Source organism: Janthinobacterium sp. P210006 (assembly GCF_036231885.1).
Lineage (GTDB): Bacteria > Pseudomonadota > Gammaproteobacteria > Burkholderiales > Burkholderiaceae_D > Janthinobacterium > Janthinobacterium violaceinigrum.
In genome coordinates this window covers 397,706-453,818 of sequence record NZ_JAZARD010000005.1, presented here as the reverse complement: position 1 = coordinate 453,818, position 56,113 = coordinate 397,706, and the positions used below count along the sequence as shown (strand labels likewise).

The window sequence follows — 56,113 nt, the reverse complement described above, 5'->3', positions numbered from 1 at the left end:
CTGTCGTTATCGAGCTCTTCCGCATCCTGACCCGGCACGCCCTGCATGTCGCTGCCGCTGTCGGAACTGTCGCTGGGACCGAGCGCCCCCTTGCCATGGCCGCTGCCGAGCACGCGGTCGGAGGTGACGGGCAAATTATCCGGATCGAGTGAACTGCTGCTCATGGTTGACTCCCGTTAATAAAAAAACCAGTTTACTCCCATGGCCTGGCCGGCGGCGCACGCCTGCACGGCATTTTCCCCGGGGAAAATGCGGCATCGCACAAATATTTTCAAATATTACTTCACAAATGTACTATTCATTGCTATAGTTAATTCAAGTAAGCATCTTCTCATCCAGAAACTGCTTCATCGACGCCCTGGCGCCCACCAGCGCCAGGCCGCCGAACCGACCGGTACGTGGCGAGCCGGCCCATCCACCCAGCCATCATGCACATATTGGAGTCTTATCATGCAAGCCAAATCACTCATCGCAGCATTGTTTGCCATCACCACCGCCACGTCGGCTTTCGCCCAAAGCGCCGCGCCTGCCACCACGGGCCAGCAATTGACGCGCGAGCAAGTCACGGCCGAATACATCCGTGCCCGCAACGCCGGCGAAATCGCCACCAGCGAAGCCGACTACCCGAAAACGCCGGCCACCGCCGCCAGCAACGTGACGCGCGAACAAGTCATGGCCGAGTTCTACGCCGCCCGCAAGGCTGGCCAGATCCCGCAAACGGAAGCGGACTTTGATGTCGCGCAAACGACCAAGCATGTCGTGCAATAAGAAACCAGTCAGCCGGTTTCAGTAAGGCAGTAACACCTCAGTTGCGGCGCAGCACTCGGGCCACTCCCGAAGCTCACCGCGGCGAGCTGTGATGTTCCAGCAGCACCCCCAACACCTCTTTCCCCGGAGTCCCTGCATGTCCCTGCACCGCCGTTTGCTTGCTGCCAGCCTGATCCTTGCCTTGAGCGCTTGCGCCGACATGGGCCATATCGCGCCGCAATCGGCCATGCTCGACGCCAATGCGCTGCAAGCGAGCAAGGCCATGGATGCCGCCGCCAGCGCCGCCATCCAATGGCCGCGCACGCAATGGTGGCAAGACTTGCACGACCCCCAATTGAACCGCTTGATGGAGCAGGCGCTGGCCGACAGCCCCACCCTGCGCGGCGCCCAGGCGCGCGTGCGCCAGGCCGAGGCGCTGGCCGGCGCGGCCGAGGACAAGACCCGCCCGCAAGCCGACGCATCCGTCTCCATCAACCGCGAACTGTATTCGCAGCACGGCAGCACGCCGGCGCCGCTGGCCGGCAATTACGCGTGGCGCAACCAGGCCACCGTCACGGCCTCGTACGACCTGGACCTGTGGGGCCGCAACCGCGCCGCCCTGTCCGCGGCCCTGGGCGACGTGCAGATGGCCTCGGCCGAATCGCAGATGGCCCGCCTGGCGCTGGAAACGGCGCTGGTGCGCACCTACATCCAGCTGTCGTATGAATTCCAGCTGCAGGACGTGATCGAGGGCAGCCTGGCGCAGCGTGCCCGCATCCTCGACATCACGCGCCAGCGCAAGGCGGCCGGCATCGGCACCGATATCGACGTGGCGCAGATCGAAACCACCCTGCCCGCGGGCAGGCGCCAGCTGGAACAGTCGGCCGAGTCGCTGGCCCTGCTGCGCAACCAGCTGGCGGCCCTGTCGGGCAAGGGTCCGGCAGCGGGCGCGGCGCTCACGCGCCCCGTGCTGCGCCTGGACCAGCCGCTGGCCATTCCCGCCGCCCTGCCGGCCGACCTGATCGGCCGCCGTCCCGACATCGCCGCCCAGCGCTGGCGCGTGGAAGCGGCGGCGCAGCGCATCGATGCGGCCAAGGCCGAGTTCTACCCGAACGTCAACCTGGTGGCCTTTGCGGGCTTCCAGGCCTTCGGCTTCAGCCATTTCCTGGATGCCAACTCGGAAATCCGCGGCGCCTCGCCCGCGCTGAGCCTGCCCATCTTTGCCGGCGCCCGCCTGCGCGCCCAGCTGGGCAGCCAGACGGCCCTCTACGACGGCGCCGTGGAGCAGTACAACGCCACCGTCATCAACGCCATGTCCGAGGTGGCCAACGCCGTCACCAAGGCCCAGTCGCTGGAAAAGCAGCGCCAGCTGACCGTGCAGGCGCTGGCCACGGCGCAGCGCGCGCGCGACCTGGCGGAAAAAGCCTACAAGGCGGGCATGAGCGACGCCATCAACATGCTCAACACGCAAGTGGCGCTGCTGGCGGAACAGCAACAGCAGGCGCAGAATGGGGCACGCGAACTGGATCTGTACGTTTCCTTGATGAATGCATTGGGAGGCGGCATCTAGACTCGCGTTGCCTTAGCTCAACAAGATACAATCGGAACTTTATTGACACATGAAGGAATATGACATGACCGCTTTTGACGCCACCTCCAAGCGGCTGCAAAACATCCGCACGCGCATGCCAGGCTTCCCCATGGAACTGATGCGCCTGTTGCGCATGACGTACCACATTCAAAAAGGCATGAAGGACCTGACCAATGCCGCGCTGAAAAAGCACGACCTGGTCGATGCCAGCTACATGGTGCTGGCCGTGCTGTACGGCACGGACGACGAAACCTCGAACGCCTGCACCCTGGGCATGGCCTGCCACGAAAAGCCCGCCAACCTGACGCGCGTGTGCAACGACCTGGAAACGCGGGGCCTGATCCACCGCGGCACGCGCCCCGGCGACCGCCGCTCCGTGATGATTTCGCTGACCGACAAGGGCCGCGCGCTGATCGAAACGGCACTGCCCGACGTGTACCAGGAAACCTCGGCCCTGTACGAGGGTTTTACGGAAGAAGAGCTGCATGTGCTGGACAAGCTGTACGTGCGCCAGCTGCGCAACCTGAACAATCTCAACAACCAGAACTGATAGCCTATCGATGACGCCAGCCACAGCACCAAAATCACTACACGGCCCCCTGACCCGGGCGGCCCGCTGGCTGGCGCTGGCGCTGCAGGACTGGCGCACGACGGAAGGCGAACGCTGGATCTACGTCGGCAAGACCCTCATCGCGTCGTTCTGCGCCCTGTGGCTGGCCTACCGCCTGGGACTCGATTCGCCCAGCACGGCGATGACCACCACCATCATCCTGGCCCTGCCCAGCAGCGGCATGGTGCTGGAAAAAAGCTTTTACCGCCTGTGCGGCACCCTGCTGGGATGCACGGCCGCGCTGACCCTGATCGGCCTGTTCCCGCAGCAGCCCGTGCTGCTGTTCGCCGGCCTGGCCCTGTGGGTGGGCCTGTGCACGAGCGGCTCGGCCCTGCACCGCAACGCCCAGTCCTATGTGTACGTGCTGGCCGGCTATACGGCCTGCATGATCGTGCTGCCCGCCATCGAGCAGCCGACGCAGGTGTTTTCGCTGGCCGTCACGCGCGTGGCCGAAGTGGGCCTGGGCATCATCTGCTCGGCGGCCGTCTCCAGCGTGCTGCTGCCGCGCCACCAGGGCACGCAGGTGATGCGCACGGTGCAGGCCCGCTACGGCAAGTTCCTCGCCTTCTGCCAGGACGTGCTGCAGCAAAAGCTCACGCCGGCGCAGGTGGAACTGACGCATTTGCAGTTTGCCGCCGATGTGGCGGCGCTGGAGCTGGGCCGCTCGGCCGCCCTGTTCGAAGTGACCAGCAAGGTGGGCCACGTGCGCGCGCAGAACCGCAAGCTGCACGCCTTCAATGCCACCTTCATGACGGCGCTGACCACCTTCTATACCTTCCACCGCCTGTTCGACCGCCTGCAGCGCGATGGCGAGACGCAGGTCATGCAGGCGTGCGCGCCCCTGTACGCCATCGTTGCCGAAGCGCTGCAGACGACGCCGTCGCAAGACTCGCTCGACACCATGCAGCAGCACCTGCAAACAGCGCTGGCGCAGGCCCGCGCAGAGATTGGCGGCGCCGCCATCGCGCATGCGCAGCGCATCGATTTCGATACCGTGTGCGAGCTGCTGGAACGCTTCGCGCGCGACATGAGCCGCTTTCACGAAGTGTATTTCAGCCTCGCCCACGACACGCCGCTGGACATCAGCACGCCGCAGGCCTACGCGCCGAAGACGCCGCCCGCGCTGGTGCTGGCCAGCGGCGCGCGCGCCGGCATCAGCCTGGCCCTGCTGGCCCTGGGCGCGTACTTCCTGGCCTGGCCCTACGCCAGCACGGCCATGCTGATGGCAGCCGTGTTCTGCGCGCTGGCCTCGTCCTCGCCCCGTCCCATCATGATGGTCCGCCAGGTGCTGACGGGCTTCCTCATCGCCATGCCCCTGTCGCTCGTGTGCGTGTATTTCGTGCTGGTGCACGGCGACGGCTTTCCCATGCTGGTGCTCAGTTTTGCGCCCTTCCTCGCCGTGGGCCTGTACCTGATGACCAATCCCGCCAAGCTGGGCGTGGGCCTGGGCGTGTCGACCTTCATCACGCAGATGGCACCAACCAACCTGATGCATGTCGATGGCGCGGCTTTTCTCAACACGGGCATGGCGCTGATCGTCGGCCTGATGCTGGCCGCCCTCGTGTTTGCCGTGCTGCTGCCCGAGCACACGATGGGCCACAGGGACCATGTGGGTCCGGCCCTGTGGCGCGAGGCGCTGCACGCGTGCACGGCGCCCGTGCGCAGGGTCAAGCACCGTTTCGACAACCGCGTGCGCGACCTGCTCAGCCAACTCAACGCGGCGGCGGGACCGGCGCCGGGCGAAGCCACGCGCGCCGTCGTGCGCCAGGCTCTCACCCTGCTGGAGATCGGCCATTCCGTGATCGGGCTGCGCGAACTGATCGCCAGCGCCCGCCCCAGCGCTGCGCGCGACGCCCTGCGGCACTGCGTGGACGGCGTCGCCGCCTGGCTGCGCACGCGCAGCGACGCGCAGCTGCAGGCCGCGCTGGCCGCCACCCTGCAGGCAGGTGCCGTGGTGCGCGCGGCCCAAGCCGCCAGCGACACGCCGCCCGAGCGGGACGTGCGCCTGCAGACGGCGCTGGCCGACCTGCATTCGATCTACACCTCATTACTCGACCAAATGGCGCCTGGCGCCGGAGACCACCATGCCCCGTGAATTCGCCCTGTTCGGCATACTGATTCCCACCCTGCTGCCCCTGTTCATTCTCAGCATCGGCCTGCAGACCCTGCTCGACCGCGTGCTGGGCTGGCTGGGCGTGTACCGCATGGTGTGGCACCCGTCGCTGGCGCGGCTGTGCATCTTCATCGCCATCTTCGGCGCGCTGGCGCTCTCGCTGTACAAATAAAAAAAACTGTTCAATCTGATCAAGGAAGGGCTGCCGACATGGTAACCAAACTGACCCGCTATGCCATCACCTTGCTGCTCCTGGCCGCAGCCCTCTGGATAGGCAAGACCGTCTGGAACCGCTACATGGAATCGCCATGGACGCGCGACGGCCGCATCAAGGCCGATATCGTCAACATCAGCGCCGACGTGGCCGGCACCGTCACGGACGTGCTGGTGCGCGACAACCAGGTGGTGCAAAAGGGCGACGTGCTGTTCGTCGTCGACCGGGAGCGCTATGCGAGCGCGCTGGCGCAGGCCGACGCCGTGCTGGCCACGCAAAGGACGGAGCAGGGACGCCGCGACAAGGAAGCGCAGCGCCGCGCCAATCTCGACGCCAGCATCATCTCCACGGAAAGCCGCGAAAGCGCCGCGTTTGCCGCCAGCTCGGCCTCGTCGCAAGTGCAGGCGGCGCTGGCCGCCCGCGCGCTGGCGCAGTTAAATTTGGAACGCACCACCGTGCGTGCGCCCGTCAGCGGCTACGTGACGAACCTGAACGTGCACAAGGGCGATTTTGCCGCCGTCGGCGCGGCCAAGCTGGCCGTCATCGACAGCGCCTCGTACTACGTGGTCGGCTACTTCGAAGAGACCAAGCTGGGCATGCTGGCGCAGGACGACAAGGCGGAAATGAATTTGATGAGCGGCGGCACCCTGCACGGCCACATCGAAAGCATCGCGCGCGGCATCACCGACCGCGACGCCGCCACGGGCCGCGAACTGCTGGCCGACGTCAATCCCACCTTCAACTGGGTGCGCCTGGCGCAGCGCGTGCCCGTGCGCATCCACATCGACGAGCAGCCAAAGGGACAACTGCTGGTGGCCGGCACCACGTGCACCGTGGTGATCACGCCCCATTCCGCTACCCCTTCATCGCCCGCGCCGGCAGCCAAGCCGGCCGCCGCGCATCCCGCATGAGCCGTAGTGGCGGCGCGGGACGCCTGGCGGAAATCTCCGTGTTCCTCGACGCCGCGGCGCTGGGCAGCTTTTCCGCCGCCGGCCGCAAGCACGGCCTGTCGCCGGCCGCCGCCAGCGCCGCCATCGCGCGCCTGGAAGCGTCACTGGGCGTCACCCTGTTCGAACGCACGACGCGCCAGCTGCGCCTGACGGAAGAAGGCCAGCACTACCGCCATTACAGCGAACAGGCGCTGGACTTGCTGGCGCAGGCGGAAGACGGCTTGCAGACGGGCGGCGGCGCCGTGCGCGGCGTGGTGCGCATCTCGGCGCCGTCCGACATCGGCCGCCAGCTGCTGCTGCCCATGCTCGACCGCTTTGCCGCGCTGCACCCGCAGGTGCGCCATGCGCTGACCCTGAGCGACGCCACGGCCAACCTGGTGCAGGACGACATCGACCTGGCCATCCGCTACGGCGAGCTGCCCGACAGCGACATGGTGGCGCGCCTGCTGCATGCGGGCCGGCGCGTCGTGTGCGTATCTCCCACGCTGGCCGCCAGGGTGGGATTGCCGGCCGCGCCGGGCGACCTGGCGCGGCTGCCCGCCCTGGTACTGACGGGGAACGACGGCGCGCCGCAGGAGTGGCGCTACCGTGAGGATGGCAAGCGCCGCAGCCTGCGCCTGCAGGGAGCTTGGCACAGCAACGATGGCGAAATCATCCGCCGCTGGGCCGTGGCCGGCCATGGCTATGCCTACAAATCCCTGCTCGACATCGGCGACGACCTGCGCGCGGGTCGCCTGCACACAGTGCTCGACGAGTACTTCGGCGACAGCGTTCCCCTGAACCTGCTGTACCGGCGCAGCCGCTTCCAGCCGCCCCGCATCGCCCTGCTGGTCGACTTCCTGCTGCAGCAGTTCGCGTCCCTGCCGGCGCAGCGCTAGCCGGCCGCCGTCAAGGCGCCAGCACGCCCAGCTGGCGCAGCAGGGTCAGATTGTCTTCCAGGTGCCAGTTGTCGCTGATGCGTCCCTGCGCATCGACCTGGTACAGGTCGAACGCATGGAAATCGATGGCCTGTCCCTGGCCGCGCAACTCGCCCTGCGGCGTGGGGAAGACGCCCGTGAAGCGGCCCGTGAAATGCAGGCGCAGGCTGACCCGGTTTCCCGCCACCAGCATATCCTCGATGGCCACCTGCAAGTCAGGCACGGCCGCGTGAAACACTTGCGAGGCCTGCAGCGGGCCGGCCAGTCCCTGCGGACGGCCGGCGGGCAGGGTGCGGTCGATAAAATCATCGGCCAGCGCCAGCCGCGCCAGGGCGGGATCGCCGCTCTGCCAGAAGGCGGCATAGCGGCGCGCCGCCAGCGCCACCTTGTCCGTGGCGGCGGCGCCGGCCAGGTGGGCCGGCATGGGCAGGTTCACAGTGGAATAGGCTGGCGCGGCAGCGGCAAGCAGGGACAGGGCCAGGATGGCGGGAGCAAGAACAGGTGCGGGCATAAGGAATCCAGGTGGGTTGATCGGCGTGCCTGCTGCATGAGGCACCCCGCCATTCTGGACGCGCTTGTCCTGCCTGATAATTGGCCCCGCGCTTGAATCAGCTGCTTGCAGCAGTTGAAAATGCGTTGAAAATCAGCGGCCGCCCGCCACGTCGAGGAGGCTGCCCGTCACATAGCTCGCCCCCGGTCCCAGCAGGTACAGGATGGCGTCGGCGATTTCTTCGGGCTGGCCGCCCCGCTGCATGGGCACGCCGGACGCCAGGCGCGCCACCCTGCCCGGCTCGCCGCCCGAAGCGTGGATGTCCGTGTAGATGATGCCGGGCCGCACGCCGTTGACGCGGATGCCTTCGGCCGCCACTTCCTTCGCCAGGCCCAGGGTCAAGGTATCGACGGCGCCCTTCGAGGCCGCGTAGTCGATGTATTCGCCCGGGGAGCCCAGGCGCGCGGCCGCCGACGAGACGTTCACGATGCGCCCGCCCTGTCCCCCATTTGCCGTCGACATGCGCCGCACGGCCTGCTGGCAGCACAGGAAATAGCTGATCACGTTGGTGCGCAGCACGCGCTCGAGACGCTGCACGGAAATGTCGGCGAGCCGGCATTTCTGCTCCAGCACGCCCACATTATTGACCAGCGCCGTGAGCGTTCCCAGGCGCGCATCGACTTCGCCGAACAGGCGCTGCACGTCGGCTTCCTCGCCCACGTCGGCCTGCACGGCGATCGCTTCGCCGCCCTCGGATACGATGCGCGCGCACAGCGCCTCGGCCGCCTGCACGTCGCGCACATAGTTGACGCAGACGGCATAGCCCTGGCGCGCCGCCAGCAGGGCCGTCGCCGCGCCGATGCCGCGGCTGCCGCCCGTAATCAAGATCACTTCCTTCATCGTCCCTCCTGGATGGTTGTGGCTTCATCATACGCGGACGAAAAAAAACCCGCGCGCGGCGGGTTTTTCCTGCAGGCGCATTCAGTTCCTGAAGTGCGTCATGGCATACGTCAGGTGCTGCCACCAGTGTTCGCGCGACTGCACGGACGCCAGGCATTTCGCGTCGACCTCGTTCTTGAACGCGGGGTCCACGCAAGCCTTGCTGGCCAGCGCATTGCGCTGGTTTTCCACATTGACGACGGCAATCGCCAGCCAGGCCACGAGGGCCAGGGCCAGCGCGCACAAAGTCCAGGGCAGCTGTTTCATGGCGTTCTCCGCTTACTTCTTCGCTGGCGCAGGGGTGCGCTCTTTCAGGACGCGTGCCACCAGGTCATCCATCACGCGCAGGGTCGCTGCCTGGGTCTGCGGCTCGGACTGGCCCGGACGGGACAGCTGCGCCGGCGACGTCACGAAGCGGCCATCGATGACGATGGTCGGCGCGCTGTCGATCTTGCTGGCGGCGATCAGCTGCTCATTGCGTTTCAGCTTGGTCTGCACGCCGAACGAATTGAACATATCCAGGTATTTCGCCTTGTCGATGCCGTTCTTCACGAGCAGGTCGAGGATGGCGTCATCGCGGTTCAGGCGGTTGCGCTCGACGTGGATGGCGCGGAAGATCTTGTCGTGGAACTGGTCCAGCTGGCCCATCGCCTCCAGCGTGGCATACGCGTGCGCCTGCGGATCCTTCGGGCCCGAGAAAGCCAGGTGGATGCGGCGGAAGGCGATCTTGTCGCCCTGCTTCTTGACCCAGTCGTGCATCAGCGGATCGAGCGCATAGCAATGCGGGCAGGAATACATGAAGTACTCCACCACTTCCACCTTCTTGCCCGTGTCCGTGCGCACTGGCGAGGGAAGCGTGGTAAAGCCGGTATCGGCCGCCATGGCGCCGCCGGTGGCTGCTACCAGGGTGACGGCGGCGAGCAGGGGACGCAAGAAACGCAGAAAACGCATAATAATCCTTCATCATAAAGTGGTCGTGAACGGGGCGAGATTACCACTTTTTCGTGCGTTCCACCGGGTCGCAGGCAGAAAAAAGGCGCGTTTCCCGGCACGGTTTGCGCCCGATTAAGCCGGTCTTAAGCGCCGGCGCCGGCCCGCGCCATGCGCGCCTCAGAAATGGTAGCGCGCCGACACGCGCAGCTGGCGCGCATCCTTGAGGTAAATGCTGGAGCGGCAGCCCGGCGCGTCGCCGTAATGGCGGCGGTTGGCCAGGTTGCTGCCGGCCAGTTCCAGCTCCCAGGCGCCCAGCTTGCGCACGTAGCGGCCGTCCACGGTGGCAAACGCGGGCACTTGCGCCAGGCAGCTGTTGTCGAAATCCTGGCCATAGCGCAGGGCGCGCAGCCATTGCACGCCCACGTCGGCACTGGCGCCGGCCTGCCCCGTCCAGTACAGGCGAAGGCTGGCCAGGGTCTTGGGCACGAGGGCGATGTCCGGGCCGTCGTACGCGTAATCGTCATAGCGCGCATGCACTTGCCGCAGCTGCCCGTCGAGGCGCCAGTCGCGCGCCAGCGCCATGCTCGCTTCGATGGCGATGCCGTCGCGGCGCGAAGGGTCGAGATTGCCCGCAAAGCCCAGCTGGCCCAGGCTCTGGTCGAAGACGATCTGGTTGCTCAGGCGCTCGCTGAAGATGCGCACGGAGGCGCTGCGCACCGCGTCGCCGAAGGTGGCGCCCACCTCCGTTTCGCGCCGCAGCTGTCCCGCCAGGGGACGGTAGCCGGCGCGGGTATAGCCGTCGTCGTCGATGCGGTAGCTGCGCCCCGTCTTGGCGTACACGCTCAGTTGGGGGCGCAGCTGCAAGCTGCCCTGCACGTCCCAGGCGTTCTGGTTTTCCCAGTCGCTGCCGCCGGCGGGCAGGTCGGCCGGATCGAGCTGGAACTGTTCATGCCGCAGGCCCAGCAGCAGGCGCGGCGCATACGCGCCGCTGAAGGCCAGCTCTTCGCGCAGCAGCAGCGCGCGCGAATACTGGCGGCGCTGGCCATCGCCATCGCGGCCCGGCGCCGCGCGGCCCGAACGCCGCTCCCACTGCATCAGGTCCAGGCCCACTTCCGTGTCCGTGCCCACGCTGCCCACCTTGCCGTAATGGCGCACGCGGGGCGCCAGTTGCCGGCGGCGGCTGCTGTATGTCGATTCGCTGCTGCCATCCTCGCCCGCATAGCGGGCCGTGGCGTGCTTTTCCCGCTGCGACAGTTCCACGCCCAGCTCGAAATTGCCCACATAGCGCTGCACGAAGGCGCTGGCGCGCCGCACTTCATAGCGGTACAGGTCTTCCGGGCGGGCCGCCAGCAGGGCCAGGAACGGCGCCTCGGGCGCCGGGTAGCGGGTGTCCTGGTTCAGCTGGTCGGCACTGAAGCCGAAGCGCCCCTGCCGCCCCTTCCATTCCGCGCCGCCGCTGAAGCCGTGCTGGTGAAACACGCTGCCATCGCGGTAATTGCCGTTGCGCTGCCCGTCGACGGCCGCGTCGAGCGACATGCCGCCCTGGTCGTGCGTCAGGGCGCCGCGCACGCTGTGCTGGCCGCCCTGCCCCAGTTCCGTGGAAAAGTCGCCATGCGTGACGCCCGCCGCGGCGCCGCCCTGCTGCGCCCCTGCCTGCACGGACGGCGGCACCGGCGGCGGTGCGGCTTCCTGCGCGTGCGCCGGCATGGCCAGGGCGCACAGCAGCAAGGTGCGCGTGGCGATGGTCAGGACGGGAGGGGCAGGCATCATGGCGGAAAGCTGGCTGCGCCACCGCGGCGCGGACGCACGGTAGCGGGACGGAGGGATGGCAAAAGCGAATCATTATACGCACGGTGCGCGGCGCCGCAAGCAACAGCCCGATGGCACTTTCCTTATGCCAATTTTTTATTGGTGATTTGGCATTTTTGTAGGTATATTAAGATGCGCCCGGCGATCCCGGGCGCAGCCGACTGCATTTAAAAATCAACAATAAGAAGTCACTGTGGGAGTCACGCATGGAAAGTCGCAGCACAACGCGCCGGGGGCCGCCAAGTCCCCGCGGCACGCGCCGCAGCATTGGTTTTTTCCCCATCTCGGGCAAGCTCAAAGCCCTCTCCATCGCCGCCATGCTGCTGGCCGGCCTGGCCCTGCAGGCGGACCTGTTCGCCCAGCCGGGCCAGGGCAGGCAGGCCAGCGCGGCCGTCCCGCTGGCGCCGGCCGCCGACGGCATCGCCCTGGCTTCGCCGCACGCATCGGCCGTCGCCACGCCCAGCGCCAGCAATGCCTGGGGCGGCGCCCGCACGGGCGCGCAAGCAACCCTGTCGGACCGCGTGGTCGATTACCGGATCGAAGCGACGCTCGATCCCGTCAAGCACACGATCGACGGCCAGCAGAAACTGCGCTGGCGCAACCGCAGCGCGCAAGCCGTCAGCAGCGTGTACCTGCACCTGTACCTGAATGCGTTCGAAGGCGAGCATTCGACCTTCTTTACCGAGAAGCGCAAGCTCGATACGGGCTTCCGTTCGGGCGTCGCCACGCGCGACGGCGAGTGGGGCTACATCGAACTGCGCAGCATGACGCAGAACGGCGCCAAGGCGCCCTGGCATTTCGTCCAGCCCGACAACGGCCCCGCCACCGACCGCACGGTCGTGCGCGTCGACTTGCCGCAGGCCGTCGCGCCGGGCGCCGAGACGACGCTCGACATCCGCTTCTTCGACCAGCTGCCGCGCGTCATCGCGCGCACCGGCTATTTCGGCAGCTTCCATCTGGTGGGCCAGTGGTTCCCCAAGATCGCCGTGCTGGAACTGCCCGGCGAACGGGGCGCCACCGCGCCGCGCTGGAACGCGCATGAATTCCACCTCAACTCGGAGTTCTACGCCGATTTCGGCAACTACGACGTGAAGCTGACCGTGCCCAAGGAGTACACGGTGGGCGCCACGGGCGAGCTGCAGGGCGCGCCGCAGGAAAAGAACGGCATGCTCACGCATCATTATGTGCAGGGCGACGTGCACGATTTCGCCTGGACGGCCGACAAGCGCAGCGCCCAGCCCCTGCTGGGCAGCTGGAACGGTCCTGGCAGCCCGCCCGTGGCCATCAAGGTGCTTTACCCGCCCGAGTACGCGTCCAACGCGGCGCCCGCGCTGCAGGCGGCCAAGGACTCGCTCACGTATTTCTCGCGCACGCTGGGCCCGTATCCGTACAAGACCCTGACGGTGGTGATTCCGCCGTTTAATGCGGCCGAAGCGGGCGGCATGGAATACCCGACCTTCATCACGGCCTCGAGCTACGCCAACCTGCAGCCGAAGACCATTCCCGAGTTCGGCCTCGATTTCGTCACCATCCACGAATTCGGCCACGGCTATTTCTACGGCATCCTGGCCTCGAACGAATTCGAGGAACCCATCCTCGACGAAGGCTTGAACGAATACTGGGACCAGCGCATGCTGCGCGCGCGCGGCCAGGACATCCACGCCACCACGCCCCTGCTCAAGCGCCTGGGCTTCGATCCCGCGTTCAAGGTCTTCGATTTCGAACGCCTGGCCGCACCGCGCCAGGATGCGGCCGACCCGCTGGGCCAGAACGCGTGGGACCGCCTGCAGGGCGTGGGTCCCGTCTACAGCCGCACGGCCGTCACCATGCGCGACCTGGAAGCGCGCATCGGCAGCGAGGCCATGGAACGGGGCTTCAAGTCGTATTACGAACAGTGGAAATTCCGCCACCCCAGCGTGGCCGACCTGCGCGAAGCGCTGGCCGAGGCGACGGGCCAGCGGCGCATCGTGGAACAGGTCTTCGCGCAGCAGGTCTATGCCAGCGCGAACATCGACGACCGCATCGGCACCTTCACCAGCGAAGAGCAGACGCCGCTGGCCGGCATGGCGCTGGTCGACGGCAAGCGCGTGGAACGCACGGCCGATGCGCTGGAAAAAGAGGAGAAAAAAGTGCGCGAGGCATGGGACAAGGCGCACCCGGACGCCAAGCCCGGCACGGGCCCCTATCCCTACCTGACCAGCGTGGTCCTGCGCCGCCGCGGCGCGCCCGTGCCGCAGGTGCTGCTGGTGAAATTTGCCGACGGCAGTTCCGAACGCGTGGTGTGGGATAACGAGCAGCTGTGGCAGCGCTACACCTGGAGCAAGCCCGTGAAAGCCGTTTCGGCCGAACTCGATCCCGACCGCGTGCACTACCTCGACGTCAACAAGCTCGATGACAGCCGCACCCTGAAGGCCGATACCTCGGCCGCGCGGCGCTGGAGCCTCGACCTCGCCGCCGTCTTCCAATACCTCCTTTCCCTGATTGCCACCGTATGAGCGCCACTTCCACGACACGGGCCAGCGGCCTGACCCTGACCACGCGCGCCAGCCGCGCCGCCCTGCAATGGCGCTTGCTGCTGCTGTGGGCGGGCCTGCTGCTGATTCCCGTCATCGTTGCCGTCATTCCCCTCTGGCGCACCCTGAGCGCCAGCCTCGATAACGCCGTGCATGCGGCCGCCCTGGCGCACCGGCTCGACCTGATGACGCTGGCCGACCTGGTGGCCAACACGGGACGCAACGGCGCCGCCATCAGCCAGGCCGCCATCGCCGGCATCGTCCTGACCTTGCTGCTGTCGCCGCTGCTGAGCGGCCTGGTGGTCACGGCCGCGCGCGCGCCCGCGCCACCCGGTTTCGGCCCCCTGCTGACGGGCGCCTTCAGCGAATACGGCCGCATGCTGCGCATGCTGCTGTGGAGCATCGTGCCGCTGGGCGTGGCGCTGGCAATCGGCGCTGGCGCGCTGAAACTGGCCGACAAGCATGCGGCAAAGGCCATCCTGGAAGCGGACGCCGACCTGGCCCGCCACCTGGCCTTGCTGTTCACGGCGTTGCTGTTCCTGCTGGCCTGCGCCACCCTCGACGCCGGCCGCGCGGCGCTGGCCGTCGACCGGCGCCGCACGTCGGCCGTCAAGGCCTGGTGGCGGGGACTGGGCATGCTGCGCCGGCGTCCGCTGGCCAGCCTGGCCATCTACCTCGTCATCACCTTGCTGGGACTGGCGCTGTATGCGCTGCTGGGCGTGGCGCGCCTGAACCTGGCCGCGCCCGGCCCGCTGGCCATCGTGGCCGGCCTGCTGGCGACGCAGCTGGCCGCGCTGGTGCTGGCGTGGATGCGCAGCGCGCGCCTGTTCGCGCTGATCGACGTCAGGCGCTCGCTGATCTAGTCAAGCCCCCAGGCGCCCTTCATCGGCCAGGAAGTCGATGAAGGTGCGCACTTTCGACGACAGGTAGCGGCGGCTCGTGTACACGGCGTACACCTTGCCGCCAGCCAGCCGGTAGCCGTCGAACAGGCGCACCAGCCGCCCCGCCGCCAGGTCCGCATCCGTCTGCCACGACGGCAGCAGGGCGATGCCCATGCCGTCGAGCGCGGCCGCGTGCAGCAGGCTTTCGTTATTGCATTGCAGGACGGGCGAGAACTTCACCGTCTCGCGTCCCTGCGGCCCGTCGAAGTCCAGCTCATTTCCATTCGACAGCAAGGAATAGCTGATCATGGCGTGCTGCGCCAGGTCTTGCGGCAGGTGCGGATGGCCCGCGCGTGCCAGATAGGCGGGCGCAGCCACCAGATGGAATTCAATGCTGCCGACGGGCCGCGCGATCAGCGCCGGCGACGGCGACTGGCTCACGCGCAGGGCCAGGTCGAAGCCCTCTTCCACCAGGTTGACCACCCTGCCGCTCAAGTCGATGTCGAACGTCACTTCCGGAAAGCGTTCGCGGTAGGCGGCCAGGGTGCGCGTGAAAATGGCGTTGGCGAACCAGACGGGTGCGCTCAGGCGCAGCATGCCGCGCGGCACCACCGTCGTGCGGCCCACGGTCGCTTCCACCTCGTCGAGATTGTCGAGCATGTCGCGGCACTGTTCAAAATACACCTTGCCGATTTCCGTCAGGCTCAGGTGGCGGCTGCTGCGGTTCAGCAGCCGTGCACCCAGGTGGCGCTCCAGGTGCATCACATGCTTGCTGACCATGGCCGGCGACAGATCCAGGCGCTCGCTGGCGCGCACGAAACTGTCCAGTTCCACCACGGCGCGAAACACGCGCATGCTGCGCAAGGTATCCATGGACGCTCCGATCATCAACAAAATGGAAATGATATATCAATAATTGCGATCTTGATCAACTCACTGCGCATGACTATCATGGTTCCATCGTTAGCCATTCCCCCAGGAGCCGCCATGCAAGAGCACACCTTCCCCACGTATTTCCTGTCGCACGGCGGCGGCCCATGGCCGTTCATGAAAGACCAGTTCGGCGGCCGCTACGACGTGCTCGAAGCGTCGCTGCAGGATATTCCGCGCCAGATCGGTGCGCGCCCGAAAGCCGTGCTGGTCGTCACGGCGCACTGGGAAGGGCCGCAGTTCCTCGTCTCGGCCAGCCCCCGGCCGGGCATGATCTACGATTATTCGGGCTTTCCGCCGCACACCTATCAAATCCAGTACCCGGCACCGGGCGCGCCGGACCTGGCGGCGCAGGTCAAACAATTGCTCGACGCGGCAAACCATCCGGCCCGCCTCGACCACGAGCGGGGTTTCGACCACGGCACCTTCAGCGCCCTGTTCCCCATCTATCCGCAGGCGGACGTGCCGCTGGTGCAACTGTCGCTCAAGCACGGCTACGATCCGCTCACGCACGTCGAGGTGGGTCGCGCGCTGGCCGGCTTGCGCCGGCAAGGCGTGCTGATCGTCGGCAGCGGCCTGTCCTATCACAACCTGCGCCAGTTCGGCCAGGCGGGTGCCGTCGCCTCGCACCAGTTCGACGCCTGGCTGCGCCAGGCCATGGCCCTGCCGCCGCAGCAGCGGCTGGAACAGTTGCTGGCCTGGGACCGGGCGCCGGGCGCGCGCCAGGCCCATCCGCAGGAAGACCACCTGCTGCCGCTGATGGTGGCGCTGGGCGCGGCAGAGCAGGAAGCGGCGCACGTGGTGTACCACGAGGAAGATTTCTTTGGTGCGCTGGCGGTGACCAGCTTCAGGTTTGGGGGTATGGGGTCAGACCCTCAACACCGCTAACGGCTGGCTCAACGCCAACGCCATCGGGGGTCTGCCCCCAGAAGTAAAAAAAGCCGCTAACTAGCGGCTTTTTTTACTTACGTGCCGCGCTTGCCGCGCGCCGCATTCCTGGCCTTTTCAGCCGCGATCTCCGCTGCCTTGGCCGCCTTTTCCGCCATCTCGGCCGCGTGCTGGGCCAGCAGGGCCGCGCGCGTGTCCGGCGTTTCCAGCGAGATGCGTCCCAGGATGCCGCTGCGGTAGTCGAGCAGCAGGGTATGCGAGGCTTTCTCGAAATCGTAGTCGCCGCCCTTGATGCGGAAACCGCGCTTGGCGGCAATGCCTTCAACCACGCCGATGGCGTCGACTTCACCGACCTTGGTGCCGTAGCGGGCCGCCAGCAAGTCCGGGTAGCGCTTGAGCAATTCCTCGGCCAGGAACACGGCCACTTCTTCCTCGATCAGCGCGTTCGAGCCGATGGCGTGGCTGGCTGCCAGCATCAGGCCGTCGCTGGGGATGGCGATCTTCGGCCACAGCATGCCGGGCGTATCGACGAGGATGGTGTTCTTGTCCAGATACAGCTTTTGCTGCATCTTGGTGACGGCCGGCTCGTCGCCCACCTTGGCCACGCGCTTTTTCAGCAGCGCGTTCATCAGGGTCGACTTGCCCACGTTGGGAATACCCATGATCATGATGCGCAGCGGCTTCGTCGGCACGCCGCGGTGCGGCGCCAGCGATTTCGCCAGTTCCGGGATGCGTGCCACGTCGCCCGGCTTCTTGGTCGTCATCGCATACGCGGTCACGCCTTCCTGGGCGTTGAAATAGGCGACCCAGGCAGCCGTGGCGGCAGGATCGGCCAGGTCGGTCTTGTTGAGGATCTTCAGGCAAGGGCGCTGGCGGAACAGGCGCAACTCGTCCACCATGGGATTGCAGCTGGCTGCCGGCAGGCGCGCGTCCACCACTTCAATCACCAGGTCGGTGTTTTCCATGGTCTCGGCCGCTTTCTTGCGGGCCGCGTTCATGTGTCCTGGGTACCATTGTATCGCCATGCTCTTGCTTTCAGTTCGTTCAGTCAATCCGCTATTTTACGTGGTTGCCGCCACGACGTCGCATTTTCCGCCGCCGGCGCCAGCCGTGCGACGCGGACGAGACAATTGGTGATAATTTAGCAGTTACATGAATGATAAGATCCGCAGTCCGTCCAGCCTGGCCGGTTCCCCCATTGCAAGCTTAACCTGGCACGCATTCCATGCATTTTCCCCGTCTTTCCCTTTTCGCCGCCCTTTGCACCTGCCTGCTGCCCGCCATGGCCCAGGAACAAGGGGCGGCATCAGGCGATCCGGCCAGCCAGGAAATGCAGCAAATCGTCGACGTGCAAAGCACGCGCGACCCCGACCTGCGCCCCTACCGCACCATGCTCAAGGGACTCGACGCGTATGCCGACCACCAGCGCCTGGCGCCGGGCGCACCGCTGCGCTTCATGCTGATCCCCGCCACGCCCAAGGCCAGGCTCGATGGCGTGACCCTGCACCTGTCGGCCGACAATCTGTCCATCCCCGTGCCGCTGGCGGCCGATGGCGGCTTCACCTTGACGCGCGACAAGACCGCCTACGATGCAAATGCCGACCTGGTCAGCAACAAGAGGCGCGCCACCCTGCGCTGGCGCGCCGACATCCACACGCCGGGCCTGCCCCAGAACGTGCGCCGCCTGGGCGACTTGCGCCTGGAATGCGAAATCCGCTGGGCCGTCGAGCAGGATGAGCTGTCCTTTGTCCGGCGCAACCTGTTCCGCCTGGCGGGAGGACCGTGCCATTCGTCGCTGATCCACGTGCCCTACCCCGTGTTCCGCAAGCTGCTGGCCGTGCAGGCGCGCTCGGGCGAGCGCACGATGGACATCCGCGTGACGGAAGACCGCCAGCGCTATGTGCCGCCCCTGCATGACGGGAACTGGGACGACAACACCCTGCTGACCCTCACTTACGCCGAGGATGGCAACGTGGCCGGCGCGGCCCCCGCCGCTCCCATGAAGGGGGCGCTAGTGCAGTGATGCGGGCGAGGAAAAGCAGGTCAAATATTTCCAAATGGATTCTTATATTTACTGCAAGCAACAAAAAAGTATGCTTTAATATCGCCTCTTAAATGAAAAGCAATTATTTTCCAGACTGGCCAGCGCCAGGTGCAGGGAAATACGCGATGGGGATTGGCCGATATGACGATGGAACACAGTGGCGCAACGCCGGCGCCGCACACGGAAACCGAGCGTGCCGGCTGGCGCCCGCGCCAGATCAAGGCGGCGCCCAAGCGCGCGCCGCGCCATGGCAGCGTGCCGCACCTGAAGAAGGAATGCCGGCAATTGCAGCTGCAGGTGGCGCAACTGCAAGAGCGCCTGAAACGCCAGAGCGCCGACAGCTATGGCTTGCAAGTGCTGTATGACCAGCTGGTCAATGAAATCAAGCACCACCGCGACATGCTGCAACTCGACAGCTTCGATGCGGAGAAATCCTCGCTCGTCTACACGCAGGCATGGCGCCGCTTCATGGCCGGCGACGCGCTCGACTACCAGACCCACCGCCACACCAACTCCCGCAGCCGCCCCAGTTTGCTGTAATTACAGTTCCGCCAGCGCCTTGACGTGCGCCGCCACGCTGCGGCCCAGCGACGACAGGTTGTAGCCTCCTTCCAGGCAGCTGACGATGCGGCCCTTGCCGTACTGGCTGGCCACGGCCATCATTTGCTGCGTCATCCACGTGTAGTCGGCCTCCACCAGGCCCATGCCGCCCACGTCGTCTTCGCGGTGGGCATCGAAACCGGCCGAAATGAAAATCATCTGCGGCTGCTGCCGGTGCAGCGCGGGCAACCAGTGGTCGAGCACCAGCTGGCGCACCACGTCGCCCTTCGAGCGGGCCGGCACGGGCACGTTCACGCGCGTATCCGTGTAGGACTCGACATCGCTGTACGGATAAAACGGGTGCTGGAAAAAGCTGACCATCAGGATGCGGGGATCGTGCGCCACGGATTCAGCCGTGCCATTGCCATGATGCACATCGAAATCGACGATGGCGACGCGCTCGAGTCCCCGCACGTCGAGCGCGTGCTTGGCGGCGATGGCCACGTTGTTGAACAGGCAGAAACCCATGGGCTCGCTGGGCCGCGCATGGTGGCCGGGCGGGCGGATCGAGCAGAAGGCGTTGCTGATCTCGCCATCGATGACGGCGTCCGTGGCGGCCACGGCCGAGCCGGCCGCGGCCAGCGCCGCGTTGTAGCTGTGCGCATTGAGCAGGGTGTCACCGTCGAGCGGGTAGTAGTCGCCGGCGGGCGGCACGTTGTCGCGCACGAGGCCGATGGCCGTGGCGCTGTGGTTGCGCTCGATATCGGACAATTGCGCGCGCACGCCGTCGCGGTGCTCGACCAGGTCGCTGATGTGCGCGAGGATCAGTTGATCATTGATGGCCTGCAAGCGGGCCGGCGATTCGGGATGCCAGTCGCCCATTTCGTGGCGCTGGCAATCGGGATGGGTATAAATGGCTGTGCTCATGCGCTGTACTGGTTACCTCTGTCTCTGTCCATTCTCTGTCCACACGGGAACGCTCACGGGGAATACTGCACGGCATTCCTGCCTGCCCGGCGCGTTCTCGCATAAAATCATTGGCTGGTCTGTGCCGCCCTTGCCTCGGCACTAATCTACCACGTGCGCGGCGCAGGCGGGCGGCGTGGTTTGACCTGGCCAAAGCGATTGTAAATTAAATAATCCCGTGTACTGTGATAGAAATAGCATGTTTTCGAAAATACACCAGGCCGCACAGCAGATCGGCGAAGTTCTCGTCGGCAAACAGTTACAGATCCGCCAGACCCTTGCCTGCGTGCTGGCGGGCGGCCACCTGCTGATCGAAGACGTGCCCGGCGTGGGCAAGACCACCTTGGCCCATGCGCTGGCCGTCTCGCTGGGCCTGCAATGGAAGCGCCAGCAATTCACCAGCGACCTGCTGCCGGCCGACGTGGCCGGCATGAGCGTGTATGACCGGGGCAGCGCAAGTTTCCAGTTCCATCCCGGCCCCCTGTTTACCCAGGTGCTGCTGGCCGACGAAATCAACCGCGCCACGCCAAAGACGCAGTCGGGCTTGCTGGAAGCGATGGAGGAGCGGCAAGTGACGCTCGATGGCGTCACGCGGGCGCTGCCGCAGCCGTTCTTCGTCATCGCCACGCAAAACTGCGCGCACCAGCTGGGCACCTTCCCCCTGCCCGAATCGCAGCTCGACCGCTTTCTCATGTGCGTCACCCTGGGCTACCCCGATGCGGCCGCGGAACGGGCGCTGCTGCTGGGCGCCGACCGCCGCGCCATGCTGCAGACCCTGCCGGCCGTGATGAACGGGGAGGAATTGCTGCAGGCGCAAGCGGGCCTGCGCGCCATCCACGCCTCGCCCGCCGTCGTCGACTATGTGCTGGCCCTCGTGCATGCCACCCGCGTGCCCGGCGTGTTTGCCGACGGCCTCAGCCCGCGCGCCGCGCTGGCCCTGCTGCAGGCGGCGCGCGCCTGGGCCGCCCTGGCCGGACGCGACCACGTCACGCCCGACGATGTGCAAGCCGTGCTGCTGCCCGTCTGCGCCCACCGCCTGCATGCGGCGCAAGGCGCCACGGATAGCCGCACCTTGCTGCAGCAGTTAATGTTGAGCACGCCCGTCTGAGCGGCATGCGCTGGCGCGATCACCCGTGGCTGCCGGCGCGCCCCTGGCTGGGCGCGCAGCGCGTGCACATCCGTCCCTCGCGCGCGGGCCTGGCGTTTGCGGCCCTGCTGCTGGCGCTGTGGATCGCCGCCGTCAATTACCGCCTGGGCCTGGGCTATGCGCTCACGTATTTCGCCGCCGCCTGCGCCATCGCCGACATGCTGTTTGCCAGCCGCAACCTGGCGGGACTGGCGCTGGCCGCCACGCCGGGCCAGCCCGTGTTCGCGGGCAGCCACGCTTTTTTTACCTTGCGCCTGATCAACCGCAGCGCCCGCCCCCGCCATGCGATCCGCCTGGCCGCCCACGGTTCTGCTGCAGCGCCCAGCCTGGCCGACATCGCCGCCCACGGTGACACGGCCGTCAGCATCGGTGTCGCCGCACAGCAGCGGGGCTGGCGCGATGCACCGGCCGTGCGCCTGTCCGGCAGTTTTCCACTGGGCCTGTTTGTTGCCTGGTGCCATTGGCAACCCGAGGCGCGCGTACTCGTGTATCCGCGTCCCGAGCCCGATGCGCCGCCGCTGCCCTCGCTGGCGGGCGCGGCGCGGCAGACAGCACCAGCGCCGCGCGCATCCGGCGGCGCCCTGGAACTGGCGGGCGTGCGCGCCTACCAGCCAGGCGACTCCTTGCGGCGCCTGGCCTGGCGCCAGATCGCCCGCCAGGATGGCGCGCATTTGTTCAGCAAACAATTCCAGCCTGCCGCCGACGCACCGGCGGGCGCAGCCCGTGGCAGCATCGTGCTGGACGACGCCACGCTGCATGCGCTGGCGCCGGAAGCGCGCCTGTCGCGCCTGACCGCCTGGGTGCTGCAGGCGGAACGGACGGGCCAGCCATACGGCTTGCGCCTGGGCGCGCTGTCGCTGGCGCCGGCCCTCGGTGCCAGCCAGCGCGACGCCTGCCTGCGCGCGCTGGCCCTGCATGGCTTGCCACAGCATGAGGCCATGACATGAGGCTATGGCTGACCAACTTGCCGCGCGACAAGGCCGACATCCTGCTGCTGTTGCTGGCCGCCGCCATGGTGCTGGCGCCGCACGCGCTGCACCTGCCGCCGTGGCTGTCGGCCGCCGCCGGCGCGCTGCTGCTGTGGCGCGCCAGCATGACCGTGCGGGGCCGGCGCCAGCCGCAGCTGGCCGTGCTCGTGCCGCTGGCCCTGCTGGGCATCGCCGCTGTCTACGCCAGCTACGGCACGGTGCTGGGGCGCGATCCGGGCGTCGCCCTGCTGGCCCTGCTGCTGGCCTTGAAATCGCTGGAAATGCATGGCCGGCGCGATGTCTTCGTCTTCGTCTTCCTCAGTTTCTTTTTGCTCTTGGCGAACTTTTTCCATGCGCAAGGCATCCTCAGCGCCATCTGGATGCTGGCGACCGTCATCGTCCTGCTGGCCGGCCTGCTGTCGGCCCAGTACGGCACGCTGCAGCCCCGCCTGGCGCAACGCCTGGGTTTGCTGGCACGCATGCTGGCGCTGGCCATCCCCCTGTCGGCCGTGATGTTTCTGCTCCTGCCCCGCCTCGACGGCCCCCTGTGGGGCGCACCGCACGAGGGCACGCAAGCGCGCACGGGCTTGTCCGACAGCATGCAGCCGGGCGCCATCGCCTCGCTGGCCCTGTCGGGCGAGCCCGTCCTGACGGCCCGCTTTTCCACGCCGATACCGCCGCAAGACCAGCTGTACTGGCGCGGCGTGGTGCTGGGCGACTACGACGGCACCACCTGGACGCGCCGCGGTGCGGGCCAGCGCGCGCCAGCCACCGACAGCCGCATCGACATCACACTGGAAGGCCAGCCCAGCCAATACGAAGTGACCTTGCAGCCGAGCGGCCAGCGGCGCATCTTCGCACTCGACCTGCCGCGCAGCATCGAACGCTTGCCCGGCAACCCGTATGTCGTGTCGTCCGCGCTGGAAGTGCTGACGGCGCAAGCCATTACTTCGACCGTGCGTTACCGCGCCAGTTCCCAGCCCGATTACCGGCTGCAGGCAGGCCTGTCTGCGTCCCGGCAGCAGCCATGGCTGGCATTGCCCGCTGGCAGCAATCCACGCAGCGTGGCCTGGGCCCGCGCACTGCGCGGCAGCGGCGCGCACGCGCTGGCACCCGCCGACGCCATCGCCGCCGTGCTCGACCACTTCCACCGCGCACCGTTCCGCTACACGCTGCAGCCACCGCTGCTGGGCAAGCATGGCGTCGACGACTTCCTGTTCACCACGCAGGCGGGCTTTTGCGAGCATTACGCGGGCAGCTTCGTCGTGCTGATGCGCGCCATGGACATCCCCGCGCGCGTCGTCACGGGCTACCAGGGCGGCGCACGCAGCAGTGACGGCGCCAGCCTGACGGTGCGCCAGTCCGATGCCCATGCCTGGAGCGAAGTGTGGCTGGCAGGCCGGGGCTGGGTGCGCGTCGACCCCACCAGCGCCGTCACCCCCCTGCGCACGGAGCGCAATCTCGACGCGGCCCTGCCGGCGGCCCCGTCGCCACTGTGGGCCTGGCGCGCGCTGGCCGGTCTCGATGGGGGCGCCAGCGGGGCGCTTGCCGCCTGGCGCCAGCAATGGCAGCAGGCCGAGCACGTCTGGAGCAACTGGGTGCTCGACACCACGCCGCAGCGCCAGCGCGCCATGCTCGACGGCTTGAAAAACCTGCCGGCTACGACCCTGGCACGCGCTTGCGCCGTGCTGGCCCTGCTGTCCGCCATGGCCGGCGCCCTCGTCTGGTGGCGGCAGGCGCGGCAAGGCGATCCGCTCGATACGCTGTACGCGCAGTTTTGCCATCAGCAGGCGCTGCGCGGCTACAGCCGTGCGCCGCATGAAGGCCCGCACGGTTATGCTGCGCGCCTGGTTGCCGGCAAGGCCACACCCGAGGCGCACGCATCCATCGCACAGTTTCTGGCAATCTATGCCGCGATGAAGTATGGTAATGCCAACCCAGACGAACAACTCCGCGCGCGGCGCAGCTTGCGCCGCCTGTTAACCCAATGCCGATGAGACGCTCCTTGTTACCGATCAAATACCCCGCCCTGTCCCTGCTCCTCTCCCTTCCCCTGTGCCTGGCGACCGCGCATGCGGGCGAGAACAGCAATATTTCCGCCGCCGACCGCGCCCGCGCCGTGCGCGCGGCCAAGGCGCCGGCCGCCAAGGCCACCGTAAAGAAAGCACCGGCAAAGTTCGACTTCGAAGGCGAATTTGTCGACTATGCCAACTGGAAAGAAGTCCGCGCCTTCCTCGACGACATGTCGGCCAAGCATGGTTTTGACCGCGCCGCACTCGACACCCTGTTCGGCAAGGTGCGCTATGTCGAGTCGACCGTGCAGCTGATGAAGCCCGCGCCGCCGGGCAAGCCGAAGAACTGGCAAGCGTACAGCGCCCGCTTCATCGAACCCGTGCGCATCAATGCGGGCGTGAAATTCTGGGAAGAGAATGCCGAGGCGCTGGCCCGTGCCGAGCGCGAATATGGCGTGCCGGCCGAAATCATCGTCGGCATCATCGGCGTGGAAACCGTGTACGGACGCAACACGGGCCGTTTCCGCGTGCTCGACGCGCTGACGACCCTGGCGTTTTCCTATCCGGAAAGCCCGACGCGGGCCGCGCGCATGGAATTTTTCAAGGGGGAACTGGAAAACGCGCTGCTGTTCGCGCGCAAGGATGGCATCGATCCGCTGACCCTGCTCGGCTCCTACGCGGGCGCCATCGGCCTGCCTCAGTTCATGCCCAGCAGCATCATGAAATATGCGGTGGACTTCGATGGCGATAGTCACATCGACCTGCGCAATTCCACCGCCGACGCCATCGGCAGCGTCGCGCATTTCCTCGTCGAGCACGGCTGGCGGCGCGACGACCCGGCCGTCAGCACGTATCCCGTCAACGTCTCGGCCAGCCGCGCCTGGGAAAAATTCATCGGCCAGGGCTTGCAAGCGAAGTACCGGCTGGCGGAATTGCAGGAAGCCGGCGTCACTGCCGCCCCAAGCACGCCCCAGAACATGTTGTTCGGCTTGATCGATTTACAAAATGGTTCAGAAGCAACTGAGTATCACTTGGCAACCAATAACTTCTTTGCTATAACTCAGTACAACAGAAGTTATTTTTATGCCATGTCAGTAATCGACTTGGGCAAGGCCATCAGCCAAGTGCGCGCACGCTAACTGAAAGTCAGTGTAAAGTTATAATATTACTTGTAAGAAAGCGTAAGCGATGTTGAAGCGACCGGCAAACAGGTCTATGGTGGGGTCGATAACATGTGCCAGCCTTGCTCGCCAGCCTTTGTGCGGCACGGAATACGGAAATGGTTTTATACTTAACTTTTGTCAAAGTACAATTTTTGTTCTATCATAGAGCATAATAAAGAATAAATAGCTGTTGCAACAAGACAACACCTATTTTGTACAAAGCAAGATTACGAGGCTTTCCGGCCTGAAATTGAATCCTGTTGTACAATTGTGTATATATCATGAAAAACTGTATCCCGGATCGTACCGTGTGTGAATTCGTTCCTTTTAGTAAAGAATGAACATGAACGCAGCAAGAGCGAGCTCCGAGTGTTTTTTACTTTGCAGTGCAACTACAGAAGGAACAATAACATCATGACAAACCAAGTCGGCATTGATATGAACAGCGATTCGGACTCCGACGATCTGCTCCAGTACAACCCAAACAGATTGCTCGATACCCTGATCGAAAACCTGCGCCTGAAAAACGACGCAGCATTGTCCCGCGCGCTGGAAGTAGCGCCGCCAGTCATCAGCAAAATCCGTCACCACCGCCTGCCTGTCGGCGCATCGCTGCTGATCCGCATGCACGAAGTCAGCGACCTGAGCATCCGCGACCTGCGTTACCTGATGGGTGACCGCCGCAACAAATTCCGCATCAGCGACAAGCAATTCAAGCCAAAAGAAGGCGAAACGCCACAAGGCTGATCCTGCCAGTTGCGCAGGTTTTCCCTCCCCGCCATGGGGAGGGGGTATTTCCAGCAGTCCTCAGGCCGTCCTGGCCAACATCAGCTCCATTACTTCGCCATTACGCAGGAAAAACGCCGGTCGACAGATAGCGGTCGCCGCGGTCGCAGACGACAAACACGATGGTCGCATTTTCCACCGTCTGCGAAATGCGCAGTGCGATTTCGCAGGCGCCGGCCGCCGAGATGCCGCAGAACAAGCCTTCTTCCGCCGCCAGGCTGCGCGCCATGCGCTCGGCCACGCCCTGGCTCACGTATTCCACCTGGTCCACGCGCGATTTGTCGTAGATTTTCGGCAAATACGCTTCCGGCCACTTGCGGATGCCGGGAATCTGCGACCCTTCCTCGGGCTGCGCGCCGATGATCTGGATGGCGGGATTCTGTTCCTTCAGATAGCGCGACACGCCCATGATGGTGCCCGTCGTGCCCATGGCGCTGACGAAGTGCGTCACGCGCCCTTCCGTGTCGCGCCAGATTTCCGGTCCCGTGCTTTCATAGTGGGCGCGCGAGTTGTCTTCGTTGGCAAACTGGTCGAGGATCACGCCGCGGCCATCCTTCTGCATCTGTTCGGCCAGGTCGCGCGCGTATTCCATGCCGCCCGTCTTCGGCGTCAATAAAATGTCGGCGCCGTAGGCGGCCATGCTCTGGCGGCGCTCCACGCTGAGATTGTCCGGCATCAAGAGCAGCATCTTGTAGCCGCGCAAGGCGGCGGCCATGGCCAGCGCGATGCCCGTATTGCCGCTGGTCGCCTCGATCAGGGTATCGCCTGGCTTGATGACGCCGCGCTCTTCAGCGCGCTTGAGCATCGACATGGCGGCGCGGTCCTTCACGGAGCCGGCCGGGTTGTTACCCTCCAGCTTGCCCAGAATGACGTTGTTGCGCGCAAGCGCATCGGCACCCGGCAAGCGCGTCAGTTGCACCAGCGGGGTATTGCCTATCGTATCTTCAAGTGTCTTGTAAGCCATCGTGTCTGTTTGAGTAAATTCAACAAAGACCCATTCTAATATGAGATGCTGGACGACGTATGGCTAAAAACCGGCGTCCGCCAGGCAGGCCCCGCTGCGGCGCCCCGCGCGCCAGGCCGCATGGCGCCTGGCTTTGCGCCATGCCAGGGCCGGCGCGCATGGTTTGCCAGCGGGCCGCGCGCGCATGCGCTAGACTCGTGACGGTTAGTTATTTTAGTAATTTGCTTATTCAATCCATGGATCAGTCATGAGCGGCACCACTCCCGAATTCATCCCCGAAACCACGCAGGACGATCCCGTCCAGGCCAGCAGCCTCGATATCCAGGGCCGCATGCACCAGATTTCCCCCGTCTTCACCGAAGCGGAGCTGCGCCGCCTGCAACGCTATGGCAAGGTCTGCCACTATGCGGGCGGCGCCACCCTGTTCGAGGCGGGCAGCAGCAGCTTCGGCATGCTGGTCATCCTGGCGGGCCACGTGGCCGTCACGCGCCATGAGGGGCTGGGCCGTACCTCGCTGATGCGCGAAATCGGCCCCGGCCACTTCATCGCCGAAGTGGCGCAGCTGTCGGGCCGCCCCGCCCTCGTCAACGGCCATGCCTTGGGCGACGTGGACGTGCTCGTGATCAGTTCGGAATCGCTGCGCGCGCTGATCGTGGCGGAAGCGGAAATGGGCGAGCGCATCGTGCGCGCCCTGATCCTGCGCCGCGTAGCCCTGATCGAAGTCAATTCGGGCGGGCCCGTGCTGGTGGGCCCGCGCGGCAATGGCAATCTGTTCCACCTGCAAAGTTTTCTGTCTAGCAATGGCCACCCGTACACGGTGCTGGACCCGGCCACGGATGCGGCCGCCGCCGCGCTGGCCGGGCGCTACCAGCCCACGCCGCAGGAGTGGCCACTGGTGGTCTGTCCCGACGGCAAGGTCATGAAGAATCCCGGCAATGCGGAACTGGGGCGCTGCCTGGGCATGCTGCCCGATTTGTCCGGCGACAAGATCTTCGACGTGCTGGTGGTGGGCGCAGGCCCTGCCGGCCTGGCCACGGCCGTGTATGCGGCGTCCGAAGGCTTGACCGTGCTGGCGCTGGAACAGCGCGCGTACGGCGGCCAGGCGGGCGCCAGCGCGCGCATCGAAAATTACCTGGGCTTTCCAACCGGTATCTCCGGCCGCGCGCTGGCGGGACGCGCCTATGTGCAGGCGCAAAAATTCGGCGTCGAGATCGCCACTCCGGCCAGCGCCGCCAACCTGCTGTGCGACAGCTGGCCCCTGCGCGTCAATCTGTGCGACGGCACGCAGGTGCGCGCCCGCACGGTGGTGCTGTCCTGCGGCGCGCGCTACCGCCGTCCCTCGCTGGCCAACCTGAAGACGTATGAAGGACGGGGCGTGTACTACTGGGCCTCGCCCATCGAGGCCAAGCTGTGCAAGCAGGAAGAGATCATCCTCGTGGGCGGCGGCAACTCGGCCGGCCAGGCGGCCGTGTTTCTCTCCGGCCACGCGGCCAAGGTCCACATGGTGATCCGCGGCGAAGGCCTGGCGGCCAGCATGTCGAGCTACCTGATCGAGCGCATCGCCGCCACGCCCAACATCACCTTGCACACGCACACGGAAATCATCGCCCTCGAAGGCGACGACGATGGCTTGACGGGCGCCCGCTGGCGCAACAACCAGACGGGCGAAGAAGCCGATTGCGCCGTGCGCCGCGTGTTCCTGTTCGTCGGCGCCGATCCGAACACGGACTGGCTGCACGACTGCGCCGTGGCCGTCGATGAACAGGGTTTCATCCGCACGGGCTTTGACGTCACGCGCGCCGAATGCCGCGCGCACGGCCATGCAATCTACCCTCCCGACTTGCCGGACCGTGCCGCGCTGGAAACGAGCGTGCCCGGCGTGTTCGCCATCGGCGACGTGCGGGCCGGCTCCACCAAGCGCGTGGCCGCCGCCGTCGGCGAAGGGGCGGCCGTGGTGTCGCAGATCCACGGCTTTCTGGCAAGATTGCCCGCCGGCAGCGCCTAACGCAGCGGCGTGGGGTACGTGGCCACGCTGACGTTGCCATCCTTGTCGATGGCCTGGACGCCGAAGAAATAATTGTCCTTCGACAGTTTCAGCCTCGCTTCGGTGACATTGCCCACGTCCTGCGCGCCCTGCCATTGATCGGCCGTGGTGGCGCGCCAGACGATGCGGTAACCGGCCAGGTCCGGTTCCGTATTCGGCTGCCACTGCAAGGTGGTGGCGTTTTCCAGCTGCGCCGTGCGCACCTGCACCTGCGACGGCGCGGCCGGCGCCAGGGCCAGCGAGGCGAGCGCCGCCGCATTGACGCGCGCCACTTTTGCCACATAGTCGTAGTCGACGAATTGCGGCAAGTCGCCGTATTGCACGCCGTTTTCCACGCGCACATCCTGGTGCTGGTGGGCGAAATCCTCATTCGGTTCCGTAAAGCGCAGCGCTGCGTAGCCTTGCGCCAGGAACGGCATATGGTCGCCGCCGCGCAGGTAGCGGTCGGCGCGCTGGATGACGTTGACCTTGAAACCGGGCACGTAGCGCTCGCCCACCTGCTTCACATGGCGCGCCAGCTGGCGCGAGATGGAATCGTTTTCGCCGCCCGTCGCCACCAGCGCGCGCACGCCGTCGCTCATTTCCTTGACGGCGGGAATGCCCTCGGCAAACAGGCGCACCTGGCCGCCATCGACCGTGCCATCGTCCCCGCGCGAGCTGCCGATGATGTCGTTATTGAGCATGCCCGCGATATTGAGGTTTTTCAGTTTTGCCTGCTGCGCCCAGTGGCCGGAACCCAATAAACCCTGCTCCTCGGCCGCCACCGCCATGAAGACGAGGGTGGCGTCGAACCGGTGGCGCGCCATCACGCAGGCCATTTCGATCACGGCCGCCGTGCCCGACGCGTCGTCGTTGGCGCCGGGCGCGTCGCCCCTGGCATCCATCACGTCGGTGGCGCGCGAATCGTAATGGCCGCTGACGACATAGATGCGCCCGGCCGATTGCGGCTGACTGCCCGGCAAAGTGGCCACCACGTTGACGATTTCCGTCGGCCGCGAAATGCGTTTCGACACGGGCGCGACGTGGCTGTCGAACGCCACCTGCAAGCGCCCGCCCGCCTGCGCGCCGCAGCGCTCGAGCTCGGCCTTGATCCAGCGCCTGGCCGCGCCTATGCCCTGCGTGTCGGAGACGGTATCGGACATCGTGTGGCGCGTCTGGAAGCCGACCAGCTTGCGCACGTGCGCCTCGATGCGCTGCGGCGAAATGTCCGCCACGATCTGCCGGATCGGCACGATCTGCGGCTGCGCCCCAGTCGATGGCGCCGCCGCCACGCCCGCCGACAGCAAGGCTGCCGTCACTCCCGTCCATATCCGTAGCATGCCGCCGTCTCCTGTAAATAAGTAGGGGGCTATTCTCGCATTTTTGACGGCAGGCAAGGATGCTCGAGGATCAAAATCGTGCATTGTAGAAACTGCTACAATCGGCCACTCCCCGCCCTGATCATGAAAGACCGCCGCATGCGCCAGACTCCCCTTCTTCCCGCCCGCTGCCGCCCGCGTACGGTCCGCTGACGGTGCGCCGCATGCTCGTCAAACTGCTGCTGTTTGCCATACTGTTCGGCCTGCTCAGCATCGCTGCCCTGTACAGCTACGGGCGCTTCGCCGAGCGTTCGCTGGGGGCGCCCGGCACGGCCTTGCCCGTGGCGATGGATGCCACCCTGCTCGACCGCGTGCTGGCGCCGCAGCTGGCGCAACACCCTCACCAGAGCGGCACGGCGCTGATCGACGACAACCTGGAAGCGTTCGCCCTGCGCGCCCTGAGCGCCCGCGAAGCGGGCCGCAGCATCGACCTGCAGTACTACATCTGGCATAACGACGTCACGGGACGCCTGCTGGTACGCGAACTGCTGCGCGCGGCCGACCGCGGCGTGCGCGTGCGCGTACTGCTCGACGACATCAACGCGCGGGGCCAGGACGCCGCCATCCTCGCGCTCGACAGCCATCCGCTGATCGACGTGCGCATCTTCAATCCCGGCCGCAACCGCGACGGCGTCTGGTGGCGCGCCGTGGAAATGGCCTTGCGCGCCGTCAGCCTGAACCGGCGCATGCACAACAAGGCCTGGATCATCGACGGCAGGGTCGCCCTCGTCGGCGGGCGCAATATCGGCGACGAATATTTCGATGCCGCCGAACAAGTCAATTTCCAGGATGCGGATTTGCTGCTGGTGGGCCCCGCCGTACAGCAGACGAGCGACATCTTCGACCGCTTCTGGAACAGCCGCGCCGTCATCCCCATCGGCGCCCTGCACGCTGGCAAGAACGCGGGCGCGCCGGCACTGCCGCAGCTGCCCGCCGTGCGCGCCCGCCTCGACGCGCTCACGGGCGAACTGGGCGCCTCGCCCTATTTGCGCCAGCTGACCGATGCGGGCCAGCTGCAAGCCCACCTGGATGGCCGCCTGCGCCTGCACTGGAGCGCACACGTGCAAGTGCTGTCGGACCCGCCGGAAAAAGCCGCCCCTGTGGCCAGCCTGCAGCGCAGCGAGCACTGGCTCATGCACAGCCTGTTGCCCTTGCTGACGCAGGCGCGCGAAGAAACGCTGCTGACTTCGCCATATTTCGTGCCCGGCGCGGCGCTGACGCAAAGCCTGGCCGGCAAGGTTGGCGCCGGCGTCAAGGTCAAAGTACTGACCAACTCGCTTGCCGCCACGGACGTGGCCCTCGTGCACGCGGGCTATGCGCGCTACCGCCAGGCGCTGCTGGACGGCGGCATCGAGCTGTATGAATTGAAGACCCTGCACCGCAAGCGCATCAGCCTGATGGGGTCGAGCCGCGCCAGCCTGCATACCAAGGCCGTGGTGGTGGACGGCCAGCGGGGCTTCGTCGGCTCCTTCAACCTCGATCCCCGCTCGGCCCAGCTGAATACGGAAATGGGTGTGCTGTTCGACGATGCCGCGCTGGCAGCCGACATGCGCGCGCTGTTCCTGCATTCGACGGCGAGCGACACCAGCTATCGCGTCTTCCTCGACAACGGTGCCCTGCGCTGGTCCGACGCCACCGAGGAACCGGCCAAGGTGTGGACGCACGATCCGGAAGCGGGCTTCTGGCGCCGCATGCTGGTGTCCCTGATGCGCTGGCTGCCGATCGAGTCGCAGCTGTAGCCGCGCATGGCATGCCTGCCCATGTCATGCAAAAAATTTAACACTGACAAGATTGCCACTCGAAAATATCTGTTGTTTTCAAAGCATGTTACATGCTATTTTGCCAAATGCTGCTATAATCGCCTCAACGGGACACCATCGCTGTCTCGGGAATACCTTTCTCGCCTCTTCCGCGATTGAATCCCACGTTGGCCAAAAGCTCGCCGACAGACTGCCACACTACCCTGTCACTTTTGGAGCTTGCATCATGCGTAAAATCTCTGCTTTGCTGGCGCTGGCCGCCGCTTCCCTGTGCGTCACCGCCGCCCACGCCGCCACAACCAACCTGGTCAAGAATGGCGATTTTGAACTGACCAGCAATGGCACCTCGAAACAGCTGAACGAAGGCACGTACGCGCGCGCCGACCGCACCTACCTGACCGACTGGTCCAGCAAGGGCTATAACTTCGTACTCAACGGCAATAACATCGACGATACCAACGCGGCGACGGCGCTGGCCTTGTGGGGCCCGAACTCGTACAGCGGCGCGGGACCGAAAAACGGCCTGGGCGCCAGCCCCACGGGCGGCAATGTGCTGGCAGCGGACTGGGATTATTTTCCTGGCCCCGTGACCCAGCAAGTGAGCGGCCTGGTCCCCGGCCAGGCCTACACCCTGAGCTTTTCGTATGGCGCCGCCCAGCAAGTGGGCTTCAAGGGCGATAACCCCGTCAACTACTGGGACGTTTCGCTGGGCAACAGCAAGCAGCAGACGGCATCGCTGGCCAACGTCAGCCAGGGCTTCACGGGGTGGCACCAGGCCAGCATGACCTTCACGGCCACGGACAGCAGCGAATTGCTGTCGTTCATGGCGAAGGGCAGCCCGACGGGCGCGCCACCGTTCATGCTGCTCGACGGCGTGTCGCTCGTGTCTGCCGTTCCGGAACCGTCGACCTGGGGCATGCTGATCGGCGGCCTGGGACTGCTCGGTTTCATCGCGCGCCGCCGCAAAGCTGCTGTTGCAGTCTGAGCCGCCAGCACGCATGACAGAATCCGGACCAGCCCAGCCTTGTCCGGATTTTTTTTGGTTCTTGCCTGATGGAATGAAATGAGCCTGCTGCACACCCTGCAAATGCACCTTCCCGGCATCGTCGTCGATGTGCTGCGCCTGGGCCTGTGGCTGGTGCTGCTGGCCGTGGTCTTCGTGCCGCTCGAGCGTTTCTTTGGCGCGCGCCACGGGGGGCGCTCGCGCACGGAACTGTTCAGCGACCTGGGCTTCTATTTCATCAGCAGCCTGCTGCCGGCCGTGCTGCTGGCCGCGCCGCTGGCCCTGATTGCCGTCGCGGGACAACGCTTGCTGCCCGACGCCATTCCCGCCACGCTTGCGGCCCTGCCCCTGTGGGCCAAGCTCCTGCTGGGCTTGCTGATCGGCGAAGTCGGTACTTACTGGGGGCATAGGCTCAGCCATGAAATTCCGTGGCTGTGGCGCTACCACGCCGTGCATCACAGCACGGAACAGCTGTATTTCCTGGCCAATACGCGCACCCATCCCGTCGACATGGTCGTCACGCGCCTGTTCGGCCTGACGCCCTTGTATCTGCTGGGCCTGGCAGGCCCCGGCGCGGCCGGCAGTGCCGCGCCCGTGCTCCTGCTGCTGATCGGTACTGTCTGGGGCTTCTTTATCCACGCCAACCTGCGCTGGCGCTTCGGCCCACTGGAATGGCTGGTCGCCACACCCGCCTTCCACCATTGGCATCACAGCAAATTCGAACACATCAACCGCAACTACGCCTCCACCTTGCCCGTGCTGGACCGCCTGTTCGGCACCCATCACCTGCCGCGCACCTGGCCCAATGCCTGCGGTATCGAGGCGCCCATGCCGAAGACGCTGGCGGGACAGCTGGCGGCGCCATTCCGGCACGGCAGCAGCGAATAAAAAAACCCCGCGCGGCCGGTACCGCGCGGGGTTTCCTGTCGTGCTGCGCGGCACCACCACGCAACACGCTTTACAGCAACACGCTTACTTTTTCTCGGCTTCAGCCTTCTTTGCATCCGCTGCGGCCAGTTTCGCTTCCTTCTTCGCAGCCGCTTCCGCAGCCTTGGCTTCTTTCTTGGCCGCCGTTGCCGCTTTCTTCGCAGCCGCGGCTTCCTTCTTCGTTTCGGCAGCCGTTTTCACGGGCGCAGCATCGGCGGCAGCGGCGGGCGCGGCAGCCGGGACGGCCTTGGCGGCGGCAGCTTCTTTCTTGGCAGCAGCAGCGGCAGCCTTCGCTTCTTTCTTCGCAGCAGCAGCTTCTTTCGTCGTTTCAGCGGCTGTCTTGGCTGGCGCCGCAGCGGTGTCGGTCGCAGCAGCTGGCTTCGGTGCGGCTTCTTTCGCTGCAACTTCCTTCACAGCAGCTTCCTTTTTTGCCGGAGCAGCTTTCGCCACGGGCGCCGCCGGCGCGCCGGACTTGGCCTGGCCATTCACCTGCAAGCCCGCTTCCGACAGTTTCACGGAACTTTTCGGACCGATGCCCTTCACGCGGCTTTCGAAATCGGCCCAATCCTTGAAGGCGCCGCCCTTGGCGCGTTCATCGACGATGGCCTTCGACGTGACGGGGCCGATGCCCTTGACGCTGTCGAGTGCCGCCTGGTCCGCCTTGTTGACATCGACCTGAGCAAAGGCAAAGCCCATCGTCGCGATCAGGGTGGCGATGGCCAGCAGTATTTTTTTGAACATGGGTATCTCTCCGTGATGTGGTTTCAAGATGACTCGAACGCAAGGGAGGAACAGCGCCTTAACGGCTTTAACGGCTGTGGCGTGATACGGTTGACAAGACGGGATGGCGGAACGGAGGGAAGACCTGCGCCAGATCAAACGGCCGGCGCAGGCGATACAACAAGATTACTGGGGGAACAGCTCGTCGCGGGTGACGGTGGCCGTGCCCAGCTTGCCGACGACGATGCCGCCGGCCCGGTTGGCCGTGCGCACGGCGTCGCCCAGGTCCATGCCGGCGCCCAGCATGGCCGCCATGGTGGCGATCACCGTGTCGCCAGCACCCGAAACGTCGAACACTTCGCGCGCATCGGTGGGCATGTGCAGCACGGCGTCGGCCGTGTACAGGCTCATGCCCTCTTCCGAACGGGTCAGCAGCAAGGCGTCCAGGCCCAGTTGCGCGCGCATCTGCTGCGCGCGTTCGGTCAATTGCTCTTCCGTGCTCCAGTTGCCGACCACGCGGCGCAGTTCCGATTTGTTCGGAGTGAGCACTGACGCACCCGCATAGCGGCTGAAATCATCGCCTTTCGGGTCGACCATGACGATCTTGCCAGCGGCCCTGGCAGCCTTGATCATCTCGGCCACATTCACCAGGCTGCCCTTGGCGTAGTCCGACAGGATCACCACGTCGTAATGCGGCAAGAGGGCATTAAACTGCGCCAGCTTGTCGCGCAGCACTTCATCGCTGGGCGCATCCTCGAAGTCGATGCGCAGCATTTGCTGCTGGCGGCCGATCACGCGCAGCTTGATGATGGTGGAAATGGCTGCATCGCGCTGCAGATAGCTGTGGATGCCGCCGCCTTCGAGCAGGCGCTCGACCTGGCTGCCCGCCTCGTCGTCGCCGACCACGCCCAGCAAGCTCGTCTTCGCACCCAGCGCGGCCGCGTTGCGCGCCACGTTGGCCGCGCCGCCCAGGCGCTCTTCGCGCTTCTCGATGCGCACGATGGGCACGGGCGCTTCCGGCGAAATACGACTGACGTCGCCAAACCAGTAACGGTCCAGCATGACATCGCCCACCACCAGCAAGCGCACCTGGGCCAGTGCGGCCGGCGCCGTCAAGGCGACCACCTCGTGGGCGCTCATGCGCGCGTCAGGATCGAGCGACCGATCCCGTGGTATTCGATGCCCGCCTCGGCCATGACGGCCGGCTCGAACAGGTTGCGGCCGTCAAAGATCACGGCCTGCTTCAGGCGCGCCTTGATCTGCGCAAAGTCGGGACTGCGGAACGCTTTCCACTCGGTCACGATGGCCAGCGCATCGGCGTCCGTCAGCGCGTCGAGCGGGCTGTCGGCAAAGCGCACCTTCGCCAATTGCTCAGGCGTCAGATCCAGTTGCAGCACGCGGCGCGCCTCGGCCATGGCGACGGGATCGTAGACGGCCACCGTGGCGCCCCGTGTCAGCAAGTCCGCCAGCAGCACGCGGGCCGACGCTTCGCGCATGTCGTCCGTATTCGGCTTGAAGGCCAGGCCCCACACGGCAAAATGCCGGCCCGTCAGATCCTCGCCGAAGCGGGTGACCACTTTGCCGCCCAGCACCTGTTTCTGCCGGTCATTGACGGCTTCGACGGCGCGCAGGATCAGCAATTCCTGGCCATGGCCGCGCGCCGTGCGCTCGAGCGCCTGCACGTCTTTCGGGAAGCAGGAACCGCCGTAGCCGCAACCCGCGTACAGGAAGCTGTGGCCGATGCGGGGGTCGGAACCGATGCCGTGGCGCACAGCTTCGATGTCGACGCCCACCTTGTCGGCCAGGTTCGCCAGTTCATTCATGAACGAGATACGCGTGGCCAGCATGGCATTGGCCGCATACTTCGTGAATTCGGCCGAACGCACGTCCATCCAGTGGGTGCGCTCGTGGTTGCGGTTGAACGGCGCGTACAGGCTTTTCAGCAATTCGCGCGCGCGCTCGCCGTCTGGGGTGCTGTCGCAGCCGATGACGATGCGGTCGGGGCGCATGAAGTCTTCGACGGCCGCGCCTTCCTTGAGGAATTCCGGGTTCGACGCCACCGAGAACGTGGCAGCCACGCCGCGCGCGTCCAGTTCGCCCTGGATGGCGGCGCGCACTTTTTCCGCCGTACCGACAGGCACGGTCGACTTGTCGACGATGACCTTGAAGTCCGTCATGTATTTGCCGATGCCGCGGGCAGCGGCCAGCACGTATTGCAGGTCGGCCGAACCGTCTTCATCGGGCGGCGTGCCGACGGCGATGAATTGCATCGCGCCGTGCGCGGCGGCCGCTTCCACGTCCGTGGAAAAGGTCATGCGGCCGGCGGCGCGGTTGCGCGCCACGACTTCTTCCAGGCCCGGTTCGTGGATGGGGATGCCGCCGCTGTTGAGCAGCGCTACCTTTTGTGCGTCCAGGTCGAGGCAAAAGACGTCGTTGCCCAGCTCCGCCAGGCAGGCGCCGGTCACGAGGCCAACATAGCCGGTGCCGATAATGGTGATTTTCATGGTTGTGCCGTATTTGTAATATATCTATCTGACTTGCAAGTGCACAGCACAGGGTTCAGGGCAAGGCGCGGCGCCGAAGACAGTACGAATCGTACGGCGAGGCGCTGCAACGCAGCCATGGGCCCTGTGGCGGGCACGACTAATTCATGACGTTGAGTTCTTCCGTGCGTCGCGGTGGATACGTTTCCCACTTGTTGCAGCCCGGGCAGTGCCAGTAGAACTGGCGCGCCTTGAAGCCGCAGTGGCTGCACTGGTAGCGGGCCAGCTTCTGCGTGTAGCCGTGCACGAGGTTTTTCACCATCGACAGCTCGGACCAGATGGCGGCCGGCGCATCCATCATGCGCGCCTCGAGCAGTTTATCGAGGCCCAGCAGGGTGGGCGTGCGGCGCAGCTCGGCGCTGACCAGCTGCTTTGCCGCTTCCACGCCGTCGAGTTCGATGACGGCCTTGAAGACGACTTCGATCAGGTCGATCGACGACGCTTCTTCCAGGTAGGAACGCAGCAGGTTGACGCCTTCCTGCGCACGGCCCACCTTGGTATAGCCATCCATCAGGCGCTGCGCCACCAGGGCCACGTGCGGCACGCTTTGCTGCTCCACACGGCGCCAGGTGGTCAGCGCGCCTTCCACGTCGCCGCGCGCCAGCAGCACGTCGCCCGTCAGGATGGTGGCGCGCACGCTCTTGCGGTCCGTCTGCAGGGCTTTTTCCAGCAGCGGCATGGCCTCGTCCGGCTTCATGTGCACGAGCGCGTCATGCGCCAGTTCGCAATAGAACTGGGCGATTTCCTTCTGGCGCGCACCGGCGCCCGACTCCTGCAAGCCCACGGCCGCTTCGATGGCGCGTGGCCATTCCTTTTCGCGCTGGTAGATTTCCAGCAGCGCGCGGCGCGCCTGGGCCGCATATTGCGTGTCGACCAGGCTGTTGAAAGTTTCTTCGGCGCGGTCCAGCAAGCCCGCCTTCAGGTAATCCATGCCCAGCTCGTAGGCGGCATGGCCCTGCTGTTCCAGCGGCAGGTCGGGACGCGCCAGCAAGTTCTGGTGCACGCGGATGGCGCGTTCCGTTTCGCCGCGGCGGCGGAACAGATTGCCCAGCGCAAAGTGCATATCGGCCGATTCCGGGTCCAGCTTGACGACTTCGATGAAGGCATCGATGGCCTTGTCATGCTGCTCATTGAGCAGGAAATTCAAGCCCTTGAAGTAATTGCGCGGCAGGCTGCGCGATTCGGACACCAGTTGATGAATGTCCACGCGCGCGGCAATCCAGCCCAGCGCGAAAAACACCGGGATACCCAAGAGCCACCAGAGTTCAAAATCCATGCGATTGTTTTTATTCGAGTAAGAGAGATAGGAGCGCCGGCGCAGCTTACTGCGCGCTCACGCTGTCCGGTTGCGGCTGGACATTGCTGGCCACGCCAACGGTCTGCAGCGCTGCAATGGTGGTTTTTTGCTTGGTCGCTTCGCGGCGGTGACGGAACACGGTCGGCGTCAGGGCCAGGACACCGAGGCTGGCGCCGGCGACAAAAAAGCCCAGCAGCATCAGGACCAGGGGGCCGCGAATTTCATAATTGAGAAATACATGCAGGTCGACAACCTGCGCATTCTTCAGCGCAAAACTGAAGAACAGGACGAAGAGAACACAGCCAACGATGGTGGAGATGATTTTCATCGATAGGTCCAGAGTGAACAATAAAATGCCCGTGCCACATGACACAAACGTAGAGCGCTGATCAAACCGTAGCGAGCGGCAGTGATTTGTGGCCGAGAAGCACAACCGTACTGAAGTACGGTGAGCATCGCCGGCCGCAAAGCGCGACGCGCAGTAGGTTTGATCAGTGCTCTACAGCATATTAACAAAAAAAAGCGGCATCCAAGGACGCCGCTTTCTATGTCGCCTTCCAGCAGACGATTAATCCTCGATGATCGGTTGTCCGACCATCGCGTCCACCCGCTCGCGCAACTGTTTGCCCGGTTTGAAGTGGGGCACCCGTTTTTCGGGCACCATCACCTTGTCGCCGGATTTCGGGTTGCGGCCGATGCGCGGGGGCCTGCTGTTCAGGGCAAAACTGCCAAAACCGCGGATCTCGATACGCTGGCCCGTCGCCAGGGCGTTGGTCATCGCATCGAGAATGGTCTTGACGGCATACTCCGCATCTTTCGCCACCAGCTGAGAATAACGCTCAGCGAGGCGGTTGATCAGCTCGGACTTTGTCATCTGCCGTATCCGCAGTCTTAGTTCTTGTTATCGAACTTAGCTTTCAACAAGGCGCCCAGGCTGGTGGTGCCCGAAGCTGCGTTGTTGTCGGTAGCTGCCATCTTCTGCATGGCTTCCTGGGTTTCAACGTTGTCTTTCGCTTTGATCGACAGTTGGATACCACGGGCTTTGCGGTCGATGTTCAACACCATTGCTTCGACGGTGTCGCCGACTTTCAGGTGCGTACCAGCATCTTCAACGCGGTCGCGCGAGATTTCGGAAGCGCGCAGGTAGCCTTCGACTTCTTCGGACAGTTGGATCACGGCGCCTTTAGGCTCAACCGATTTAACGGTACCGGTTACCAGCGAGCCTTTGTCGTTCATGGCTGCGAAGTTGTTGAATGGGTCACCTTCCAATTGCTTGACGCCCAGGGAAACGCGCTCGCGCTCAACGTCGATGGCCAGAACGATGGCTTCCAGTTCGTCACCTTTCTTGAAGCGACGCACGGCTTCTTCGCCGGTTTCGGTCCAGGACAGGTCGGACAGGTGCACCAGACCGTCGATGTTGCCGGCCAGGCCGATGAACACGCCGAAGTCGGTGATCGATTTGATCGCGCCGCGGACTTTGTCACCTTTCTTATGGGTAACACCGAAGTCGTCCCATGGGTTGGCTTTGCACTGTTTCATGCCCAGCGAAATACGACGACGCTCTTCGTCGATTTCCAGAACCATCACTTCTACTTCGTCGCCCAGTTGGACAACTTTGTTAGGAGCAACGTTTTTGTTCGTCCAGTCCATTTCGGAAACGTGTACCAGACCTTCGATACCCTGTTCCACTTCAACGAACGCGCCGTAGTCGGTCAGGTTCGTTACTTTACCGAACAGACGGGTGCTTTGTGGGTAACGACGGGACAGACCGGTCCAAGGATCGTCGCCCAGTTGCTTCACGCCCAGCGAAACACGGTTTTTCTCTTGATCGTATTTCAGGACTTTGGCGGTGATTTCCTGGCCAACCGTCAGAACTTCCGACGGGTGACGTACACGGCGCCATGCCAGGTCGGTGATGTGCAGCAGGCCATCGATACCGCCCAGATCCACGAACGCGCCGTAGTCGGTGATATTTTTGACGACGCCGGTCACGACCGTGCCTTCTTTCAGCGTTTCCATCAGTTTCTGACGCTCTTCGCCCATCGAAGCTTCGATGACGGCGCGGCGGGACAGAACCACGTTGTTACGCTTGCGATCCAGCTTGATCACTTTGAATTCGAGGGTTTTGCCTTCGAATGGGGTGGTGTCTTTGACAGGACGGGTATCAACCAGCGAGCCCGGCAGGAATGCACGGATGCCGTTGGTCAACACGGTCAGACCGCCTTTGACTTTACCATTGACGGTACCGACGACGATTTCGCCCGATTCCATCGCTTTTTCCAGAGCCAGCCACGAAGCCAGACGCTTGGCTTTATCGCGCGACAGGATGGTATCGCCGAAACCGTTTTCCAGCGATTCGATCGCCACGGAAACGAAGTCACCAACTTTGACTTCCAGTTCGCCGTGGTCGTTCTTGAATTCTTCGACAGGGATGAATGCTTCGGATTTGAGGCCAGCGTTCACGATCACGAAATTGTGGTCGAGGCGCACGACTTCAGCGGAAATAACTTCGCCGGAGCGCATATCTTGACGCGACAACGATTCCTCGAAGAGCGCAGCAAAACTTTCCATACCGGTAGATTCGTTAGTTGTAACAGTAGACATAGGGTTCACACAGGTTATCCAGCAGAGATCGCACGATGCGACTTAAACTGGGTTAGGTTTTTGACACACCCGGACAGGCCAGGAGCCGTCAACGGGCACCACATAGCTCGCGCTATTTTGTTGCAGCGGCATACCATTTCAACACGGTTTCAACGGCTTCATCCGCCGTCATTGCCGAGGTATCGAGGACATGCGCCCCTTCCGCGGGGACCAGCGGCGCAATCGCACGGTGAGTATCACGTTCGTCCCGCGCCTGCAAATCCATCAGAAGGTCTTCCATATTAGCAGAAAAACCCTTGTCTATCAATTGCTTGTAGCGCCGTTGCGCGCGCGCCTCGACGCTGGCCGTGAGGAACACCTTCAGCGGGGCATGCGGGAAGATCACCGTGCCCATGTCGCGTCCGTCCGCCACCAGGCCCGGCGCCTTGCGGAAACCCAGCTGCAAGCCCACCAGCGCATGGCGCAAAGTTGGCAAGACGGCAATCTTCGACGCCGTATTGCCCACTTCTTCGGCTCGGATCAGCTCGGTGACGTTTTCCTGCGCCAGCAGGATTTCGCCGCCCGCGAAATGGCAGGGCAGGTGCTCGGCCAGCTTGGCCAGCGCGTGCTCGTCGCGCAAGTCCGTGCCGCGGCGCAGCGCCGTCAGGGCCGTCAGGCGGTACAACGCGCCCGAGTCCAGGTAATGAAAGCCCAGCTTGTCGGCCACGCGGTGCGCCACCGTGCCCTTGCCGGAAGCAGTGGGGCCGTCGATGGCGATGACTGGAATATTGGAGGTCGGCATTGTGTTATTGATCAATTAAATTAAGGTGTCCTTCGCAATCCCCGCAAACGCGGCGAAATACTCGGGGAAGGTCTTGGCCACGCATTTCGGGTCGTTGATGCGCATTTCATTGCCGCGCCGCGCCGCGCCGTCCAGCGAGGCCAGCGAAAAGCACATGGCCATGCGGTGGTCGTCATACGTGTCGATGGTGGCAGCCAGAATCTGCGCCGGCGGCGTCACGCGCAGGTAGTCCGCGCCCTCTTCCACTTCCGCGCCCAGCTTGCGCAACTCCGTGGCCATGGCAGCCAGGCGGTCCGTCTCTTTTACGCGCCAGCTGGCGATATTGCGCAGGGTCGAAGTGCCGTCCGCATACAGGGCGGCCACGGCGATCGTCATGGCCGCGTCGGGGATGTGGTTGAAATCCATGTCGACGGCTTTCAGCACGCCGTTCGAGCGGGCTTCGATCCAGTTCTCGCCCATGGTGATGGTCGCGCCCATCTGCTGCAAGGCTTCGACGAAGCGCACGTCGCCCTGGATGCTGTCGCGCCCCACGCCTTCCACGCGCACGGGACCGCCGCCGATGGCGCCGGCCGCCAGGAAGTAGGACGCCGACGAGGCGTCGCCCTCGACGTGGATGGTGCCCGGGCTCTGGTACTGCTGGCCCGGCTGCACGGTGAACGACTGCCAGCCGTCATGTTCGACCGTCACGCCGAAACGGCGCATCAGGTTCAGGGTGATCTCGATGTACGGCTTCGAGATCAGCTCGCCCGTGACGTCGATGGTCACGGCATGGTCGCGCGCCATCAGCGGCGCCACCATCAGGAGGGCCGTCAGAAACTGGCTCGACACGTTGCCGCGCACGGCGATGCGCTGCGCGTGGATGTGGCCGCGCCGGATGCGCAGCGGCGGGAAGCCCTGCTCGCCCGTGTACTCGATCTGCGTGCCGACGGCGTTCAGCGCGTCGACCAGGTCGCCGATGGGACGCTCGTGCATGCGCGACACCCCGTGCAGCGTGTAGTCGCCGCCGATGACGGCCAGCGCCGCCGTCAGCGGACGGATGGCCGTGCCGGCATTGCCCATGAACAGGTCCGCCTCGTGGTGCGGGAAAACGCCGCCGCAGCCTTCCACGTGATGCACCTGGTGCGCCGTGGCCGGATCGCCCGTCAATTCATCCTGCGTCCATTTGACGCCCAGCGAAGTCAATGCCGTGAGCATGACGAAGGTGTCGTCGGAGGCCAGCAGGTCGATGATCTTCGTCGTGCCCTTGGCCAGCGCGGCCAGCAGCAGCACGCGGTTGGAAATGCTTTTCGAGCCGGGCAGGCGCACCGTGCCTTCGGCATGCATCACGGGCGTCAAGTCGATGTGGTGGGGGTATTGCTTGGTCTGGGTCATGCTGGAATCCTTCAATTATTGTGTGGGCGCGGGCGCTTCCGCCGTTTCGATCGCCTCGATCCATTGCTGGCGCGCGTGCTGGGCGTGCGCATACACGCCCTCGATGGCGGCGCCGTCGTTCGCAGCCAGGTGGGCGCGCAGGGTCGTCAGCTGCGCCAGGTAGGCATCGAGTTCGTGCAGCAGCGCCGGCTGGTTGGCCAGGCTGATGTCGCGCCACATTTCCGGCGATGAGCCGGCGATGCGCGTAAAGTCGCGAAAGCCGCTGGCCGCGTACTGGAACAGCAGGCCCGCATGCGGCTTCCTGGCGATGTCGTCGACCAGCGCAAAGGCCAGCAGGTGCGGCAGATGGCTGACGGCGGCAAACACCTTGTCATGTTCTTCGGGGCTCAAGGTGTGCAGGATGGCGCCGCAGGCGCGCCACGCGGCCGCCACCCGCTCCACATCGGCCGCGCTATTTTCCGCCAGCGGCGTGAGCACCACTTTCTTGCCCTGATACAGGTCGATGATGGCCGCATCGGGGCCATTCGTCTCGCGTCCCGCGATCGGGTGGCCAGGCACAAACTGCCCCGCCTTGCCGCCGAGCGCCGCGCGCGCGGCCGCCACCACGTCGCTTTTCGTGCTGCCCGCATCGCTGACGATGGTGCCGGGCTGCAGGTGCGGCGCGATGGACGCCAGGATGGCGCCCGTCTGCGCCACGGGCGCGGCCAGCAGCACCAGGTCGGCGCCCGCAAGCGCCGCGGCCATGTCGCCGCCGATTTCGTCGATGATGCCCAGCTCCAGCGCGCGCGCCATCGACGCGGGCGAGCGGCCCATGCCGACCACGGTTTGCACCGCGCCCGCATGCTTCAAGGCGCGCGCGAACGAGCCGCCGATCAGGCCTACGCCGAAGATGACGATTTTTTTCAGTGCAGGCGTCGTCATATCGTCAGGCCAGCGCTTTCGTCAGCGCGGCGATGAAGATGGCGTTTTCCTGCGGCAGGCCGATGGAGATGCGCAGCCACTGCGGCAAGCCATAGCTGCCCACGGGGCGCACGATGACGCCCTGTTTCAGCAAGGCCAGGTTGACTCTCGCGCCGGCGCCGTCGTCGTCGCCCACTTTCACCAGCACGAAATTGCCGTGCGACGGCACGTATTCCAGGCCCAGTTGCGCGAACGCTTCCGTGAACTGCTGGTAGCCTGCCGCGTTGTTGCGCGCGCTCTGCTCGAGGAAGTCCTTGTCGTTCAGGGCCGCGATCGCTGCTGCCTGCGCCAGCGAGTTGACGTTGAACGGCTGGCGGATGCGGTTCATCAGGTCCGTCAGCGCCGGCTGGGCGATGGCGAAGCCGATGCGCAGGCCGGCCAGGCCGTAGGCCTTCGACAGGGTGCGCGAGACCACCAGGTTCGGATACTGGCGCACCCAGGCCGTCGATTCGTACTGGTCGTCGGCCGACAGGAACTCGTTGTAGGCTTCGTCCAGCACCACCACCACGTGCTGCGGCACTTTCTGCAGGAACGCTTCGAGCTGCGCGGCCGTCAGGAAGGTGCCGGTCGGGTTGTTCGGATTGGCGATGAAGACCAGGCGCGTGTCGTCGGCAATCGCCGCCGCCATCGCGTCCAGGTCATGGCCATAGGCTTGCGCCGGCACGACGATGTGGCGCGCGCCCAGGCCTTGCGTGGCCAGCGCGTACACGGCGAACGAGTACTGCGAGTACACGACGGACTGGCCGTGTTCGACAAACGCGTGCGCGGCGATTTCCAGGATGTCGTTGCTGCCGTTGCCCAGGGTGATCCAGTCGGCCGGCACGTCATAGCGCTTCGACAGCACGGCTTTCAGCTCGAAGCCGTTGGCGTCCGGGTAGCGGCCCAGGTCATCGATGGCGGCGATCATCGCCTGCTTGGCCGATTCCGGCATGCCGTACGGGTTTTCATTCGACGCCAGCTTGACGATGGCTGCCTCGTCGAGGCCGAATTCGCGCGCGACTTCCGCGATCGGTTTGCCGCTCTGGTAAGGGGCGATGGCGCGGACGTATTCTGGACCGATATTTTTAGACATGGTGTTCTTTAAAAGTTGGTGAATGATTAGGCTGGTGGCTGTTGTCGGGTTACGCTGCGCGAACCCAGGCGACGGCTTATTGTAGGCCGGATCAGGCTGCAGGCCGTAATCCGACACCACCGTCGACGTCACAGACTGACAGGATACGATCCCAGCACCTTGAAGAAGGCCGCATTACCCTGCAATTCAGCCAGCGCCTGGGCGACGGCCGCATCGTGCACGTGACCTTCCACATCGACATAGAAATAATACTCCCAGCTGCCCATGCGCGCCGGGCGCGACTCGAAGCGCGTCATCGACACGCCGTGTTTCGCCAGCGGCGCGAGCAGCTGGTACACGGCGCCCGCCTTGTTCGGCACGGCCAGCACCAGCGAAGTCTGGTCCTTGCCCGACGGCGCCGTCTGCAAGGTCCCCACGACGGCAAAGCGCGTGCGGTTGTGCGGGTCGTCCTGGATATGGCCCTTGACCACGCCCAGCTTGTACTGCGCGCCCGCCAGTTCGCTGGCAATCGCCGCCACCGTGCCGTCTTCGCCGGCCAGGCGGGCCGCTTCGGCATTCGACGCCACGGCGCGGCGCTCGATGTGCGGGTAGTTCTGATTCAGCCAGACCTGGCACTGGGCCAGCGCCTGCGAATGGGCGCAGATGGACGTGACGCCATCCATGTTGCCGCTCTTCGTCATCAGGCTGTGGTGCACGGCGATGGCCACCTCGCCGCTGATGATGAGACTGGTCTGCAGCATCATGTCGAGCGTGCGGTTGACGGCGCCTTCCGAGGAATTCTCGATCGGCACCACGCCGAAGTCGGCTGTCCCCGCTTCGGTGGAGCGGAACACTTCATCGATGGACGCGCACGGCAAGCCTTCGACGGCGCTGCCGAACTGTTGGTACACGGCCTGTTCGCTGAAGGTGCCGGCCGGGCCCAGATAGGCGACGGTGACGCGCTTTTCCAGCGAGCGGCAGGACGACATGATTTCGCGGAAGATGGTCTGCACTTCGCGGTCGCCCATGGGGCCGGGATTGCGCTCGGCCACGCCGCGCAGCACCTGCGCCTCGCGTTCGGGACGGAACACGGGCGCCTGCGTCTCGGCTTTTACGTGGCCCACTTGCTGGGCGATTTGCGCGCGGCGGTTCAGCAGGTCGAGGATTTGCGCGTCGATCGCATCGATCTGTTCGCGCAGCGGTTTCAATTTATCGGTCATGGTTGGTTTGTTTCGTCAGCTGTACTTCAATCATTGCCGCGCGGCCTGCGCCGGCGGCGGGCCGGCGCGGTCGTCTAGGCGACTCAGCGTCCGGCAAACTCGTTCAGATAATTCACTAAGGCTTGCACGCCCTCGATCGGCATCGCGTTATAGATCGATGCACGCATGCCGCCGACGGACTTGTGGCCCTTCAGTTGCAGCAGGCCGCGCTGCTTGGCGCCGGCCAGGAATGCGTCGTTCAGACTCTCGTCGCGCAGATAGAACGGGATGGTCATGCGCGAGCGGTAGGCCGGTTCGACCCGGTTCTGGTAGAAGTCGTCCGCATCGAGCGCCGCGTACAGCAGCGCCGCTTTCTCAATATTACGCTGTTCCATGGCTGCAACGCCACCTTGCCGTTTCAGCCACTGGAAAACCAGGCCGGCGATATAGATGCCGTAGGTGGGCGGCGTGTTGTACATCGACTCATGTTCGGCCACGATGGTCCAGTCGAAAGCGGACGGGCAGATCGGCAGCGCCTTGCCCAGCAAGTCTTCGCGCACGATGACGACCGTCAGGCCGGCCGGGCCGATGTTTTTCTGCGCGCCGCCGAAGATCACGCCGTATTGCGACACATCAATGACGCGCGACAGAATGTGCGAGGACATGTCGGCCACGATGGTCGTGCCTGCCGGCACGTCTGGCGCCTGCTGGAATTCCACGCCATCGATGGTTTCATTCGTGCAGATGTGCAGGTAGGCGGCGCCCGGCGTCAGCTGCCATTCGGCGACCGGCGGCACGCCCGTGAAACGGGCCGCCCTGGACGACGCGGCCACGTTGACGTTGGCATACTTGGCCGCTTCCTGGATCGACTTGCCGGACCACGAGCCCGTATGCACGAAGTCCACGGTGGCCGGCTGCTGCGCGGCCAGGCCCGCCAGGTTCATGGGAATGATGGCGTTCTCGCCCAGGCCGCCGCCCTGCAGGAACAGGATCTTGTAGTTGGCGGGCACGGCCAGCAGCTCGCGCAGGTCGGCCACTGCCTGCTGGTAGATGGAGATGAATTCAGGACCGCGGTGGCTCATTTCCATCACCGACATGCCGCTGCCATGCCAGTCCTGCATTTCCGCGGCCGCTTGCGCCAGCACTTCCTTGGGCAGTACGGCCGGTCCGGCGGAGAAGTTATAGATATGGGTCACGAGGCTATCCTTGGCAAAAATGGGAATTATTGGGGCGACTGCGTGGCCGCCCGCATGACCTGGTCAAGCACGGCATTCACGCGCGGGATCAGCACGCGCTGGCTGATGGCCATCGATTCGGCCGACAGCTGCGGCATGGTGGCCAGCATCTTGCGCCCCAGCGGCGTCTTGTAGAAAGTCGTCAGCTGTTCGACTTCGGGCACCGTGTAAAAGCGCGCGTACAGGGGCACCATTTCGGCGGCCAGTTCGTCGATCAGGGTCGGATCGGCCAGCACCTGCGTCAGGGTGGCGATGGCGACGGGGATTTCCTCCTCGGCGCTGGCCAGCGCGCGCGCCTTGCGCTGCTCGTCCAGGTTCGGGTTGCTGCTGATCTGCTGCAGTGCCGACTGACGGATCATGGCGGGCACCGATTGCAGCATCTGGTCGAAGATGCTGCGCGTCAGCTGCGGGAACTGCATCGCATCGAGCATGCGCCGCACGGCCACTTTCATGGCGGGGCTGGGCGCGGCTTGCCGGGCGGGCGTGGCTTGCGCGTTCTGGGCCAGGGCCGGCAGGGTCGCAAGGAAGGCCAGCGAAAACGCGGCGAAGAAGGTGGCGACGATTTTTCTCATGGCATGCGGGACTTTACAAAAGCGGGGAACAGCTGGAAAACGCAGGCTGGCGCCGCAACTGGCGCGCCAATAGCAATTGGGGCTCCCGAAAGAGCCCCAATCATCTTACTCCAGCTGGGCCGGGTCGACAGGATCGGCTGGTTCAGCCGCCGCCGGCGCGGCATCCGTGCCCGCCTCCGTCGTCAGCTCGACTTCGTCGATATCCGTCTCCACCACGCGCTGCAGGCCGGACAGCTTGGTGCCGTCTTCCACGGCGATCAGGGTCACGCCCTGCGTCGCGCGGCCCATCTCGCGGATTTCCGACACGCGGGTGCGGATCAGCACGCCACCGGTGGTGATCAGCATGATTTCATCGCTGGTATCGACCAGGGTCGCGGCAACCACTTTACCGTTGCGCTCGCTGGTCTGGATGGCGATCATGCCTTTCGTGCCGCGGCCATGGCGCGTGTACTCGGTGATCGGCGTACGCTTGCCATAGCCGTTTTCCGTGGCCGTCAGCACCGACTGCTGCTCGTTCTCGGCCACCAGCAGGGCGATCACGTGCTGGCCTTCTTCCAGGTTCATGCCGCGCACGCCGCGCGCCGTGCGGCCCATCGGACGCACGTCGTTTTCGTCGAAGCGCACTGCCTTGCCCGAATCGGAGAACAGCATCACGTCGTGCTGGCCGTCGGTCAGCGCGGCGCCGATCAGGAAGTCGCCGTCGTCCAGGTCGACCGCGATGATGCCGGCCTTGCGTGGATTGCTGAAGTCCTTCAGCGGCGTCTTCTTGACGGTACCGAGGCTGGTCGACATGAACACGTAATGGTCTTCCGGGAACGTGCGGTTCTCGCCCGACAGCGGCAGGATCACGGTGATCTTTTCGTTGTCCTGCAGCGGGAACATGTTGACGATCGGCTTGCCGCGCGAATTGCGCGAGCCTTGCGGCACTTCCCATACCTTCAGCCAGTACATGCGGCCGCGATCCGAGAAGCACAGGATGTAGTCGTGCGTGTTGGCGATGAACAGCTGGTCGATCCAGTCTTCCTCTTTCGTCGCCATCGCCTGCTTGCCCCGTCCGCCGCGCTTCTGCGCGCGGTATTCGGTGATCGGCTGCGCCTTCATGTAGCCGGTGTGCGACAGGGTCACGACCATGTCCTGCGGCGTGATCAGGTCTTCCGTTTCCAGGTCGGTGGCATTGAGTTCGATCTGCGAGCGGCGCACGTCCTTGTTGCCGGCGCCGTATTCGTTCTTCGCCGCCGTCATTTCATCGGTGATGATGACGGTGACGCGTTCCGGCTTGGCCAGGATGTCGAGCAGGTCGGCGATATGTGCCATCACGTCCTTGTACTCGTTGACGATCTTGTCCTGCTCCAGGCCGGTCAGGCGCTGCAGGCGCATCTGCAGAATTTCCTGCGCCTGGTCGTCCGACAGCTTGTACAGGCCATCCGTCTGCATGCCGTAGTGCTTCGGCAGGTTTTCCGGACGGTAGGCGTCCACGCCGCCCGGCGTCGTGCCGTCGCCCGTGCGGGCCAGCATTTCGCGCACGACGGACGAATCCCAGGCCTTGGCCATCAGCTCGACCTTGGCGATCGGCGGCGTCGGCGCGGCCTTGATGATGGCGATGAAGTCATCGATGTTGGCCAGCGCGACTGCCAGGCCTTCCAGTACGTGACCGCGTTCGCGCGCCTTGCGCAGTTCGAACACGGTGCGGCGCGTGACCACTTCGCGGCGGTGCGACAGGAAGCATTGCAGCATCTGCTTGAGGTTCAGCAGCTTCGGCTGGCCGTCGACCAGGGCCACCATGTTCATGCCGAAGGTGTCCTGCAACTGGGTCTGCTTGTACAGGTTGTTGAGCACCACTTCCGGCACTTCGCCCCGTTTCAGCTCGATCACCACGCGCATGCCCGACTTGTCGGACTCGTCGCGGATGTCGGAAATGCCGTCGAGCTTCTTGTCGCGCACGTTTTCGGCGATGCGTTCCAGCAAGGATTTCTTGTTGACCTGGAATGGCAGCTCGTCGACGATGATGGCGATGCGGCCGCCATCCTTGCCGTATTCTTCGAAGTGGGTCTTGGCGCGCATCACGACGCGGCCGCGGCCCGTGCGGTAGCCGTCGCGCACGCCGGACACGCCATAGATGATGCCGGCCGTCGGGAAATCGGGCGCCGGGATCAGCTCGATCAATTCATCGATCGTGCACTCGGGGTTGCGCAGCACGTGCAGCGCGCCGTCGATGACTTCCGTGATGTTGTGCGGCGGAATGTTCGTCGCCATGCCGACGGCGATACCGGACGAGCCGTTGATCAGCAGGTTGGGGATACGCGTCGGCAAGACCGTCGGTTCCTTTTCCTTGCCATCGTAGTTGGGCTGGAAGTCGACGGTATCCTTGTCGATATCGGCCAGCAGCTCGCTGGCGATCTTGTCCAGGCGGCACTCGGTGTAACGCATCGCCGCGGCGCCGTCGCCGTCGACGGAACCGAAGTTGCCCTGGCCATCGACGAGCATGTAGCGCAGCGAAAAATCTTGCGCCATGCGCACCAAGGTGTCGTAGATCGAGGCATCGCCGTGGGGATGGTATTTACCCATGGTTTCGCCGACCACGCGGGCGCACTTGACGTAAGGGCGGTTCCACACGTTATTCATTTCATGCATCGCGAACAAGACGCGGCGGTGCACTGGCTTCAAGCCATCACGCGCATCGGGCAAGGCACGACCGACGATCACGCTCATGGCGTAATCGAGGTAGCTCTTGCGCATCTCTTCTTCGAGGGAAATAGGAATTGTTTCTTTTGCGAATTGATCCATTGGCGGTTCGACTGATCTCAGGCTGTGGTTAACTTATCTGTTACGCAATGTATGACGCAATACTGCATATCCTAGGCGGCTGTCGTCGTGGACGCCGCGCCGCGCGCTGCTGGCGCGGCCCGGCTTCCATGTCGCAGAGTGCCTGCACAAATCGGCGGGCTGGCGGTACGGCCAGTACGCGTACCGCAGGGGTACGTGCTGGCCATGCCGTGCCGCCGTGGGCATTTGCTCGACACTCTTAACAGTCAAGCGCACGATTTTAGCATGCGCGCCCAGCTCCCTGTACAAATTGGCCATGCCGACAATATTGTCAGTTTGCACCGGCGGCGTGCATGCCGGCCTGCCGATAATGCACAATGGCAATACCAGTTCAAGATACCTGCCCTGAAAAGAGGCAAAAAAAGCGATCAATTGTTACAGCCGCGTTACAAATGGGCATTTTCGTTGCGCAAAAACAACGCACGGTCTAAAATCGGGCAAGCTTTGATTTAACCACGGTCGTGCGCCCCTGATGCGTGTGGCAAAATGACTGGGAAGTTAATTGCTAGTTTCGCAATCTGAAACGAGCGCATATGGTCTACATGATAAAATCTTGGCACGTAGCACCAGTAGCGCAGTGTTGTTCTGCGGATATCACCCCCCGAAAGGAAAAAAGAATGAATAAATTTGTAACGCTGTTTTTCGCTGCATCCGCAGTGATTGCTGGCTCGGCTTCGGCCCAAACCCCAACCTCCCCACCGTTCGCGCCAGTTACCACTGACATCAAGGCACCAAGCCCAAAAAGCGCTTACGTGCAAGATGCTCGCGGCGTCATCGTGCGTGACCCATTCGGTCTGTGCTGGCGTACCGGCTACTGGACACCTGCTGACGCGGTGCCAGGTTGCGACGTGCCACTGTGCGTAGAGCCAGAAACCCTGCAAGACGGCAAATGCGTAGCTCCACCAGCACCAGTCGTACCAGCACCGGCACCAGTCGTTGTCGTACCAGTGCCAGTCGTTGTTGCTCCTACCTCGGAAAAAGTCAGCTTCGCTGCTGATGCATTCTTCGATTTCGACAAAGCGACGCTGAAGCCAGAAGGCAAAGCCAAGCTGGACGAGCTGTCCGCACAACTGGGCGGCATCAACCTGGAAGTCATCATCGCTGTGGGTCACACCGACTCCGTCGGCACCGATGCTTACAACCAAAAACTGTCGGTACGTCGTGCTGATGCTGTCAAAGCCTACCTGGTCTCCAAAGGCGTTGAAAGCAACCGCGTGTACACCGAAGGCAAAGGCGAGAAACAACCTGTTGCTGACAACAAAACTGCCGAAGGCCGTGCGAAAAACCGTCGCGTGGAAATCGAAGTTGTTGGTACCCGCAACAAGTAATCGCTGAACCGCCAGCCTGGGGCTTGCCGCAAGTCATCGCGCAAGTCAAGGCCAGCATGAAAAAACCCCGCCACGGCGGGGTTTTTTTTCGTCCGTGGCTGCCCAATTGTAAAATTGCCGCTATTATTCGACCTATGAACGCCGACCCTCTTGAAATCCAAAAATTCAGTGAGCTGGCCCACCGCTGGTGGGACCCCACTTCCGAGTTTCGTCCCCTGCACGAAATTAACCCCCTGCGCCTGGAATGGATCAACGCGAAAGTGCCGCTGGCCGGCAAGCGCGTGATCGACATCGGCTGCGGCGGCGGCATCCTGGCCGAATCGATGGCCCGCAAGGGTGCCGACGTGACGGGCATCGACCTGTCCGACAAGGCCCTGAAAGTGGCCGACCTGCACAGCCTGGAATCGGGCGCCAAGGTGCGCTACAAGCTGATCGCCGCCGAAGCCATGGCCGAGGAAGAGCCGGGCCAGTACGACGTCGTGACCTGCATGGAAATGCTCGAGCACGTGCCGGACCCCGCCGCCATCGTGAAAGCCTGCGCCGCGCTGGTAAAACCGGGCGGCCACGTCTTCCTGTCGACCCTGAACCGCAACCCGAAAGCGTATCTGTTCGCCATCCTGGGCGCCGAATACCTGCTGCGCCTGCTGCCGAAAGGCACGCACGACTATGACAAGTTCATCACTCCCGCCGAACTGTCGCAATACGTGCGCAGCGCCGGCCTGGACGTCAACAGCATGCGCGGCATGGGCTACAATCCGCTGACCAAGATTTACTCACTTAATAGCGATACCAGCGTCAATTATTTGGTGGCCTGCACCCGGCCGCTGTAACCATCACGCACAATACAAGGCGGCTGCGGCCGCCGTTTTTCATTCCTACTTGACACACTTTGCCCGCCATGATTACAGCCCCTCTGCCAGCCCCGCGCGCCATCCTGTTCGACCTCGACGGCACCCTGGCCGACACCGCGCCCGACCTGGCGGCGGCCATCAATCTGCTGCGCGCGCGCGCCGGCCTGGCGCCCACCCCGTATGAGATCCTGCGCCCCACCGCCTCGGCCGGCGCGCGCGGCATGATCGGCGCGTCCTATGGCGTCCAACCGGGCGAAAGCGGCTACGAAGCCCTGAAGGACGGCTTCCTGAACAATTACGAAGCGGCGCTGGCCGTGGAAAGCCGCTTGTTCGACGGCATCCCCGCCATGCTCGACGGCCTGCAGGCGCTGGGCCTGGCCTGGGGCGTGGTCACCAACAAGGCTGCCCGCTTCACCGACCCGCTGGTGGGCCAGATCGGCCTGGGCGCGGCCGGCTGCGTGATCTCGGGCGACACCATGCCCCACCCGAAACCGCACCCCGCTCCCCTGCTGGAAGCGGCGCGGCGTCTGGACCTGGCGCCGCAAGACTGCTGGTACGTGGGCGACGACCTGCGCGACATCCAGGCCGGCCGCGCCGCCGGCATGCGCACGGTAGCCTGCGCCTGGGGCTACTGCGGCCCCGTCGAACCGCAGCACTGGAACGCCGACCACCTGCTGGACACGCCGCAAGCCTTGCTCGAGCTGGTGACGGGCGTAGTGAAGGCGGCGCAGGACGGGCATCTGGCGGCGTAGATCCGCATAGACCGTACTTGTCGCGCCGCTCTACGAATGCATCATGCAAGAGTGTGAAGATTGCGCTACAATGAAGGTTCTGTGGGGACGACCTGGTTTCGACGTGGGTTGCAAAGCAGCGCAGGGCATACCGAGGGCGGGCTACCTCGTAAATACAACCTGAAAAAACTTAACTGCAAACGATAACTCGTACGCACTGGCAGCTTAATCGCTGTTAGCTCTAGAACACCTCGTCCCTGGGGTGGGCCGTCAAAAGCTCTAGAGTCATTTACAGGGACTCGTCGTATGCTGGGTTACTTAGCGTCCGACTAAATAATAGGTAACTCGCTTGCCCATAACGTGCACATCCGTGCTGGCTGAGTTAAATTAAATGATAGTGCTAAGTATGTAGAACTGTCTGTGGAGTGCTTGCGGACGCGGGTTCGATTCCCGCCGTCTCCACCACCGAACAAATAAAAAGGGCTTCCCCGTTTCGACGGGGAGGCCCTTTTTATTTGCTCCATGCATGCAGAGCGCGGGCATGGAATCCGCGTCCGGCACGGACGCGGGGGTTTTGCGGGACTTCGGCGAGCGCAGCTCGGCGCTGCAAAACCGGGTTGCGCTTGCAAGCGCAACCCCCTCCGATTCTTCTGACTAGCTCTTGCGCCGCAGGCGGTTTTTCCGAACGACAAGATCAGCCGCTCAGGTCGTGTACGAATGGCGGACCTGACCCTCACACCTCTTCCTTCTGGACCGGCTTGCGCACGTCCGAGCTGGTGGCATTGGACTGGGCAGACGTAGACTTCGTGCGCGGCGTCGTGATGGTGACGCGCGCCCTCACTCAGCACTCCAAGGTGGCGGAGAGCACCAAGACGAACGCCGGCCGCCGCGAGGTCAAGCTGCTGGAGCGTGCCATGCATGCGCTGCAGGAACAAAAAGCATTCACCTGGGCAAAAGGCAAGGAGGTTTTTCAAAATCCACGCCTGGAGCGGCGCTGGGAGGGGGACCAGCCGATCCGCAAGACTTTATGGACCGGCATCCTGCAAAACGCTGGCGTGCGGTATCGAAACCCCTATCAAACGCGGCACACCTATGCCAGCATGATGCTCTCAGCAGGTGAGTACCCAATGTGGGTAGCAAAGCAGATGGGGCATGCTGATTGGACAATGATTGCCAGGGTATATGGGCGTTGGATGCCGGATGCAGATCAGGCGGCCGGATCAAAAGCGGAAATTGTGTTCGGTCTTTAAGGATTACGTCTATCGGCTGGCTGTCATGCAACATTACCTATCCTGACTGAGGGGCAGGAAACGCCCCGAAGCAGACATAGATCTGACGCATTCGACATATGCCACCGCAGCCGATTAAGCGTCGTGATAAACAACGCCGTATGTGTCGAACATAGCTCCAGCTAGCTCAACCATGCTTAAGCCGCTGCGCTCCCAAAAAAACAGAAAGTATTCCAACTTGTCGTAAGGTGCTTCAGCGTCCATGCCGTGCAGCGCACAAATCGTGGTTCTGATACGCAACACCTCAGGGTCATCCGACATATCGCGTCCTCGGATGGTCTCCCAAAGCCTCACCCGGACAGCTAAGGCCTCGCTATCCGTTGCCGCGCCCTCAAGATATCGTTTAGCAGCCAAAACAGAAGACTGCGCGGTAACGGGTAGACATTCGATCACCCGAGCCAGGGCGTTAACCATAAAGCGTTGAGCATCACCGTGCTCTACCGGATCATCCAGATCAACGGTGGATGAAATAACATCAAAAGGATCACGGTGAGACATGCTGACTTTCTGAGTAAAGCTTAATTGGTCAATTGCCGACTGTCCGCTTCTGG

The 56,113-nt window shown here is 64.4% G+C and carries 53 protein-coding genes and 1 other RNA gene (1 of these 54 only partly in view); 27 read left to right on the top strand and 27 right to left on the bottom strand.

Annotated elements, in window-relative coordinates; translation table 11 throughout:
• A protein-coding gene (locus VPH41_RS25345) for a hypothetical protein (protein ID WP_328571912.1) crosses the window boundary here: on the bottom strand, positions 1-164 show its 5' portion. The gene continues 157 nt to the left of window position 1, outside the view; 164 of the gene's 321 nt are visible here — the first part of the coding sequence; its start codon is at positions 162-164; the stop codon falls past the left edge of the window.
• A gap of 286 nt (positions 165-450) precedes the next feature.
• Between VPH41_RS25345 and VPH41_RS25340 the strand changes: the two genes are divergently transcribed.
• The 7 genes from VPH41_RS25340 (at position 451) to VPH41_RS25310 (ending at position 7,103) form a co-directional block, all read left to right on the top strand.
• Positions 451-768: a DUF4148 domain-containing protein gene (locus VPH41_RS25340; protein ID WP_328571911.1), complete on the top strand. Its 318-nt coding sequence runs from the start codon at positions 451-453 to the stop codon at positions 766-768.
• A 136-nt stretch (positions 769-904) separates the two neighbouring features.
• Entirely contained in the window at positions 905-2,317 is a 1,413-nt protein-coding gene (locus tag VPH41_RS25335; RefSeq protein WP_328571910.1) for an efflux transporter outer membrane subunit, read from the top strand.
• A gap of 64 nt (positions 2,318-2,381) precedes the next feature.
• A complete protein-coding gene (locus tag VPH41_RS25330) occupies positions 2,382-2,888 on the top strand; it encodes a MarR family winged helix-turn-helix transcriptional regulator (protein ID WP_328571909.1) in 507 nt (168 codons plus the stop codon).
• 10 nt (positions 2,889-2,898) lie between these two features.
• Positions 2,899-5,043 (top strand): FUSC family protein, encoded by a 2,145-nt coding sequence (locus VPH41_RS25325; RefSeq protein WP_328571908.1) that lies wholly within the window; start codon positions 2,899-2,901, stop codon positions 5,041-5,043.
• Complete coding sequence (locus VPH41_RS25320) at positions 5,033-5,233, top strand: DUF1656 domain-containing protein (protein WP_070224633.1); 201 nt, start codon at positions 5,033-5,035, stop codon at positions 5,231-5,233. The genes VPH41_RS25325 and VPH41_RS25320 overlap by 11 nt, the downstream gene beginning before the upstream one ends.
• 38 nt (positions 5,234-5,271) lie before the next feature.
• On the top strand, positions 5,272-6,186 hold the full coding sequence (locus tag VPH41_RS25315; protein ID WP_328571907.1) for an efflux RND transporter periplasmic adaptor subunit: 915 nt from the start codon (positions 5,272-5,274) through the stop codon (positions 6,184-6,186).
• The gene (locus VPH41_RS25310; protein ID WP_328571906.1) at positions 6,183-7,103 is read left to right on the top strand and encodes a LysR substrate-binding domain-containing protein; all 921 of its coding nucleotides are present in this window, start codon (positions 6,183-6,185) and stop codon (positions 7,101-7,103) included. The genes VPH41_RS25315 and VPH41_RS25310 overlap by 4 nt, the downstream gene beginning before the upstream one ends.
• Positions 7,104-7,113: 10 nt before the next feature.
• Here VPH41_RS25310 and VPH41_RS25305 read toward each other — a convergent pair whose 3' ends face one another.
• The 5 genes from VPH41_RS25305 to VPH41_RS25285 all read right to left on the bottom strand — a co-directional run bounded on the left by VPH41_RS25305 (position 7,114) and on the right by VPH41_RS25285 (position 11,274).
• On the bottom strand, positions 7,114-7,653 hold the full coding sequence (locus tag VPH41_RS25305) for an ester cyclase (protein ID WP_328571905.1): 540 nt from the start codon (positions 7,651-7,653) through the stop codon (positions 7,114-7,116).
• A 132-nt stretch (positions 7,654-7,785) separates the two neighbouring features.
• A complete protein-coding gene (locus VPH41_RS25300; RefSeq protein WP_328571904.1) occupies positions 7,786-8,532 on the bottom strand; it encodes an SDR family oxidoreductase in 747 nt (248 codons plus the stop codon).
• 81 nt (positions 8,533-8,613) lie between these two features.
• A complete protein-coding gene (locus VPH41_RS25295) occupies positions 8,614-8,838 on the bottom strand; it encodes a hypothetical protein (protein WP_152258135.1) in 225 nt (74 codons plus the stop codon).
• Between the two features lie 12 nt (positions 8,839-8,850).
• Positions 8,851-9,522, bottom strand: a complete 672-nt coding sequence (locus VPH41_RS25290) for a thiol:disulfide interchange protein DsbA/DsbL (RefSeq protein ID WP_328571903.1) — start codon at positions 9,520-9,522, stop codon at positions 8,851-8,853.
• A 159-nt stretch (positions 9,523-9,681) separates the two neighbouring features.
• Entirely contained in the window at positions 9,682-11,274 is a 1,593-nt protein-coding gene (locus VPH41_RS25285) for a TonB-dependent receptor (protein WP_328571902.1), read from the bottom strand.
• Positions 11,275-11,519: 245 nt separating this feature from the next.
• On the opposite strand from VPH41_RS25285, the gene VPH41_RS25280 reads away from it, so the two are divergent.
• Together VPH41_RS25280 and VPH41_RS25275 are read left to right on the top strand one after the other, a co-directional pair.
• Complete coding sequence (locus VPH41_RS25280; protein ID WP_328571901.1) at positions 11,520-13,808, top strand: M1 family metallopeptidase; 2,289 nt, start codon at positions 11,520-11,522, stop codon at positions 13,806-13,808.
• Positions 13,805-14,689 carry a hypothetical protein gene (locus VPH41_RS25275; RefSeq protein ID WP_328571900.1) on the top strand — a complete coding sequence of 295 codons (885 nt, stop codon included), beginning with the start codon at positions 13,805-13,807 and terminating at the stop codon, positions 14,687-14,689. Before VPH41_RS25280 ends, VPH41_RS25275 begins: the two co-directional genes overlap by 4 nt.
• Here the strand turns inward: VPH41_RS25275 and VPH41_RS25270 are convergent, their stop codons facing one another.
• Positions 14,690-15,580, bottom strand: a complete 891-nt coding sequence (locus tag VPH41_RS25270; RefSeq protein ID WP_328571899.1) for a LysR family transcriptional regulator — start codon at positions 15,578-15,580, stop codon at positions 14,690-14,692.
• Between the two features lie 114 nt (positions 15,581-15,694).
• Here VPH41_RS25270 and VPH41_RS25265 point away from each other — a divergent pair, with 114 nt between their 5' ends.
• Positions 15,695-16,525 (top strand): DODA-type extradiol aromatic ring-opening family dioxygenase, encoded by an 831-nt coding sequence (locus VPH41_RS25265; RefSeq protein ID WP_328571898.1) that lies wholly within the window; start codon positions 15,695-15,697, stop codon positions 16,523-16,525.
• A 77-nt stretch (positions 16,526-16,602) separates the two neighbouring features.
• Here VPH41_RS25265 and ylqF read toward each other — a convergent pair whose 3' ends face one another.
• Positions 16,603-17,523, bottom strand: a complete 921-nt coding sequence (gene ylqF, locus VPH41_RS25260) for a ribosome biogenesis GTPase YlqF (RefSeq protein ID WP_405002830.1) — start codon at positions 17,521-17,523, stop codon at positions 16,603-16,605.
• A gap of 284 nt (positions 17,524-17,807) precedes the next feature.
• On the opposite strand from ylqF, the gene VPH41_RS25255 reads away from it, so the two are divergent.
• Both VPH41_RS25255 and VPH41_RS25250 read left to right on the top strand, forming a co-directional pair.
• Positions 17,808-18,548 (top strand): hypothetical protein, encoded by a 741-nt coding sequence (locus tag VPH41_RS25255; protein ID WP_328571897.1) that lies wholly within the window; start codon positions 17,808-17,810, stop codon positions 18,546-18,548.
• Positions 18,549-18,710: 162 nt separating this feature from the next.
• A complete protein-coding gene (locus VPH41_RS25250) occupies positions 18,711-19,109 on the top strand; it encodes a hypothetical protein (protein ID WP_328571896.1) in 399 nt (132 codons plus the stop codon).
• Here the strand turns inward: VPH41_RS25250 and VPH41_RS25245 are convergent, their stop codons facing one another.
• Positions 19,110-20,036 (bottom strand): histone deacetylase family protein, encoded by a 927-nt coding sequence (locus VPH41_RS25245; protein WP_152258126.1) that lies wholly within the window; start codon positions 20,034-20,036, stop codon positions 19,110-19,112.
• A gap of 238 nt (positions 20,037-20,274) precedes the next feature.
• Here VPH41_RS25245 and VPH41_RS25240 point away from each other — a divergent pair, with 238 nt between their 5' ends.
• From VPH41_RS25240 to VPH41_RS25220, 5 genes are all read left to right on the top strand, one after another.
• Positions 20,275-21,183 carry an AAA family ATPase gene (locus VPH41_RS25240; protein ID WP_328571895.1) on the top strand — a complete coding sequence of 303 codons (909 nt, stop codon included), beginning with the start codon at positions 20,275-20,277 and terminating at the stop codon, positions 21,181-21,183.
• Positions 21,184-21,188: 5 nt separating this feature from the next.
• Positions 21,189-22,169, top strand: a complete 981-nt coding sequence (locus VPH41_RS25235; RefSeq protein ID WP_328571894.1) for a DUF58 domain-containing protein — start codon at positions 21,189-21,191, stop codon at positions 22,167-22,169.
• Entirely contained in the window at positions 22,166-24,187 is a 2,022-nt protein-coding gene (locus tag VPH41_RS25230) for a transglutaminase TgpA family protein (RefSeq protein WP_328571893.1), read from the top strand. Before VPH41_RS25235 ends, VPH41_RS25230 begins: the two co-directional genes overlap by 4 nt.
• An 8-nt stretch (positions 24,188-24,195) precedes the next feature.
• Positions 24,196-25,341, top strand: coding sequence for a lytic murein transglycosylase B (gene mltB, locus VPH41_RS25225; RefSeq protein WP_328571892.1), 1,146 nt, complete (start codon positions 24,196-24,198; stop codon positions 25,339-25,341).
• A 438-nt stretch (positions 25,342-25,779) separates the two neighbouring features.
• Positions 25,780-26,112 carry a hypothetical protein gene (locus tag VPH41_RS25220; RefSeq protein ID WP_034751784.1) on the top strand — a complete coding sequence of 111 codons (333 nt, stop codon included), beginning with the start codon at positions 25,780-25,782 and terminating at the stop codon, positions 26,110-26,112.
• Between the two features lie 100 nt (positions 26,113-26,212).
• Here VPH41_RS25220 and cysM read toward each other — a convergent pair whose 3' ends face one another.
• Complete coding sequence (gene cysM / locus VPH41_RS25215; protein ID WP_034751785.1) at positions 26,213-27,115, bottom strand: cysteine synthase CysM; 903 nt, start codon at positions 27,113-27,115, stop codon at positions 26,213-26,215.
• A 247-nt stretch (positions 27,116-27,362) separates the two neighbouring features.
• Here cysM and VPH41_RS25210 point away from each other — a divergent pair, with 247 nt between their 5' ends.
• The gene (locus VPH41_RS25210; protein ID WP_328571891.1) at positions 27,363-29,120 is read left to right on the top strand and encodes an FAD-dependent oxidoreductase; all 1,758 of its coding nucleotides are present in this window, start codon (positions 27,363-27,365) and stop codon (positions 29,118-29,120) included.
• Here the strand turns inward: VPH41_RS25210 and VPH41_RS25205 are convergent.
• Positions 29,117-30,478 (bottom strand): M28 family metallopeptidase, encoded by a 1,362-nt coding sequence (locus VPH41_RS25205; protein ID WP_328571890.1) that lies wholly within the window; start codon positions 30,476-30,478, stop codon positions 29,117-29,119. The two genes, VPH41_RS25210 and VPH41_RS25205, sit on opposite strands and share 4 nt — an antisense overlap.
• A 203-nt stretch (positions 30,479-30,681) precedes the next feature.
• Here VPH41_RS25205 and VPH41_RS25200 point away from each other — a divergent pair, with 203 nt between their 5' ends.
• From VPH41_RS25200 to VPH41_RS25190, 3 genes are all read left to right on the top strand, one after another.
• On the top strand, positions 30,682-32,256 hold the full coding sequence (locus tag VPH41_RS25200) for a phospholipase D family protein (RefSeq protein ID WP_328571889.1): 1,575 nt from the start codon (positions 30,682-30,684) through the stop codon (positions 32,254-32,256).
• A 247-nt stretch (positions 32,257-32,503) separates the two neighbouring features.
• Entirely contained in the window at positions 32,504-33,262 is a 759-nt protein-coding gene (locus tag VPH41_RS25195) for a PEPxxWA-CTERM sorting domain-containing protein (RefSeq protein ID WP_328571888.1), read from the top strand.
• Positions 33,263-33,340: 78 nt separating this feature from the next.
• On the top strand, positions 33,341-34,168 hold the full coding sequence (locus tag VPH41_RS25190; RefSeq protein ID WP_328571887.1) for a sterol desaturase family protein: 828 nt from the start codon (positions 33,341-33,343) through the stop codon (positions 34,166-34,168).
• Between the two features lie 84 nt (positions 34,169-34,252).
• Here VPH41_RS25190 and VPH41_RS25185 read toward each other — a convergent pair whose 3' ends face one another.
• The 15 genes from VPH41_RS25185 to gyrA all read right to left on the bottom strand — a co-directional run bounded on the left by VPH41_RS25185 (position 34,253) and on the right by gyrA (position 51,324).
• Positions 34,253-34,948, bottom strand: coding sequence for a ComEA family DNA-binding protein (locus tag VPH41_RS25185; RefSeq protein ID WP_328571886.1), 696 nt, complete (start codon positions 34,946-34,948; stop codon positions 34,253-34,255).
• Positions 34,949-35,113: 165 nt separating this feature from the next.
• Entirely contained in the window at positions 35,114-36,067 is a 954-nt protein-coding gene (gene rfaE1, locus VPH41_RS25180) for a D-glycero-beta-D-manno-heptose-7-phosphate kinase (protein ID WP_152258117.1), read from the bottom strand.
• Complete coding sequence (locus VPH41_RS25175) at positions 36,064-37,431, bottom strand: UDP-glucose dehydrogenase family protein (protein ID WP_328571885.1); 1,368 nt, start codon at positions 37,429-37,431, stop codon at positions 36,064-36,066. The genes rfaE1 and VPH41_RS25175 overlap by 4 nt, the downstream gene beginning before the upstream one ends.
• Positions 37,432-37,570: 139 nt before the next feature.
• Complete coding sequence (gene lapB, locus VPH41_RS25170; protein WP_152284028.1) at positions 37,571-38,746, bottom strand: lipopolysaccharide assembly protein LapB; 1,176 nt, start codon at positions 38,744-38,746, stop codon at positions 37,571-37,573.
• 46 nt (positions 38,747-38,792) lie between these two features.
• On the bottom strand, positions 38,793-39,095 hold the full coding sequence (locus tag VPH41_RS25165) for a LapA family protein (RefSeq protein WP_034751796.1): 303 nt from the start codon (positions 39,093-39,095) through the stop codon (positions 38,793-38,795).
• A gap of 240 nt (positions 39,096-39,335) precedes the next feature.
• The gene (locus VPH41_RS25160; protein ID WP_008446215.1) at positions 39,336-39,641 is read right to left on the bottom strand and encodes an integration host factor subunit beta; all 306 of its coding nucleotides are present in this window, start codon (positions 39,639-39,641) and stop codon (positions 39,336-39,338) included.
• A 17-nt stretch (positions 39,642-39,658) separates the two neighbouring features.
• Positions 39,659-41,371 carry a 30S ribosomal protein S1 gene (gene rpsA / locus VPH41_RS25155; protein ID WP_071650172.1) on the bottom strand — a complete coding sequence of 571 codons (1,713 nt, stop codon included), beginning with the start codon at positions 41,369-41,371 and terminating at the stop codon, positions 39,659-39,661.
• A 112-nt stretch (positions 41,372-41,483) separates the two neighbouring features.
• Complete coding sequence (gene cmk / locus VPH41_RS25150; RefSeq protein WP_328571884.1) at positions 41,484-42,152, bottom strand: (d)CMP kinase; 669 nt, start codon at positions 42,150-42,152, stop codon at positions 41,484-41,486.
• Between the two features lie 15 nt (positions 42,153-42,167).
• Entirely contained in the window at positions 42,168-43,523 is a 1,356-nt protein-coding gene (aroA, locus tag VPH41_RS25145) for a 3-phosphoshikimate 1-carboxyvinyltransferase (RefSeq protein WP_328571883.1), read from the bottom strand.
• A 15-nt stretch (positions 43,524-43,538) separates the two neighbouring features.
• Positions 43,539-44,444, bottom strand: a complete 906-nt coding sequence (locus tag VPH41_RS25140) for a prephenate dehydrogenase (protein WP_328571882.1) — start codon at positions 44,442-44,444, stop codon at positions 43,539-43,541.
• A 4-nt stretch (positions 44,445-44,448) separates the two neighbouring features.
• Positions 44,449-45,555, bottom strand: a complete 1,107-nt coding sequence (gene hisC, locus VPH41_RS25135; protein WP_328571881.1) for a histidinol-phosphate transaminase — start codon at positions 45,553-45,555, stop codon at positions 44,449-44,451.
• 128 nt (positions 45,556-45,683) lie between these two features.
• Complete coding sequence (pheA, locus tag VPH41_RS25130) at positions 45,684-46,754, bottom strand: prephenate dehydratase (RefSeq protein WP_328571880.1); 1,071 nt, start codon at positions 46,752-46,754, stop codon at positions 45,684-45,686.
• Positions 46,755-46,837: 83 nt separating this feature from the next.
• On the bottom strand, positions 46,838-47,929 hold the full coding sequence (gene serC, locus VPH41_RS25125) for a 3-phosphoserine/phosphohydroxythreonine transaminase (protein ID WP_152284024.1): 1,092 nt from the start codon (positions 47,927-47,929) through the stop codon (positions 46,838-46,840).
• A 26-nt stretch (positions 47,930-47,955) separates the two neighbouring features.
• Positions 47,956-48,540: a DUF2059 domain-containing protein gene (locus tag VPH41_RS25120; RefSeq protein ID WP_152284023.1), complete on the bottom strand. Its 585-nt coding sequence runs from the start codon at positions 48,538-48,540 to the stop codon at positions 47,956-47,958.
• A gap of 105 nt (positions 48,541-48,645) precedes the next feature.
• Complete coding sequence (gene gyrA, locus VPH41_RS25115) at positions 48,646-51,324, bottom strand: DNA gyrase subunit A (RefSeq protein WP_328571879.1); 2,679 nt, start codon at positions 51,322-51,324, stop codon at positions 48,646-48,648.
• Positions 51,325-51,588: 264 nt separating this feature from the next.
• Here gyrA and VPH41_RS25110 point away from each other — a divergent pair, with 264 nt between their 5' ends.
• The 6 genes from VPH41_RS25110 to VPH41_RS25085 all read left to right on the top strand — a co-directional run bounded on the left by VPH41_RS25110 (position 51,589) and on the right by VPH41_RS25085 (position 55,523).
• A complete protein-coding gene (locus tag VPH41_RS25110; RefSeq protein WP_152284021.1) occupies positions 51,589-51,816 on the top strand; it encodes a hypothetical protein in 228 nt (75 codons plus the stop codon).
• Between the two features lie 164 nt (positions 51,817-51,980).
• Positions 51,981-52,691, top strand: coding sequence for an outer membrane protein OmpA (gene ompA, locus VPH41_RS25105; protein ID WP_071078971.1), 711 nt, complete (start codon positions 51,981-51,983; stop codon positions 52,689-52,691).
• 134 nt (positions 52,692-52,825) lie between these two features.
• A complete protein-coding gene (ubiG, locus tag VPH41_RS25100) occupies positions 52,826-53,521 on the top strand; it encodes a bifunctional 2-polyprenyl-6-hydroxyphenol methylase/3-demethylubiquinol 3-O-methyltransferase UbiG (protein ID WP_151093171.1) in 696 nt (231 codons plus the stop codon).
• A 68-nt stretch (positions 53,522-53,589) separates the two neighbouring features.
• Positions 53,590-54,294: an HAD family hydrolase gene (locus VPH41_RS25095; RefSeq protein ID WP_328571878.1), complete on the top strand. Its 705-nt coding sequence runs from the start codon at positions 53,590-53,592 to the stop codon at positions 54,292-54,294.
• A gap of 83 nt (positions 54,295-54,377) precedes the next feature.
• Positions 54,378-54,738, top strand: a transfer-messenger RNA (tmRNA) gene (gene ssrA, locus VPH41_RS25090).
• A 293-nt stretch (positions 54,739-55,031) separates the two neighbouring features.
• On the top strand, positions 55,032-55,523 hold the full coding sequence (locus tag VPH41_RS25085; protein ID WP_328571877.1) for a site-specific integrase: 492 nt from the start codon (positions 55,032-55,034) through the stop codon (positions 55,521-55,523).
• 114 nt (positions 55,524-55,637) lie between these two features.
• Here the strand turns inward: VPH41_RS25085 and VPH41_RS25080 are convergent, their stop codons facing one another.
• Entirely contained in the window at positions 55,638-56,060 is a 423-nt protein-coding gene (locus VPH41_RS25080; RefSeq protein ID WP_070259160.1) for a hypothetical protein, read from the bottom strand.
• Positions 56,061-56,113: the final 53 nt, after the last annotated feature.

Coding starts and splice junctions, on each gene's coding strand:
- aroA (WP_328571883.1), bottom strand. CDS start 43,523: ATGACCCAGACCAAGCAATACCCCCACCACATCGACTTGACGCCCGTG.
- VPH41_RS25190 (WP_328571887.1), top strand. CDS start 33,341: ATGAGCCTGCTGCACACCCTGCAAATGCACCTTCCCGGCATCGTCGTC.
- VPH41_RS25205 (WP_328571890.1), bottom strand. CDS start 30,478: ATGCTACGGATATGGACGGGAGTGACGGCAGCCTTGCTGTCGGCGGGC.
- VPH41_RS25230 (WP_328571893.1), top strand. CDS start 22,166: ATGAGGCTATGGCTGACCAACTTGCCGCGCGACAAGGCCGACATCCTG.
- VPH41_RS25140 (WP_328571882.1), bottom strand. CDS start 44,444: ATGACGACGCCTGCACTGAAAAAAATCGTCATCTTCGGCGTAGGCCTG.
- VPH41_RS25325 (WP_328571908.1), top strand. CDS start 2,899: ATGACGCCAGCCACAGCACCAAAATCACTACACGGCCCCCTGACCCGG.
- VPH41_RS25185 (WP_328571886.1), bottom strand. CDS start 34,948: ATGTTCAAAAAAATACTGCTGGCCATCGCCACCCTGATCGCGACGATG.
- VPH41_RS25080 (WP_070259160.1), bottom strand. CDS start 56,060: ATGTCTCACCGTGATCCTTTTGATGTTATTTCATCCACCGTTGATCTG.
- VPH41_RS25320 (WP_070224633.1), top strand. CDS start 5,033: ATGCCCCGTGAATTCGCCCTGTTCGGCATACTGATTCCCACCCTGCTG.
- VPH41_RS25275 (WP_328571900.1), top strand. CDS start 13,805: ATGAGCGCCACTTCCACGACACGGGCCAGCGGCCTGACCCTGACCACG.
- VPH41_RS25220 (WP_034751784.1), top strand. CDS start 25,780: ATGACAAACCAAGTCGGCATTGATATGAACAGCGATTCGGACTCCGAC.
- VPH41_RS25250 (WP_328571896.1), top strand. CDS start 18,711: ATGACGATGGAACACAGTGGCGCAACGCCGGCGCCGCACACGGAAACC.
- VPH41_RS25165 (WP_034751796.1), bottom strand. CDS start 39,095: ATGAAAATCATCTCCACCATCGTTGGCTGTGTTCTCTTCGTCCTGTTC.
- VPH41_RS25280 (WP_328571901.1), top strand. CDS start 11,520: ATGGAAAGTCGCAGCACAACGCGCCGGGGGCCGCCAAGTCCCCGCGGC.
- VPH41_RS25175 (WP_328571885.1), bottom strand. CDS start 37,431: ATGAAAATCACCATTATCGGCACCGGCTATGTTGGCCTCGTGACCGGC.
- VPH41_RS25265 (WP_328571898.1), top strand. CDS start 15,695: ATGCAAGAGCACACCTTCCCCACGTATTTCCTGTCGCACGGCGGCGGC.
- VPH41_RS25120 (WP_152284023.1), bottom strand. CDS start 48,540: ATGAGAAAAATCGTCGCCACCTTCTTCGCCGCGTTTTCGCTGGCCTTC.
- VPH41_RS25245 (WP_152258126.1), bottom strand. CDS start 20,036: ATGAGCACAGCCATTTATACCCATCCCGATTGCCAGCGCCACGAAATG.
- gyrA (WP_328571879.1), bottom strand. CDS start 51,324: ATGGATCAATTCGCAAAAGAAACAATTCCTATTTCCCTCGAAGAAGAG.
- VPH41_RS25270 (WP_328571899.1), bottom strand. CDS start 15,580: ATGGATACCTTGCGCAGCATGCGCGTGTTTCGCGCCGTGGTGGAACTG.
- VPH41_RS25300 (WP_328571904.1), bottom strand. CDS start 8,532: ATGAAGGAAGTGATCTTGATTACGGGCGGCAGCCGCGGCATCGGCGCG.
- VPH41_RS25335 (WP_328571910.1), top strand. CDS start 905: ATGTCCCTGCACCGCCGTTTGCTTGCTGCCAGCCTGATCCTTGCCTTG.
- rpsA (WP_071650172.1), bottom strand. CDS start 41,371: ATGTCTACTGTTACAACTAACGAATCTACCGGTATGGAAAGTTTTGCT.
- ylqF (WP_405002830.1), bottom strand. CDS start 17,523: ATGAACGCGGCCCGCAAGAAAGCGGCCGAGACCATGGAAAACACCGAC.
- VPH41_RS25340 (WP_328571911.1), top strand. CDS start 451: ATGCAAGCCAAATCACTCATCGCAGCATTGTTTGCCATCACCACCGCC.
- cysM (WP_034751785.1), bottom strand. CDS start 27,115: ATGGCTTACAAGACACTTGAAGATACGATAGGCAATACCCCGCTGGTG.
- ubiG (WP_151093171.1), top strand. CDS start 52,826: ATGAACGCCGACCCTCTTGAAATCCAAAAATTCAGTGAGCTGGCCCAC.
- VPH41_RS25305 (WP_328571905.1), bottom strand. CDS start 7,653: ATGCCCGCACCTGTTCTTGCTCCCGCCATCCTGGCCCTGTCCCTGCTT.
- VPH41_RS25210 (WP_328571891.1), top strand. CDS start 27,363: ATGAGCGGCACCACTCCCGAATTCATCCCCGAAACCACGCAGGACGAT.
- VPH41_RS25285 (WP_328571902.1), bottom strand. CDS start 11,274: ATGATGCCTGCCCCTCCCGTCCTGACCATCGCCACGCGCACCTTGCTG.
- VPH41_RS25295 (WP_152258135.1), bottom strand. CDS start 8,838: ATGAAACAGCTGCCCTGGACTTTGTGCGCGCTGGCCCTGGCCCTCGTG.
- lapB (WP_152284028.1), bottom strand. CDS start 38,746: ATGGATTTTGAACTCTGGTGGCTCTTGGGTATCCCGGTGTTTTTCGCG.
- VPH41_RS25200 (WP_328571889.1), top strand. CDS start 30,682: ATGCTCGTCAAACTGCTGCTGTTTGCCATACTGTTCGGCCTGCTCAGC.
- VPH41_RS25255 (WP_328571897.1), top strand. CDS start 17,808: ATGGCCCAGGAACAAGGGGCGGCATCAGGCGATCCGGCCAGCCAGGAA.
- VPH41_RS25310 (WP_328571906.1), top strand. CDS start 6,183: ATGAGCCGTAGTGGCGGCGCGGGACGCCTGGCGGAAATCTCCGTGTTC.
- VPH41_RS25315 (WP_328571907.1), top strand. CDS start 5,272: ATGGTAACCAAACTGACCCGCTATGCCATCACCTTGCTGCTCCTGGCC.
- VPH41_RS25110 (WP_152284021.1), top strand. CDS start 51,589: ATGCGCGCCCAGCTCCCTGTACAAATTGGCCATGCCGACAATATTGTC.
- hisC (WP_328571881.1), bottom strand. CDS start 45,555: ATGTCTAAAAATATCGGTCCAGAATACGTCCGCGCCATCGCCCCTTAC.
- cmk (WP_328571884.1), bottom strand. CDS start 42,152: ATGCCGACCTCCAATATTCCAGTCATCGCCATCGACGGCCCCACTGCT.
- rfaE1 (WP_152258117.1), bottom strand. CDS start 36,067: ATGAGCGCCCACGAGGTGGTCGCCTTGACGGCGCCGGCCGCACTGGCC.
- VPH41_RS25235 (WP_328571894.1), top strand. CDS start 21,189: ATGCGCTGGCGCGATCACCCGTGGCTGCCGGCGCGCCCCTGGCTGGGC.
- ompA (WP_071078971.1), top strand. CDS start 51,981: ATGAATAAATTTGTAACGCTGTTTTTCGCTGCATCCGCAGTGATTGCT.
- VPH41_RS25290 (WP_328571903.1), bottom strand. CDS start 9,522: ATGCGTTTTCTGCGTTTCTTGCGTCCCCTGCTCGCCGCCGTCACCCTG.
- VPH41_RS25160 (WP_008446215.1), bottom strand. CDS start 39,641: ATGACAAAGTCCGAGCTGATCAACCGCCTCGCTGAGCGTTATTCTCAG.
- VPH41_RS25095 (WP_328571878.1), top strand. CDS start 53,590: ATGATTACAGCCCCTCTGCCAGCCCCGCGCGCCATCCTGTTCGACCTC.
- VPH41_RS25240 (WP_328571895.1), top strand. CDS start 20,275: ATGTTTTCGAAAATACACCAGGCCGCACAGCAGATCGGCGAAGTTCTC.
- VPH41_RS25195 (WP_328571888.1), top strand. CDS start 32,504: ATGCGTAAAATCTCTGCTTTGCTGGCGCTGGCCGCCGCTTCCCTGTGC.
- VPH41_RS25330 (WP_328571909.1), top strand. CDS start 2,382: ATGACCGCTTTTGACGCCACCTCCAAGCGGCTGCAAAACATCCGCACG.
- pheA (WP_328571880.1), bottom strand. CDS start 46,754: ATGACCGATAAATTGAAACCGCTGCGCGAACAGATCGATGCGATCGAC.